Source organism: Sporosarcina sp. SAFN-015 (assembly GCF_051966875.1).
Taxonomy (GTDB): Bacteria; Bacillota; Bacilli; order Bacillales_A; family Planococcaceae; genus Sporosarcina.
This window is the reverse complement of sequence record NZ_JBQCKP010000001.1, coordinates 265299-319225: the sequence shown is the minus strand read 5'-3', so window position 1 is coordinate 319225 and position 53927 is coordinate 265299. Positions and strand designations below refer to the sequence as shown.

The 53927-nt window shown below is 48.8% G+C and carries 57 protein-coding genes; 53 read left to right on the top strand and 4 right to left on the bottom strand.

The window, feature by feature from the left end:
* From ACTHPA_RS01410 to ACTHPA_RS01375, 8 genes are all read left to right on the top strand, one after another.
* On the top strand, positions 1–786 hold a 786-nt coding region (locus ACTHPA_RS01410; protein ID WP_440498269.1), incomplete at its 5' end, for a bifunctional adenosylcobinamide kinase/adenosylcobinamide-phosphate guanylyltransferase.
* On the top strand, positions 783–1613 hold the full coding sequence (locus tag ACTHPA_RS01405; RefSeq protein ID WP_440498268.1) for a cobyric acid synthase: 831 nt from the start codon (positions 783–785) through the stop codon (positions 1611–1613). The genes ACTHPA_RS01410 and ACTHPA_RS01405, both read left to right, overlap by 4 nt.
* 1 nt (position 1614) lies before the next feature.
* Positions 1615–2379 (top strand): adenosylcobinamide-GDP ribazoletransferase, encoded by a 765-nt coding sequence (cobS, locus tag ACTHPA_RS01400; RefSeq protein ID WP_440498267.1) that lies wholly within the window; start codon positions 1615–1617, stop codon positions 2377–2379.
* The gene (locus tag ACTHPA_RS01395) at positions 2352–2948 is read left to right on the top strand and encodes a histidine phosphatase family protein (protein ID WP_440498266.1); all 597 of its coding nucleotides are present in this window, start codon (positions 2352–2354) and stop codon (positions 2946–2948) included. Before cobS ends, ACTHPA_RS01395 begins: the two co-directional genes overlap by 28 nt.
* On the top strand, positions 2900–3298 hold the full coding sequence (locus tag ACTHPA_RS01390) for a bifunctional adenosylcobinamide kinase/adenosylcobinamide-phosphate guanylyltransferase (protein WP_440498265.1): 399 nt from the start codon (positions 2900–2902) through the stop codon (positions 3296–3298). Before ACTHPA_RS01395 ends, ACTHPA_RS01390 begins: the two co-directional genes overlap by 49 nt.
* Positions 3295–3888 carry a cob(I)yrinic acid a,c-diamide adenosyltransferase gene (locus tag ACTHPA_RS01385; protein WP_440498264.1) on the top strand — a complete coding sequence of 198 codons (594 nt, stop codon included), beginning with the start codon at positions 3295–3297 and terminating at the stop codon, positions 3886–3888. Before ACTHPA_RS01390 ends, ACTHPA_RS01385 begins: the two co-directional genes overlap by 4 nt.
* 1 nt (position 3889) lies before the next feature.
* A complete protein-coding gene (locus ACTHPA_RS01380) occupies positions 3890–4375 on the top strand; it encodes an ECF transporter S component (protein WP_440498263.1) in 486 nt (161 codons plus the stop codon).
* The gene (locus ACTHPA_RS01375; protein ID WP_440498262.1) at positions 4372–5073 is read left to right on the top strand and encodes a hypothetical protein; all 702 of its coding nucleotides are present in this window, start codon (positions 4372–4374) and stop codon (positions 5071–5073) included. Before ACTHPA_RS01380 ends, ACTHPA_RS01375 begins: the two co-directional genes overlap by 4 nt.
* On the opposite strand, the gene ACTHPA_RS01370 is transcribed toward ACTHPA_RS01375, so the two are convergent.
* A complete protein-coding gene (locus ACTHPA_RS01370) occupies positions 5031–5243 on the bottom strand; it encodes a hypothetical protein (protein ID WP_440498261.1) in 213 nt (70 codons plus the stop codon). The two genes, ACTHPA_RS01375 and ACTHPA_RS01370, sit on opposite strands and share 43 nt — an antisense overlap.
* A gap of 258 nt (positions 5244–5501) precedes the next feature.
* Here ACTHPA_RS01370 and ACTHPA_RS01365 point away from each other — a divergent pair, with 258 nt between their 5' ends.
* The 10 genes from ACTHPA_RS01365 (at position 5502) to ACTHPA_RS01320 (ending at position 19258) form a co-directional block, all read left to right on the top strand.
* On the top strand, positions 5502–7652 hold the full coding sequence (locus tag ACTHPA_RS01365; RefSeq protein WP_440498260.1) for a (Fe-S)-binding protein: 2151 nt from the start codon (positions 5502–5504) through the stop codon (positions 7650–7652).
* A gap of 181 nt (positions 7653–7833) precedes the next feature.
* Positions 7834–9021, top strand: coding sequence for an acetyl-CoA C-acetyltransferase (locus ACTHPA_RS01360; protein ID WP_440498259.1), 1188 nt, complete (start codon positions 7834–7836; stop codon positions 9019–9021).
* 24 nt (positions 9022–9045) lie between these two features.
* Positions 9046–9897, top strand: a complete 852-nt coding sequence (locus ACTHPA_RS01355) for a 3-hydroxybutyryl-CoA dehydrogenase (protein WP_440498258.1) — start codon at positions 9046–9048, stop codon at positions 9895–9897.
* 186 nt (positions 9898–10083) lie between these two features.
* Entirely contained in the window at positions 10084–11220 is a 1137-nt protein-coding gene (locus ACTHPA_RS01350; RefSeq protein WP_440498257.1) for an acyl-CoA dehydrogenase, read from the top strand.
* 35 nt (positions 11221–11255) lie between these two features.
* Entirely contained in the window at positions 11256–12395 is a 1140-nt protein-coding gene (locus tag ACTHPA_RS01345; RefSeq protein ID WP_440498256.1) for an acyl-CoA dehydrogenase, read from the top strand.
* Positions 12396–12408: 13 nt separating this feature from the next.
* Positions 12409–13035, top strand: coding sequence for a TetR/AcrR family transcriptional regulator (locus ACTHPA_RS01340; RefSeq protein WP_440498255.1), 627 nt, complete (start codon positions 12409–12411; stop codon positions 13033–13035).
* A 17-nt stretch (positions 13036–13052) separates the two neighbouring features.
* Positions 13053–16310, top strand: coding sequence for a fused isobutyryl-CoA mutase/GTPase IcmF (gene icmF / locus ACTHPA_RS01335; RefSeq protein WP_440498254.1), 3258 nt, complete (start codon positions 13053–13055; stop codon positions 16308–16310).
* Positions 16311–16665: 355 nt separating this feature from the next.
* Complete coding sequence (locus ACTHPA_RS01330; RefSeq protein WP_440498253.1) at positions 16666–16830, top strand: hypothetical protein; 165 nt, start codon at positions 16666–16668, stop codon at positions 16828–16830.
* A gap of 57 nt (positions 16831–16887) precedes the next feature.
* Positions 16888–17475: a DNA-directed RNA polymerase subunit delta gene (gene rpoE, locus ACTHPA_RS01325; protein WP_440498252.1), complete on the top strand. Its 588-nt coding sequence runs from the start codon at positions 16888–16890 to the stop codon at positions 17473–17475.
* A 172-nt stretch (positions 17476–17647) separates the two neighbouring features.
* The gene (locus tag ACTHPA_RS01320; RefSeq protein ID WP_440498251.1) at positions 17648–19258 is read left to right on the top strand and encodes a CTP synthase; all 1611 of its coding nucleotides are present in this window, start codon (positions 17648–17650) and stop codon (positions 19256–19258) included.
* Positions 19259–19632: 374 nt separating this feature from the next.
* On the opposite strand, the gene ACTHPA_RS01315 is transcribed toward ACTHPA_RS01320, so the two are convergent.
* Positions 19633–20154 carry a DUF2529 family protein gene (locus ACTHPA_RS01315; RefSeq protein WP_440498250.1) on the bottom strand — a complete coding sequence of 174 codons (522 nt, stop codon included), beginning with the start codon at positions 20152–20154 and terminating at the stop codon, positions 19633–19635.
* Between the two features lie 167 nt (positions 20155–20321).
* Between ACTHPA_RS01315 and ACTHPA_RS01310 the strand changes: the two genes are divergently transcribed.
* From ACTHPA_RS01310 to ACTHPA_RS01270, 9 genes are all read left to right on the top strand, one after another.
* A complete protein-coding gene (locus ACTHPA_RS01310) occupies positions 20322–20687 on the top strand; it encodes a response regulator (RefSeq protein WP_440498249.1) in 366 nt (121 codons plus the stop codon).
* Positions 20688–20822: 135 nt separating this feature from the next.
* Positions 20823–21680: a class II fructose-bisphosphate aldolase gene (locus tag ACTHPA_RS01305; RefSeq protein ID WP_440498248.1), complete on the top strand. Its 858-nt coding sequence runs from the start codon at positions 20823–20825 to the stop codon at positions 21678–21680.
* A 552-nt stretch (positions 21681–22232) separates the two neighbouring features.
* Complete coding sequence (gene fsa, locus ACTHPA_RS01300) at positions 22233–22880, top strand: fructose-6-phosphate aldolase (protein ID WP_440498247.1); 648 nt, start codon at positions 22233–22235, stop codon at positions 22878–22880.
* A gap of 20 nt (positions 22881–22900) precedes the next feature.
* A complete protein-coding gene (locus ACTHPA_RS01295) occupies positions 22901–24178 on the top strand; it encodes a UDP-N-acetylglucosamine 1-carboxyvinyltransferase (protein ID WP_440498246.1) in 1278 nt (425 codons plus the stop codon).
* A 113-nt stretch (positions 24179–24291) separates the two neighbouring features.
* Positions 24292–25257, top strand: coding sequence for a class II fructose-bisphosphatase (gene glpX, locus ACTHPA_RS01290; protein ID WP_440498245.1), 966 nt, complete (start codon positions 24292–24294; stop codon positions 25255–25257).
* Positions 25258–25387: 130 nt separating this feature from the next.
* The gene (rho, locus tag ACTHPA_RS01285; protein ID WP_440498244.1) at positions 25388–26671 is read left to right on the top strand and encodes a transcription termination factor Rho; all 1284 of its coding nucleotides are present in this window, start codon (positions 25388–25390) and stop codon (positions 26669–26671) included.
* A 176-nt stretch (positions 26672–26847) separates the two neighbouring features.
* Positions 26848–27063 (top strand): 50S ribosomal protein L31, encoded by a 216-nt coding sequence (gene rpmE / locus ACTHPA_RS01280; RefSeq protein ID WP_060209476.1) that lies wholly within the window; start codon positions 26848–26850, stop codon positions 27061–27063.
* Positions 27064–27323: 260 nt separating this feature from the next.
* Positions 27324–27926, top strand: a complete 603-nt coding sequence (locus ACTHPA_RS01275; protein WP_440498243.1) for a thymidine kinase — start codon at positions 27324–27326, stop codon at positions 27924–27926.
* Between the two features lie 118 nt (positions 27927–28044).
* Complete coding sequence (locus tag ACTHPA_RS01270) at positions 28045–29052, top strand: VanW family protein (protein WP_440498242.1); 1008 nt, start codon at positions 28045–28047, stop codon at positions 29050–29052.
* Here ACTHPA_RS01270 and ACTHPA_RS01265 read toward each other — a convergent pair.
* The gene (locus ACTHPA_RS01265; RefSeq protein WP_440498241.1) at positions 29045–29260 is read right to left on the bottom strand and encodes a hypothetical protein; all 216 of its coding nucleotides are present in this window, start codon (positions 29258–29260) and stop codon (positions 29045–29047) included. The genes ACTHPA_RS01270 and ACTHPA_RS01265 overlap by 8 nt on opposite strands.
* Positions 29261–29471: 211 nt before the next feature.
* Between ACTHPA_RS01265 and prfA the strand changes: the two genes are divergently transcribed.
* The 26 genes from prfA to ACTHPA_RS01135 all read left to right on the top strand — a co-directional run bounded on the left by prfA (position 29472) and on the right by ACTHPA_RS01135 (position 53721).
* Entirely contained in the window at positions 29472–30548 is a 1077-nt protein-coding gene (prfA, locus tag ACTHPA_RS01260; protein ID WP_440498240.1) for a peptide chain release factor 1, read from the top strand.
* Positions 30541–31389 carry a peptide chain release factor N(5)-glutamine methyltransferase gene (gene prmC / locus ACTHPA_RS01255; protein WP_440498239.1) on the top strand — a complete coding sequence of 283 codons (849 nt, stop codon included), beginning with the start codon at positions 30541–30543 and terminating at the stop codon, positions 31387–31389. The genes prfA and prmC overlap by 8 nt, the downstream gene beginning before the upstream one ends.
* Before the next feature lie 43 nt (positions 31390–31432).
* Positions 31433–32002, top strand: a complete 570-nt coding sequence (locus ACTHPA_RS01250) for a stage II sporulation protein R (RefSeq protein ID WP_440498238.1) — start codon at positions 31433–31435, stop codon at positions 32000–32002.
* Between the two features lie 61 nt (positions 32003–32063).
* Positions 32064–33104 (top strand): L-threonylcarbamoyladenylate synthase, encoded by a 1041-nt coding sequence (locus ACTHPA_RS01245; protein ID WP_440498237.1) that lies wholly within the window; start codon positions 32064–32066, stop codon positions 33102–33104.
* A gap of 106 nt (positions 33105–33210) precedes the next feature.
* Positions 33211–33711, top strand: coding sequence for a manganese efflux pump MntP (locus ACTHPA_RS01240; protein ID WP_440498236.1), 501 nt, complete (start codon positions 33211–33213; stop codon positions 33709–33711).
* Between the two features lie 59 nt (positions 33712–33770).
* On the top strand, positions 33771–34217 hold the full coding sequence (locus ACTHPA_RS01235; protein WP_440498235.1) for a low molecular weight protein arginine phosphatase: 447 nt from the start codon (positions 33771–33773) through the stop codon (positions 34215–34217).
* Entirely contained in the window at positions 34214–35494 is a 1281-nt protein-coding gene (locus tag ACTHPA_RS01230) for a methyl-accepting chemotaxis protein (protein WP_440498234.1), read from the top strand. Before ACTHPA_RS01235 ends, ACTHPA_RS01230 begins: the two co-directional genes overlap by 4 nt.
* 105 nt (positions 35495–35599) lie before the next feature.
* Positions 35600–36040, top strand: a complete 441-nt coding sequence (gene rpiB, locus ACTHPA_RS01225; RefSeq protein ID WP_440498233.1) for a ribose 5-phosphate isomerase B — start codon at positions 35600–35602, stop codon at positions 36038–36040.
* Between the two features lie 13 nt (positions 36041–36053).
* Entirely contained in the window at positions 36054–36617 is a 564-nt protein-coding gene (locus tag ACTHPA_RS01220; RefSeq protein ID WP_440498232.1) for a TIGR01440 family protein, read from the top strand.
* A gap of 158 nt (positions 36618–36775) precedes the next feature.
* On the top strand, positions 36776–38029 hold the full coding sequence (gene glyA, locus ACTHPA_RS01215) for a serine hydroxymethyltransferase (protein WP_440498231.1): 1254 nt from the start codon (positions 36776–36778) through the stop codon (positions 38027–38029).
* Between the two features lie 528 nt (positions 38030–38557).
* Positions 38558–39499: a nuclease-related domain-containing protein gene (locus ACTHPA_RS01210; protein WP_440498230.1), complete on the top strand. Its 942-nt coding sequence runs from the start codon at positions 38558–38560 to the stop codon at positions 39497–39499.
* 523 nt (positions 39500–40022) lie between these two features.
* Positions 40023–40652 (top strand): uracil phosphoribosyltransferase, encoded by a 630-nt coding sequence (gene upp / locus ACTHPA_RS01205; protein ID WP_440498229.1) that lies wholly within the window; start codon positions 40023–40025, stop codon positions 40650–40652.
* 84 nt (positions 40653–40736) lie between these two features.
* Complete coding sequence (gene wecB, locus ACTHPA_RS01200) at positions 40737–41837, top strand: non-hydrolyzing UDP-N-acetylglucosamine 2-epimerase (RefSeq protein WP_440498582.1); 1101 nt, start codon at positions 40737–40739, stop codon at positions 41835–41837.
* A 545-nt stretch (positions 41838–42382) separates the two neighbouring features.
* On the top strand, positions 42383–42757 hold the full coding sequence (locus tag ACTHPA_RS01195; RefSeq protein WP_440498228.1) for an ATP synthase subunit I: 375 nt from the start codon (positions 42383–42385) through the stop codon (positions 42755–42757).
* A 29-nt stretch (positions 42758–42786) separates the two neighbouring features.
* On the top strand, positions 42787–43497 hold the full coding sequence (atpB, locus tag ACTHPA_RS01190; RefSeq protein ID WP_440498227.1) for a F0F1 ATP synthase subunit A: 711 nt from the start codon (positions 42787–42789) through the stop codon (positions 43495–43497).
* A 71-nt stretch (positions 43498–43568) separates the two neighbouring features.
* Positions 43569–43793, top strand: coding sequence for a F0F1 ATP synthase subunit C (gene atpE / locus ACTHPA_RS01185; protein ID WP_251626260.1), 225 nt, complete (start codon positions 43569–43571; stop codon positions 43791–43793).
* Positions 43794–43984: 191 nt separating this feature from the next.
* Complete coding sequence (gene atpF, locus ACTHPA_RS01180; RefSeq protein ID WP_440498581.1) at positions 43985–44509, top strand: F0F1 ATP synthase subunit B; 525 nt, start codon at positions 43985–43987, stop codon at positions 44507–44509.
* On the top strand, positions 44506–45045 hold the full coding sequence (locus tag ACTHPA_RS01175) for a F0F1 ATP synthase subunit delta (RefSeq protein WP_440498226.1): 540 nt from the start codon (positions 44506–44508) through the stop codon (positions 45043–45045). Before atpF ends, ACTHPA_RS01175 begins: the two co-directional genes overlap by 4 nt.
* Positions 45046–45068: 23 nt before the next feature.
* On the top strand, positions 45069–46580 hold the full coding sequence (gene atpA / locus ACTHPA_RS01170; protein WP_440498225.1) for a F0F1 ATP synthase subunit alpha: 1512 nt from the start codon (positions 45069–45071) through the stop codon (positions 46578–46580).
* Positions 46581–46636: 56 nt separating this feature from the next.
* Positions 46637–47494, top strand: a complete 858-nt coding sequence (gene atpG / locus ACTHPA_RS01165) for an ATP synthase F1 subunit gamma (RefSeq protein WP_440498224.1) — start codon at positions 46637–46639, stop codon at positions 47492–47494.
* A gap of 38 nt (positions 47495–47532) precedes the next feature.
* Positions 47533–48948: a F0F1 ATP synthase subunit beta gene (gene atpD / locus ACTHPA_RS01160; protein WP_440498223.1), complete on the top strand. Its 1416-nt coding sequence runs from the start codon at positions 47533–47535 to the stop codon at positions 48946–48948.
* 22 nt (positions 48949–48970) lie between these two features.
* Positions 48971–49372 (top strand): F0F1 ATP synthase subunit epsilon, encoded by a 402-nt coding sequence (locus ACTHPA_RS01155; RefSeq protein ID WP_440498222.1) that lies wholly within the window; start codon positions 48971–48973, stop codon positions 49370–49372.
* 676 nt (positions 49373–50048) lie between these two features.
* Complete coding sequence (locus ACTHPA_RS01150; RefSeq protein ID WP_440498221.1) at positions 50049–50285, top strand: DUF1146 family protein; 237 nt, start codon at positions 50049–50051, stop codon at positions 50283–50285.
* Positions 50286–50679: 394 nt separating this feature from the next.
* Positions 50680–51981 carry a UDP-N-acetylglucosamine 1-carboxyvinyltransferase gene (gene murA, locus ACTHPA_RS01145; RefSeq protein WP_440498220.1) on the top strand — a complete coding sequence of 434 codons (1302 nt, stop codon included), beginning with the start codon at positions 50680–50682 and terminating at the stop codon, positions 51979–51981.
* An 80-nt stretch (positions 51982–52061) separates the two neighbouring features.
* A complete protein-coding gene (gene spoIID / locus ACTHPA_RS01140) occupies positions 52062–53057 on the top strand; it encodes a stage II sporulation protein D (RefSeq protein WP_440498580.1) in 996 nt (331 codons plus the stop codon).
* A 10-nt stretch (positions 53058–53067) separates the two neighbouring features.
* Complete coding sequence (locus ACTHPA_RS01135; protein WP_440498219.1) at positions 53068–53721, top strand: peptidoglycan DD-metalloendopeptidase family protein; 654 nt, start codon at positions 53068–53070, stop codon at positions 53719–53721.
* Here the strand turns inward: ACTHPA_RS01135 and ACTHPA_RS01130 are convergent.
* Positions 53710–53927, bottom strand: a 218-nt coding sequence (locus tag ACTHPA_RS01130; protein WP_440498218.1) for a hypothetical protein, incomplete at its 5' end; no start/stop codon positions are given. The genes ACTHPA_RS01135 and ACTHPA_RS01130 overlap by 12 nt on opposite strands.

Below are 53927 nucleotides of genomic sequence, written 5' to 3'. Positions count from 1 at the left end.
GCTCAAGAAACCGTTTCCGCGCTCAACAGAAGCGGACTCGCGCTCAAGAAACCGTTTCCGCGCTCAACAGAAGCGGACTCGCGCTCAAGAAACCGTTTCCGCGCTCAACAGAAGCGGATTCGCGCTCAAGAAACCGTTTCCGCGCTCAAAACAAGCGAGGATGCGCTCAAAATAGGTAAGGAAAGGTGGTCCAATTTCATGGGAGGGAAACTGACGTTCATTAGCGGCGGCGTGCGGAGCGGCAAAAGTGCATTCGCGGAGAAGGTGCTCGTTGAAGACGCCGCAAATTGCGGCGGCAGGCTCGTCTATATCGCTTCCGGTCGCGCGGTCGATAAGGAAATGGAGCAGCGGATTGAAAAGCATAAGCTGGACCGGGCGCACGCGAGCTGGACGACGATTGAACAGCCGGTCGACTTTGCCGGAGCCTTGCCGTTCATTCAACCAAACGATTTCGTCCTATGGGATTGCTTAACGACGTGGCTGGCGAACGAACTATACGAGGAACAGGACGGTACATACTGCATCCATAAGGAAGGGTGCATGGAACAAAAAGCAGTTCAGCTACTCGAAACCGTAGAAAAACTTCGAAACAGGGGAGCGCATTTCATCATCGTTTCAAATGAAGTGCTGGACGAACCAACCTCAATGTACGAAGAGACACAAACATACTGCAAGTGGATCGGCAAGTTGCATCAACATCTCGTCAGCTTAAGCGATGACGCGATTGAGATGGACTACGGGCTGCCGCTTTATTGGAAAAAGGAAGGGCAGGTGGCTGTGCGATGAAAGGGATCATGGTGATGGGAACGGCTTCAGATGTCGGAAAGACGATGATCTGCACGGCGTTATGCCGGCTGCTTTCAGACGAAGGGATGCGGGTCGCCCCATTCAAATCGCAGAACATGTCGCGATTTTCCGCAACGACGGAAGACGGGAAAGAGATGAGCCGGGCGCAGTTTTTGCAGGCGGAAGCGGCGCGGACGAAACCTGTCATCGAAATGAATCCAATTTTGTTGAAGCCGTTGGGCAATATGAAATCGGATGTCCGATTTTTCGGAGAGACGTTCGAAGCGGTGGATGGAATGGAATACCGGACGCAGTTTTTCGACCGTGCTCTACAAGCAATCCGGACTTCGCTTGATCGGCTAGCGGACTCGTTTGACATACTCGTCATTGAAGGAGCGGGAAGTCCTGCCGAAGTGAACTTGAACGATCGGGAAATTGTCAATATGCGTATGGCGGATATGGCGGACGTTCCTGTGCTGCTCGTCGCGGATATCGACAGGGGCGGCGCGATCGCTTCGATTGTCGGGACGCTTCAATTGCTGGCGCCGGAGCACCGGACCCGCGTAAAAGGGATCCTCATCAATAAATTCCACGGGGACGCCGCTTTATTCCAGGAAGGTGTCGACTTTATCGAATCATACACCGGCATTCGCGTCGTCGGGGTCATTCCGCATAAGATGAATCACGGGATCGAAGAGGAAGACGTGGACCGGCCGATGACTGAGGCGCCGGCCGGAACGGATGTATACGATGCTTGGGCGGAACATGTGAAAGCGCATGTCGATTGGCCGTTCGTCCTGTCGGTCATCGCGGGGCAGGTGGACTGATGTGAACGGATTGTTGCTCGCACTTCAATTTTTCACGTCCATCCCAATCCGGAAAGAACTGCCGATGGAACGGAAAGACGTGACGGGCATGTATGTCGCCTTGCCGTTTGTCGGGGGGCTCATCGGACTTGCGATGTTTGGTGTTGCGATGCTCTTTGTGGACGTTATCGGCACAGGCTCGCTGCTTGCCGCGGTTTTCGTCGTCGTGGCAGGCATCGCGCTGACGGGCGGCCTGCATTTGGATGGTTTCGCTGACATGGGAGACGCGTTTTTTTCGTATCGCGATCGTGAAAAACGGTTGGAAATTTTAGACGATCCGCGGATCGGCGCGTTCGGTACGATGGCACTCGTCCTGTTGGTCATTGTGAAAATCGCTTTGTTTCAAGAATTGCTTCATCGCAACGGCGTGCTGCTGCCGTACTTTATCGCTGTCCCGTTACTGGCACGTGCCGGCATGAACGTCTACTTTTCAACGACGCGCCTTGCGAAGGAGAAAGGAATTGCGCACTTCTTCAAGGAGAAACTGGCAACGGGTACGTTGAATGCGTCGTCGTTCGGCATAGGACTTGCGGTTGCCATTGCACTTGGATTTGTCCTTCATTCCAATATTTTGCCTGTCGTTTTCCTTATTGTTGTAAGTGGAGCTGTATTCCTTTTCAGAAGTTGGTCGTTGAAGCATTTCGGCGGCGTTTCGGGTGACTTATGCGGGGCGTTCATCGAAGGGACGGAGGCGTTGTTATGGCTAGCGATCATCATTTGTATTTGATTCGGCACTTGCCGACGTTTGGAAACCGCGAGAAGAAATATATCGGGTGGACGGATGAGCCGATGGAACCGATGAGCGATATGGCTCGGACAATTCCGATGCCTGAAAGCGGAATCGTTTATGGGAGCGATCTGCAGAGGGCGAGGCAAAGTGCGGCGTTGTTAATGCCTGGTTCGTCCTATATAGCAGATGCAAGATTGCGTGAATGCCATTTCGGCGATTTTGAAGGGAAAACGTATGCCGACCTTGAAATGGATAAGGACTACCGGAACTGGCTCGATGATCCGCATATGTTTGCACCGCGTGGCGGGGAAAGCCTTGCGGACGTAGAGCGTCGTGTAATGGATGCATTGATTTCATTGCCGAATGGAGCTGTTGTCGTCACGCATGGCGGCCCAATCCGTATTGCGCTTACGAAATTTTCACCTGCCCTACGGGATTTCTGGTCATGGCAAATTCCGCACAGGTCGGTTTGGAAGTTCGAATGGCGCAATCACAATGAAATGAAGGAGGGCAAGCGATGCGTATCATTGTCGGAGGTGCCCATAACGGGAAAAGGGAGTATGTGAGAAGGATGCTTGCAAATGTTCCGCATCAATGGCTCGATTGTTCCGTCGGTAGGTTGGAATTTCCGGCAGATGTGACGGTCGTCATCGATCGTATCGAGCAATGGCTTGCGCAGACGGAACTGCCTGAAGCCGATGCGGTGGAATTCATATTGAAATCGATCGGAGGCAAGGACGTCATTTTCATTTTGACCGACATCGGACGGGGCATCGTGCCGATGGATGCAGAACAGCGGAAGCTGCGCGATGCTTGCGGCAGGCTGTATCAGCGGTTGATGGCGCAGGCGGATGACGTCACGAGGATTTGGTACGGGCTTGCACAAACATTGAAGAAAAGGGGAGAAAGCATATGAAAATCTATACGAAAACCGGAGATAAAGGGAAAACGAGCCTAATTGGGGGCCGAGTTGACAAAGACAGTGCCCGCATTGAAGCGTACGGGACGATGGATGAATTGAACTCGTTCATCGGGAAAGCGATGACGGAGCTTGAAGGCGATAGGTTCACGGATTTGCTTGCGGATTTGGAAGCGATTCAGAATGAATTATTCGACGGCGGCGGAGATTTGGCAAATGTCATGAAAGAACGCCATTACAAGCTGACAGAAGAGCCGATCGAAGTGCTTGAGAAGAGGATCGACGAGTTGATGGAAGAAGCGCCGCCGCTTGAGAAATTCATACTACCCGGTGGATCTCCTGCTGCCGCGACGTTGCATATCGCGCGTACGGTGACGCGCCGTGCGGAACGGTTGACGGTGACGTTGATGAAAGCGGAGGAAGATGTGCCGGCGACTGTTCAAAAGTACTTGAACCGCCTATCGGATTATCTTTTCGTCGCGGCACGCATCGTCAATGCGCGTCTTGGCGTTCCTGATAATGAATACGTCCGCAGTGCAAAAGTGTTCCGGACGGGTAAAGAGAAAGCGGAAAAGAAAGAGGATTGACATGAAACTTAGAAAAATTACGCTCACCGCTTTATTTGCTGCACTTTGCGCGGTGGGCGGATTCATTAAAATTCCGTCCGGCGTCGGCTCTTTAGCGCTTGATACGGTACCGGCACTGCTTGCGGCATCTTTCTTGCCGCCCGTGCTCGTCGGAGCCGCTTCGATGACGGGCCATCTCGCGTCCGCGATGTACGCGGGCTTTCCGCTCGGTCCATTCCATATCCTGATCGCGATTGAAATGATGATCATCCTTTATGTTTTCACGCGTCTCCATCAAGCGGGACACCACTCCACAAAGTGGGTGTTCTTCATTGTTGCGAACGGGTTGCTTGCACCGCTGCCATTTTATTTTCTCGTGTCGCCAGCGTTTTTTGTTGGGGCGGTGCCTGCAATATTATTGGCAACAGTCATGAATGCTGTAGTAGCGGCAGTTGTCATGCCGGTACTTTCTAAAGCGGCAAGCGGCAGATTTGGGATTGTCCGATGAGAAATGCAATTATGCTCGGCGATGGATTCGTTGTCACGACGGATAATTCGGGCGGCATCGGGGAGAAGCCGCAAGACGTTGTCGCGGTTCCGGATCAAGTGACGGCACATTTCGCCGCCCGCGTTGCGTTGCTTGAGCAGTGGGCTGCGCAGGCGGATCCGATTTCCGTACTTATTCACAATTTTACCGGACCGGACAGCTGGGAGTCTTACGTGGCAGGAGTGGAAGATGTTTTCCGGGACGCCGGGCTTGAAATTCCTGTAATCTCAGGCAGCACGGAAACGAATATGGAGCTCATACAATCGGCGGTTGCCGTCACGATGATCGGGAGGCAGCGGCTTGTTGAGGAAATTGGTAGGCTGGATTGGTACGTCTACGGCATTCCGCTTGTCGGGAATGAAGTGCTCGAGAGAAGGAGCGAAATCGCATCGCTTCGGCTAATCAAGGATGCGATGGACGATGGGTTGATTCAAAAAATCTGGCCGGTCGGTTCGCAAGGGATTCTTGCGGAATACAGAAGGTTGATGGGGGATCCCCAGATCGAAATTGAAACGGATGTCGATATTCATTCATCGGCAGGACCTTCAACATCGGTGCTTCTCGGCATTGACGCCCATGCTATCAAAAAAGCCCGTCAGTTGTTTGTTGGATCCCTTTATAAGATCAATGAAATTAACAGTTTTCGGGATGGAATATGACCGGAAGCTGTTTTTGATGTTGAAACAAACACACCTGCGTCCAAAACAAGCATCCTCGCGTCCAAAGCGAGTCCCCCAGCGTCCAAAACAAGCATCCTCGCGTCCAAAGCGCATCCCGCGTCCAAAACAAGCATCCTCGCGTCTAAACGCGCCCCCTGCGTCCAAAACAAGCATCCTCGCGTCTAAAGCGCCCCCCTGCGCTCAAAGCAAGCACCCTAGCGTCTAAAGTGCATCCACACAAGCCCTATGTAATCTCCCTCATGTCAATAAACTCACATTCTTAATGCTCTAAAAATTATCCCTACATAAAAATTTACGTTGACTGAATGCTCATTCATAACTTAGACTATGAAATAGAACATCGACACAATACTTATTTTCTACTACACTATTCATAACGTTCCGATAAGGGAAGGAGAGAATATAAGATGAATGCTTTATTGATAGCCAATTGGGTTCTTTTCTTGGCGGTTGTGGCATATGCGCTTGCATTGTTCACGTATTTGATCAAGACACGGGTCGAATTCATAAAGCTTGGGCGGAAGGAAGAGTTCGACAATAATGTATCCCGCCGTCTGAAAGAAGTTTGGGTGAATGTGTTCGGGCAGAAAAAGCTATTGAAGGATAAGAAAAGTGGAGCGATCCACGTCATGTTCTTCTATGGATTCCTGCTCGTCCAATTTGGGGCGATCGACCTCATCTGGAAAGGGCTGAAGCCTGGATCGCATTTACCATTTGGGCCGATTTACGGCGGATTCACGTTTTTCCAGGAAATCGTTGTAGCTGTCATTTTGGTCGCGGTCGTCTGGGCGTTTCAACGTCGTTATGTTGAAAAGCTTGTCCGCTTGAAGCGAGGCTGGAAATCAGGGCTCGTCCTTATTTTCATCGGCACGCTGATGGTGTCGACGCTCGTATCCAATGGCATGAACATGATTTGGCAAGGGCATGAACCGACGTGGACAGAGCCTATGGCGTCTGCAATTGCAAGCGTTTTCAGCTTCATGAGCCCGACAGCCGCTGCAGTCGTATTCTTCATCGCTTGGTGGATTCACTTGCTGACATTGCTTACATTCCTCGTGTACGTGCCGCAATCAAAGCATGCGCACTTGATCGCAGGTCCTGTCAATACGTATATGATGCGTTTTGACCGTAGAGGCAAGCTTGCGCCGATCGACTTCGAAGCGCTTGAAGAAGCGGAAGACGAAGATGATATGCCTGCGCTCGGAGTAGGCAAAATCACCGATTTCACGCAAAAGCAGATGATCGACTTCTACGCATGCGTGGAATGTGGACGCTGTACGAATATGTGTCCAGCAACCGGGACGGGCAAGATGCTGTCTCCGATGGATTTGATTACAAAACTACGTGACAATCTGACGAATACAGGTGCACTCGTTACGAAGAAACAGCCGTGGGTGCCGACATTTGCTTTCGGAAACACGAAAGGGAATCAAATTGCATTGGCTGCAGGTTTGGAAGGCGCGACGCTCGACGATATTTACAACCCATCCCTCATCGGCGATGTGATCACTGAAGAGGAAATTTGGGCATGTACGACGTGCCGTAACTGTGAAGACCAATGTCCGGTCATGAACGAGCATGTCGACAAAATTATCGACCTCCGCCGTTATCTCGTCATGACGGAAGGGAAGATGGATGCGGATGCGCAGCGTGCGATGACGAATATCGAACGCCAAGGGAATCCGTGGGGGCTTAACCGAAAAGAGAAGGAGAACTGGCGCGACGCACGTCCGGATCTTCATATTCCGACAGTGAAGGAAATGAAGAAGGCGGATGAAGAATTCGAATTCCTATTCTGGGTCGGCTCAATGGGTGCTTTCGACAATCGTTCGCAAAAGATTGCACTCGCATTTGCGCATCTTATGAACGAAGCGGGCGTCAAATTCGCCATCCTTGGGAATAAAGAGAAGAACTCCGGTGATACACCGAGACGTTTAGGGAATGAGTTTTTATTCCAAGAACTTGCAACATCGAATATCGACGAATTTGAAAAGGCAGGCGTCAAAAAAATCGTCACGATCGACCCGCATGCATATAATATTTTTAAGAACGAATATCCGGATTTCGGCTTCAAGGCGGAAGTGCTCCACCATACCGAAATGCTGTATGACCTTGTCATGCAAGGGAAGCTGAAGCCAGTGCATGAAATCAATGAAACGATCACGTTCCATGACTCATGCTACCTCGGAAGATATAACGATGTGTACGATGCACCGCGAGAAATCCTCAAAGCGATTCCGGGCGTCAACCTTGTGGAGATGAAGCGGAACCGCCAGGACGGCATGTGCTGCGGAGCGGGCGGCGGACTCATGTGGATGGAAGAGGATACCGGCCACCGCGTCAACGTTGCGCGTACGGAACAGGCGATGGAAGTGAGCCCAGGCATCATTTCCTCTGGATGTCCTTACTGCTTGACGATGCTTTCAGACGGTACGAAAGCAATCGAAGTGGAAGACAAAGTCGGCACGTACGACATCGCAGAATTGCTCGAGCGTTCTATTTTCGGCGGAGACTTCCAACCGGCAGTCGTGGAGGAAGAAGAGCCGATTCTTCAGTAAAGTATATTGCGAGAGTTTGGAAAGAACGATATAATTAAGAAAATTGGGAGCGTAAAAGCTTCATGAAAAAAGGGGAGTCTACGTGCTCCCTTTTTTTTCGAACAGTCACCGAGCGAGCGTTCAGTCATCGCTCTCTGCAGTAAAATGAAAACGTTATCATGCTGAAATGGAGGAGAAGGGAATGGGAAAAACAGTCATCTTGGACGGGGCACGTACGCCGTTCGGAAAGTTTGGCGGTGCTTTATCCACAAAAACAGCTAGTGATCTAGGCGGAATTGCCATTAAGGAAGCATTGAAACGGTCGGGTGTGAAAGAAGAGGAAGTCGATGAAGTGATCATCGGAACGGTGCTGCAAGCGGGGCAGGGGCAAATCCCTTCGAGGCAGGCGGCAGTGAAGGCGGGGCTTCCATGGTCCGTGAAAACCGAGACGGTGAATAAAGTATGCGCATCTGGCATGCGCAGTGTCACGCTCGGGGACCAGCTCATCCGGCTCGGGGACGAAGAAGTAATCGTTGCGGGCGGCATGGAATCGATGTCGAACGCGCCATATTATTTGCCGAAAGGGCGATTCGGATTGAAGATGGGCGATGCTCCTTTGGTCGACGGCATGATCTATGACGGCCTGTCCTGTTCATTTTCACCGGAACGCGTCCATATGGGGACGTATGGCAACGGTACGGCGAGCGAGTTTTCATTGACACGCGAAATGCAGGACGAATGGTCGCTGCGCAGTCACGAACGGGCGAATGCAGCGATTGACGAAGGGAAATTTGCGGAGGAAATCGTCGCGGTGGAAATTCCGCAGCGGAAAGGGGACCCGGTCGTCGTCGATACGGACGAAGCGCCGCGTCGCGATACGTCTCTCGAATCGCTTGCGAAACTGCGTCCTGCATTCGGCAACGACGGTACGATCACGGCAGGTAACGCGCCAGGCGTCAATGACGGGGCGTGTGCACTCGTCCTCATGAATGAAGAACGTGCATTGAAGGAAGGGAAAAAACCTCTCGCAACGATTATCGGTCACGCCGAAGTCGCCATCGAGCCGGAAAACTTCCCGCAGACGCCAGGCCTCGTCATTAATGAATTGCTGAAGAAGACGGGCAAAGAATTGAAGGACATTGATTTAGTTGAAATAAACGAAGCTTTCGCGGCAGTCGCTCTCGCAAGCTCGCAAATCGCGGGCCTCGATCCTGAAAAAGTGAATGTCAACGGTGGAGCAGTCGCACTTGGCCATCCGATCGGCGCAAGCGGAGCACGGATCATCTTGACGCTCGCTTACGAACTGAAACGTCGCGGAGGCGGCATCGGGATTGCAGCGATCTGTTCAGGCGGTGGGCAAGGCGACGCGATTATGATTGAAGTGGAATAAATGCGGAGACGGAGGAACTTCATTATGGAAATCAAAAAAGTGATGGTCATCGGAGCTGGGCAAATGGGCGGGGGCATCGCCCAAGTGTGTGCGCAAGCCGGTTTCGACGTGAAATTGAACGATATAAAAGAGGAGTCCTATGAGAAAGGGCTTGCGGTCATTGCGAAAAATCTTTCCCGTAACGTCGAAAAAGAGCGCATGACGGAAGATGAAAAAACGCAAGTCCTCGGGCGCATTACAAAGTCGCTCGATCTAGAGGACGCACACGACGTCGACATCGTCATCGAGGCGGCGGTCGAAAATATGGACATTAAGAAATCAATCTTTGTGAAGCTTGATGGGATTGCACCAGCACATGCCATCCTCGCAACAAATACATCATCCCTTCCGATTACGGAAATCGCAGCGGCGACGAATCGTCCGGAAAACGTCATCGGCATGCATTATATGAACCCGGTGCCCGTCATGAAGCTCGTTGAAATTATTCGCGGGCTTGCGACGTCCGATGAAGTGTATCAGGCTGTCGAGGACATGACTCGTAAACTATCGAAAACGCCTGTTGAAGTGAATGACTTCCCGGGATTCGTCGCGAACCGCGTCCTTATGCCGATGATCAATGAGGCGATCTACACGCTGTATGAAGGCGTTGCATCGAAGGAAGCGATCGATGAAGTGATGAAGCTTGGCATGAACCACCCGATGGGACCGTTGCAATTGGCTGATTTCATCGGACTCGACACATGCCTGTACATTATGGAAACGCTCCACGAAGGGTTTGGCGACTCGAAATACCGTCCTTGCCCGCTGCTTCGAAAGTATGTCAATGCAGGCTGGCTCGGCAAAAAATCCGGCCGCGGCTTCTATGAATATTCATAATGTGAAGAGCGCTTGATAAGTCTAAGGTCATTAAATGACGATAACTTGCGGAAGTTGACCGATAAAATTGTGAACTTGACCGATATTCGATCGTATATGACCGATAAAATTGTGAACTTGACCGATAACTCACCGGATTTGACCGATAACAAGCGAATAGTACGTTAAGTAAAGGAGTTAATTCCAATGAATTTAACATTCACCGAAGAACAGCAGATGATGCGCACGATGGTGAGGGATTTTGCGAAATCGGAAATCGAGCCGTTCATTCCACGGATGGAAGCGGGGGAGTTTCCGCGTGAAATCTTAAAGAAAATGGGCGAGCTTGGATTGATGGGCATTACCGTTCCTGAAAAATATGGCGGCTCCGAGATGGACTTTGTTTCTTATATCATCGCCATCCACGAACTGTCAAAAGTGAGCGCGGTCATGGGCGTCATTCTTTCCGTCCACACATCCGTCGGCACGAACCCGATCATGTATTTCGGCAATGAAGAGCAGAAAAACCGCTACTTGCCGAAAATGGCGTCTGGCGAATACTTAGGTGCGTTCTGCCTGACAGAGCCTGGAGCAGGATCGGACGCCGGCTCATTGAAAACGAAAGCTGTGAACAAAGGCGATCATTACGTACTGAACGGCTCGAAAGTGTTCATTACGAACGGCGGGGAGGCGGACGTGTATATCGTCTTCGCCTCAACCGATCCGTCGCAAGGGACGTACGGCATTACAGGCTTCATCGTCGATAAAGACACCCCGGGCTTGATCATCGGAAAAGATGAAGAAAAGATGGGCCTTCATGGATCGCGAACCGTGCAGCTTACATTCGAAGATATGAAAGTGCCCGCGGAGAACCGTCTCGGTGAAGAGGGAGAGGGTTTCAAAATCGCAATGGCGAACCTCGACGTCGGCCGGATCGGCATCGCAGCACAGGCGCTCGGCATCGGTGAAGCGGCGCTCGAAGCGGCTACATCATATGCGAAGGAGCGCGTACAGTTCGGGAAACCGATCGTTGCGAACCAAGGAGTCGGCTTCAAATTAGCGGACATGGCGACCGCATCCGAAGCATCGAGACTCCTCGTCTACCGCGCCGCTCAACTTCGCGCTGAAGGAAAGCCATGCGGCCAAGAGGCATCGATGGCGAAATTGTTCGCGTCACAAACCGCAATGGATAATGCAATCGAGGCGGTCCAAATTTTTGGCGGCTACGGCTACACCGAAGATTACCCGGTCGAACGCTACTTCCGCGACGCCAAAGTAACGCAAATCTACGAAGGCACAAGCGAAATCCAACGCATCGTCATCAATAAGCATTTAACGAAGTGAAAATAGAGAAAATCTACCTATAGGAGGAAGTTGACATGGATTTTAGATTATCGGAAGAGCATGAAATGATTCGGAAAATGGTGCGTGATTTCGCGGAGAAGGATGTTGCACCGACTGCTGCGGAACGCGATGAGGAAGAGCGCTTCGATATGGATATTTGGAATAAGATGGCTGAGCTCGGGCTGACGGGAATTCCTTGGCCTGAAGAATATGGCGGCATCGGCAGCGATTATCTTGCGTATTGCATCGCGGTAGAGGAATTGTCACGCGTCTGTGCGTCGACTGGGGTTACATTATCCGCGCACACATCACTCGCTGGATGGCCGGTATACAAATTCGGTACGGAAGAGCAAAAGCAGAAGTATCTTCGTCCGATGGCGGAAGGAAAGAAAATTGGTGCGTACGGTTTGACGGAGCCGGGTTCAGGTTCTGATGCTGGCGGCATGCGTACGACTGCGAAGCTTGATGGTAACGATTACGTTCTGAACGGCTCGAAGATTTTCATTACAAACGGCGGAATTGCCGACATTTATATCGTGTTCGCAGTAACTGATCCGGAATCGAAGCATAAAGGCACAAGCGCATTCATCGTCGAGAAGGACTTCGCAGGCTTCTCGGTCGGGAAGAAGGAGAAGAAGCTCGGCATCCGTTCATCTCCTACAACTGAAATCATGTTCGACAACTGCCGCGTGCCGAAGGAGAATATGCTAGGTGCGGAAGGCGAAGGGTTCATTATCGCGATGAAGACGTTGGACGGCGGCCGGAACGGGATTGCTGCACAAGCGGTCGGTATCGCGCAAGGAGCGCTCGACGCAGCGGTCGATTATGCGAAGGAACGCGTTCAGTTTGGTAAGCCGATTGCGGCGAATCAAGGCGTCGGCTTCAAATTGGCTGATATGGCGACGGCGACGGAAGCTTCCCGCTTGCTTACATACCAGGCGGCGTGGCTCGAATCGAACGACTTGCCGTATGGAAAAGCATCCGCGATGGCGAAACTGATGGCAGGGGATACGGCGATGAAAGTGACGACGGAAGCAGTCCAAGTGTATGGCGGCTATGGTTATACGAAGGACTATCCGGTCGAGCGATTCATGCGTGACGCGAAGATTACGCAAATCTACGAAGGAACGCAGGAAATCCAGCGTCTCGTCATCTCCCGCATGTTGACAAAATAATCGGGGGTGCATGATGCAAGTGAAACGTGAAGTGAAATCGTCTGTCAAAGATGAAGGTTTGATTGAAAAAAGGCGCGAGCAGATCATCGACGGAGCCGTCCAGCTCTTCAAGGAAAAAGGATTCCACCGGGCAACGACGAGGGAGATAGCTAAAGCAGCTGGCTTCAGCATCGGCACGCTCTATGAATATATCCGTACGAAAGAGGACGTCCTCTATCTCGTCTGTGATAGCATTTACAATGAAGTGCAAAACCGACTGTCAACATTGATGGATCAGGAAGGAAATAGTGCAGGATTACGCGAAGCGATCGATTCGTATTACCACCTGATCGACGACATGTCCGACGAATTCGTCGTCATGTACCAGGAATCGAAGTCATTGCCGAAGGACGCGCTCCAATATGTCCTCAAAAAAGAGATGGAAATGGTTGCCCTATTCAAGAATTTGCTGCTCGCATGCGTACGGTCGGGTGAATTGCGCATCGGCGAGGAGGCGGTCGACATGGCGGCTCACCACGTCGTCGTACAAGGGCAAATGTGGGCATTCCGCCGATGGGCATTGCGCGGCACCTACACAATCGATCAATTCATCGACTACCAGACAGACCAATTGTTCAAGGGAATCGTGGGGAATCAATAAAAGGGGGTTGCTATAAAATGACTACAACCGAGATTTATAAACCGAAGCATCATGTGCGTTTTGTGACGGCGTCGAGCTTGTTTGATGGGCATGACGCGTCGATCAATATTATGCGCCGTATTTTGCAGTCGACGGGGGCGGAAGTGATCCACCTCGGCCATAACCGTTCCGTAGAGGAAGTCGTCAATGCGGCGATCCAGGAAGATGTGCAAGGGATTGCGATTTCCTCCTATCAGGGAGGGCATGTTGAATACTTCAAATATATGTATGACCTGCTTCAGGAAAAAGGTGCTCCTCATATCCGCATTTACGGCGGGGGTGGCGGCGTCATCTTGCCGAAGGAAATTAAGGAATTGCATGACTACGGCATCGCTTGGATTTTCTCGCCGGAGGACGGCCGCAAGATGGGGCTGCAAGGGATGATCAACCGGATGGTGGAGGAGTGCGATTTCCTTACCGAAGTGGAAGATGAATTAGCCAATCTAGAAAAAGTGGGCACGGATAATCCTGAAGTGCTTGCCAATTTGATTACGTACGCGGAGGAAATGTATAACAAGGAAAACCGTGACGCGATTAACCTCATCCAAAAAGCTAGGGAATTATCGAAAAACACGCCTGTCCTCGGGATTACAGGTACGGGGGGAGCAGGGAAATCTTCACTCACCGACGAACTGATCCGCCGTTTCTTGCGTGAATTGCCGGATAAGAAAGTCGCCATCCTCTCGATCGACCCGACGAAGCAGAAGACGGGTGGCGCGCTGCTCGGCGACCGGATCCGCATGAACGCCATTTTCAACAAGCGCGTCTTCATGCGCAGCTTGGCGACACGCGGTTCCCGCTCCGAGCTATCGGGCGCCATTAAGGATGTGCTCGACGTCGTGAAAACGGCTGGCTACGATCTGATCATCGTTGAGACGAGCGGGATCGGGCAAGGGGATGCTGAGATTACCGAAGTATCCGACGTGTCAATGTACGTCATGACGAGCGAATTCGGTGCACCGACGCAGCTCGAGAAGATCGACATGATCGATTTCGCAGATTTGATCGTCATTAATAAATTTGAGCGGAAAGGGTCCGAAGATGCGCTTAGCCAAGTGCAGAAGCAATACCAACGGAGCCATCTCCTTTTCGATAAAGATCTCGACACGATGCCTGTCTACGGCACGATTGCGAGCCAATTCAACGACAAAGGGACGAATTCACTGTTTGCTGCACTCGTTTCGAAGTTGAATGAAAAATGCGGCCTTGATTGGGAAACTTCTTACACTGATTTTGTGAAAACGCAAAAACAGAACGTCATCATCCCGAACGACCGCGTTCATTATTTACGTGAAATCGCAAGCACAATCCGCGATTATCATAAGAAATCCGCGCAGCAAGTCGATCTTGCCCGCCGTTTATTCCAACTGGAGGGCGCGATTGAGGCGGTGAATGAAAAATCGCCTGACAATGCGCTCGTCGCTTCGCTTGAATCATTGGCGGAAAGTGTGCGTGAAGAGCTTTCTGGGGAATCAAAGCGGATTCTCAACAACTGGGAAACTTTGAAAGAATCGTATGCGGGTGATGAGTTCATTACGAAAATCCGTGATAAAGAGCTTCGCACTCTGCTAACGACGACAAGTTTGTCAGGGTTGAAGATTCCGAAAGTGTCATTGCCGAAATTCAAGGATTATGGCGAGATTCTTCGCTGGGTGTACAAAGAGAATGTCCCGGGCTCATTCCCATATACAGCAGGAGTGTTCCCGTTCAAGCGGGAAGGCGAGGATCCGAAACGCCAATTTGCGGGAGAAGGGACGCCGGAACGGACGAACCGCCGCTTCCACTACCTCTCGAAAGATGATGACGCAAAACGGCTGTCCACAGCATTCGACTCGGTCACGTTATACGGTGAAGATCCCGACGAGCGTCCGGACATTTACGGCAAAGTCGGAGAATCAGGCGTCAGCATTTGTACGCTCGAAGACATGAAAAAGCTATATGACGGCTTTGACCTATGCGCGCCGTCAACATCCGTTTCGATGACGATCAACGGTCCTGCGCCGATCATCCTTGCGATGTTCATGAATACGGCCGTCGATCAGCAAGTGAAGCTGAAAGAGGAAGAACTAGGCCGCGTGTTGACAGTCGAGGAATTCACTGAAGTCCGGAATGCGACGCTGCAAGTCGTCCGCGGAACGGTGCAAGCGGACATTCTGAAGGAAGACCAAGGGCAGAATACATGCATCTTCTCGACGGAATTCGCGCTCCGCATGATGGGCGATATCCAGCAATATTTCATCGACCAGAAAGTGCGCAACTACTACTCTGTCTCAATTTCTGGCTATCATATTGCGGAAGCCGGAGCAAATCCGATTTCGCAGCTTGCGTTCACGCTTGCGAACGGATTCACGTACGTCGAGTACTATTTGAGCCGTGGCATGAACGTCGATGATTTCGCACCGAACTTGTCGTTCTTCTTCTCGAACGGACTTGATCCGGAGTATACAGTCATCGGCCGGGTTGCTCGCCGCATTTGGGCAGTCGCCATGCGTGAAAAATATGGCGCAAATGAACGAAGCCAAAAGCTGAAGTATCACGTACAGACGTCCGGACGAAGCTTGCATGCACAAGAAATCGACTTCAACGATATCCGTACGACATTACAAGCGCTTATGGCATTGCAGGACAACTGCAACTCGCTCCATACAAATGCGTACGACGAAGCGATTACGACACCGACGGAGGAATCGGTCCGCCGTGCGATGGCGATCCAAATGATCATTACGAAGGAACACGGACTCTCGAAGAACGAAAATCCGCTCCAAGGATCTTTCATTATCGAAGAACTGACCGACCTCGTCGAAGAGTCCGTTCTACAGGAATTCGACCGTCTGAACGACCGCGGCGGCGTGCTTGGATCGATGGAAACGCAATACCAGCGAGGTAAAATCCAAGAGGAATCGATGCTCTACGAAATGAAGAAGCACTCGGGCGAACTGCCGATCATCGGCGTAAACACGTACTTGAACCCGAATCCGCCTTCCGAAGAGGACATCGACAATATGGAAATCGCCCGTGCGACGAAGGAAGAGAAAGAGACGCAAATCGCCAACTTGCGCGCCTTCCAATCGAAGCATGGCGACACGTCAGCGGAAGCGTTGAAAAAACTGCAAGAAGTCGCAATGACAGGCGGCAATATCTTCGCAGAGCTGATGGAAACCGTCAAAGTTGCAAGCCTCGGCCAAATTACGAACGCACTTTACGAAGTAGGCGGCCAATATCGCAGGAATATGTAATGAATGAAATGGGGAACGCTCAGCCTGTTGAAAAACGCTCGCATCCGTTGTTGCTCGTCTCGCTCGTCCGCTCATGAACTTTAGTTCTATTCGCGTCTTCGCTTGACTTCGCGCCTAGGCTGACAAGCGTTTTCATTCAGGCTGAGAAAGTTGCTGACCATTGCTATATACCTAAAAAAGTGTAGACAAAGTCGAAAAGATGACTTTGTCTACACTCCGGAACGCTCTTATGGAAGGGCGTTCTTTTTCAAACGGCTTTCATTCATAAAAACATTTCGAAAAATCATTTTGAAAAGTGGATTTTGCCTGTTCCTTCCACGTATAATAAAAGAACATTGGGGAAAGAGGTGAGGAGATGAAACTGTATCATCATGTATTGATTATTATAGTGATCATAATCCTCATCTTTTCCTTATACGGTGTAGGTTACGGTGCCATTCCATTCTTGCTTGCCGCCCTTTATCTCGGCTTCCTAAGCGTCAAAGAATTCCAACGCTTCAAGAAGAGTAGAAGATGGTAGCATAACAGGCACTTCATTGTATATAATGATAATTATGCTTTTGCTCAGAGAAAGGACGTGCGTACGTTGAATCTACATGAATTAACGAAAGAAGAACTACTGGAAGAATCAATGATCGATATCGCTTATGCCATATTGACGGAACGACGGGTAGCATTGACACTTGAACAACTATTGAATGAAATCCGTGAATTGACAGGAATATCGGAGAGTGAAGTGAAGGACAGGCTGCTTCAATTCTACACAGATATGAATATCGATGGAAGATTCCTTGCCATTAACAACAATGAATGGGGCTTGCGTGAATGGTATCCGGTCGACCAGATCGAAGAAGAAACGGCTCCTGTCGTCAAAGTTCGCAAGAAGAAAAAGAAAAAAGCGTATGACGATGAGGACGAAGAAGAGGAAGACGAAGAGGAAGAAGAAATCGACGAAGACGAGTTGTTCGACGAAGAATTCGACGAGCTCGATGATGACGACGAAGAAGATTTGGATGAAGAAGATGAAGAAGAAGAAATCATCGAAATCGAAGAGGATCTCATCGGTGACGATGAAGAGCTCGAAATCGTACCTGACGACGAATTAGATATTGACGATGAAGACGAAGAAGATGAGGAAGACGAGGAAGAAGAGGACCTTCTCTAATACTTTCCACTTGACTTCGGGCCTTTAAGGATTTAAGCTTCTATTTGGGCTCCTTGAAAAAGGACACATGAATCCGTGTATAAGCGCTCCTCTTGTAGATAATCTACAGTGGAGCGCTTTTTTCGTATTTTACGACATTCGACCGACCCCCATCACGAAGGAGGAGCTTTAGATGACAAAATATATTTTTGTAACCGGCGGAGTTGTTTCGTCTTTAGGAAAAGGTATTAATGCCGCATCCCTTGGAAGACTGTTGAAAAGCAGAGGCTTGCAAGTGACCAACCAAAAATTTGATCCATACATCAATTTGGATCCACGCATGATGAGCCCATACCAGCACGGTGAAGTTTTCGTAACAGAAGACGGTGCTGAAACCGACCTCGACATCGGCCACTATGAACGGTTCATTGACATCAAATTGAACAAATACTCCAACGTCACAATGGGGAAAGTATACTCTTCCGTTCTGCGGAAAGAGCGCCGCGGTGATTACAAAGGGGCGACAGTTCAAGTCATCCCGCATATTACAAATGAAATCAAAAGCCTCATAAAAAGGGCTGGCCAAGAAACGAACGCTGACGTCGTCATTACCGAAATCGGCGGAAGCGTCGGCGATATCGAATCGCTTCCATATCTCGAAGCAATCCGTCAAATGAAGACTGATCTTGGCAAAGATGATGTCATGTACATCCATAATACGCTAGTTCCTTACTTGCACGCTGCCGGTGAAATGAAAACCAAACCGACACAGCATAGTGTAAAAGAATTGCGCAGCCTCGGCATCCAGCCGAATATGATCGTCGTCCGCAGTGAATACCCTGTACCGCAGGAAATGAAAGATAAAATCGCTTTATTCTGCAACATCAAACCTGAAGAAGTTATCGAAGCGCTTGATGTGGAAACATTATACGAAGTGCCGATCCGTCTTCATGAGCAAAACATGGACAAGATCGTCGTTGATTTCCTTGGCCTCGAAACGAAAGAGCCGGATTTGACAGAAATCCAGGAGCTTATCGATCGTGTCAGCCATCTATCACGAAAAGTGAAAATTGCACTTGTTGGTAAATATGTAGAATTGCAAGATGCTTATATTTCTGCAGTGGAAGCATTCCGCCATGCCGGCTACGAATTCGATACAGACATCGAAATCGACTGGATCAATTCCGAAGAAGTGACGAATGAAAACGTCGAAGACATCTTGAAGGATGCAGACGGCATCTTCGTTCCTGGCGGATTCGGAGACCGTGGCATCGACGGCAAAATCGAAGCAATCAGCTACGCGCGTGAACATAACATTCCATTCTTCGGCGTTGGCCTCGGCATGCAACTTGCTGCAGTGGAATTCGCACGCGACGTCCTTGGCATCAAAGACGCGCATTCCGCTGAATTTGACGGTGAAACGTCCAATCCTATCATCGAAAACAACCGTGACTTCGAAGAACGTTCTGACATCGAGCAAGCGAGCGGAGACATGAGACTCGGAGCGCATCCATGTAAGTTGACGGAAGGCACGAAAACGCAAGAAGCGTATAACGATGAATTGGTATACGAGCGTCATCGCCACCGCTTCGAATTCAACAATATTTATCGCGAGCAATTCGAAAGCGCCGGCATGATCGTAGCAGGCGAAAGCCCGGACGGCCATCTCGTGGAAATCATTGAGTTGAAGGACCACCCGTTCTTCATCGGAACTCAATTCCATCCAGAATTCGCATCACGCCCGAGCCGCCCACAGCCGCTCATCCGCGAATTCATCCGCGCAGCACTCGCGCACCAAGGGTAATAGCCAATAAAAAAACAGAAACCACCATAATTTGGTTGGTTTCTGTTTTTTTTATATTGAATGAAAGGGCAGCGCTCATAAAAATCGGAAAAGCGCTCAAGAATCGCGGCAAGCGCTCAAGAATACGGAAAAGCGCTCAAGAACCGCGGCAAGCGCTCAAGAATACGGAAAAGCGCTCAAGAATCGCGGCAAGCGCTCAAGAATACGGAAAAGCGCTCAAGAACCGCGGAAAACGCTCAAGAATACGGAAAAGCGCTCAAGAACCGCGGAAAACGCTCAAGAATACGGAAAAGCGCTCAAGAACTGCGGCAAACGCTCAAGAATACGGAAAAACGCTCATAAATCCGAATGAACGCTCATAACCGCCCCATAACTTACTCCTCTTCACTCACCATCTCGTCATACGCCATCTTAACCGCCTCATACAAAAATAGCGCAGCTAACAAATTCGGCTGAACGATTCGGCTGCCGATATCCTCGCCCGGCAATATCCCTTTCAACACACCTGTCGCCATATACGTATACGCCAAATCCGCCAATTCGTTATCCTCAGTCGCTTTCTCGCTCGCAACGACGGCGAACGGAATGAATTTCCCGGCGAGCAACCGCGCTAATTCTAGCGCTCGCGCGTCCGCTGCTGACCGAGCAAAAAGCCACACTCGATCCTCGGAATGAATCTCCATCCCTTCCTCATAAAGTACAGCACCTTTGAACGGTTCCGCGGCAAACGTTGCGTTTAATCCGACGGCTTCCATTTCATCGAAGCCGGCAAATATAACCCGTCCTTCCCCAATCGTCGCCTGAGCCAACAGCCGCGCCGTCTCCTCGACGGCCTCTTCATTATTCGAACCGGCACGCTGCAAAAGCCCGCCGATTTGTGTCGTCAATATTTTCATGTAAACCACCTCGTTCCCATTATATTTACTAGCAGGAATAAAACCAAGTTTTGCAATGCGGTTTTGCCGAAAAACAAAGTCGCAATAATTATAAAAAAAGAAGGAGTTTCAACATTTTTGTCAAATTGTAATCTATTGGGTCAATTAAATAAAAAGGGGTGGACCTTTTGAAGAGTTTGCTAATCGTCGACGATCAAGCCGGAATACGACTTTTACTAAATGAGGTATTCACAAAAGAGGGGTTTGAAGCGAGGTTGGCCGCAAATGGCGCGGAAGCTCTCCAATCGGTTACAGAAAAAGAACCCGATTGCGTCTTACTGGACATGAAAATGCCGGGAATTGACGGAGTGGAAGTGTTGAAAAGGCTAAAGAAAGACTGGCCTCACATACCTGTAATCATGATGACAGCCTATGGGGAGGTCGAACTTACAGACGAGGCCATTGAAAACGGTGCAGAAAAGTATTTTACAAAACCATTCAATATTTACGAAGTGCGTGATGCGGTCAAAGAAATTTTGATTCGCCAGGATTAAAAAAATAGAAAACGAAGACGCGCTGCGGCAACAACCCAGACAGTAGTAAATGCTGTCTGTTTTTGTTATGATAAAAGAGGTAAATATTGATTCAAACAATAAATTTTTCTCGACGATCCGGAGGAGGCTATTGCAATGGCACTTGTTTCAATGAAAGAAATGATGATCAAAGGCAAAAATGAAGGATATGCAATCGGACAGTTCAACTTGAACAACCTGGAATACACGCAGGCGATCCTGCAAGCGGCGCAAGAAGAGAATTCCCCGGTAATACTTGGTGTTTCCGAAGGAGCGGGCCGTTATATGGGCGGGTTTACGACTGTCGTCAACATGGTGAAAGGGTTAATGCATGATTACAATATCACCGTTCCCGTCGCTATCCATCTGGACCACGGATCCAGTTTCGAAAAATGCAAAGAGGCGATCGACGCAGGCTTCACATCTGTCATGATCGACGCATCTTCCAAACCTCTAGCGGAAAACATTGAAATCACGAAAAAAGTTGTGGAATATGCCCACGCAAAAGGCGTATCCGTTGAAGCAGAGCTTGGAGTTGTCGGTGGACAGGAAGACGACGTCATCGCTGACGGAGTCATTTACGCAGACCCTGCAGAATGTAAAGAGCTCGTCGACAGCACAGACATTGACTGCTTGGCACCAGCACTCGGATCGGTTCACGGACCATACAAAGGAGAGCCGAACTTAGGATTCAAGGAAATGGAAGAAATCTCGAGCCAATCAGACCTTCCACTCGTCCTACACGGCGGAACAGGCATCCCGACGAAAGATATCCAACGCGCAATCTCACTCGGCACTGCAAAAATCAACGTCAACACTGAAAATCAAATCGAAGGCACAAAAGCCGTCCGCGACATATTGAACGCAGACGCCAACGTCTACGATCCACGTAAATACCTAGCACCAATGCGCGACGCCATCAAGAAAACAGTCATCGGCAAAATGCGCGAGTTTGGTAGCTCGGGAAAAGCGTAAGGCGCTTGCTCAGTAGAGGTTCGCAGTCTAAGGGCGCCGCTTCCTGCGGCAACGACTGCATGACCGGCTTCCTGCCGGCCTCAGGCATAAGGCGAAGATGCGGCGTGGCGCTTTTTGCCACAGAGCACCTTTGACTTATGACCCGAGCAAATCGAACTGCGAAGGGTTCGATTTGCCGTATTTCTGCGGTTTTTGCAGAAATTAAGGCATCCATTTCTAGCGCCTGAAGCTAGACAAGGAAAAGCTTAATTCATACTGATTATTAGAATGAGTTATGAAAATATATTGATTGAAGCGGAAGGCGGCGACTCCTGGGGGAAAAGCACGAGCTGAAGACCCCACAACGAAGCGAAGCGAAGTGAGGAGGCTGAAGCCATGCCCCCGGAAAGCATCCGCCTGTAGCGAAAGCCGTCACGAAGAATGGCTTTTGCGAGCAAAAGCACTAGCGTTGCGAGCACCGGTACTTCCGGAAATCTTAGCAGCAATCAGGAGAAGCATCAAAATCAGATGCATTCTCCTTCTTTTCCATACATCGAAGGAGGAACTATACTCATGAAATTTTTCATCGACACGGCAAACTTTGAAGAAATAAAAGAAGCGCATAGCTGGGGAATCCTATCCGGCGTAACAACAAACCCTTCACTCGTAGCGAAAGAAAACATTTCATTCCACGACAGACTGCGCGAAATCACAGCACTCGTACCAGGATCTGTCAGCGCTGAAGTCATCGCACTCGACGCAGAAGGAATGATCAAAGAAGGACGCGAACTCGCAAAAATCGCGCCGAACATCACTGTAAAGCTTCCAATGACGCCAGAAGGACTGAAAGCATGCTCCGTTTTCGCACAAGAAGGCATCAAAACAAACGTGACCCTCATTTTCAGTGCCAACCAAGCATTGCTTGCAGCACGCGCTGGAGCCACTTACGTATCCCCATTCCTCGGCAGACTCGATGATATTGGTCAAGAAGGAATTCATCTGATCAGCACAATCGCGGACATCTTCACAATTCATGACATGGATACGCAAATTATTGCAGCTTCCATCCGCAGCCCGCAGCATATTACAGACGCGGCACTTGCAGGAGCACATATCGCAACAACGCCGTTCAACGTGCTCAAGCAATTATTCAACCATCCGTTGACAGACAAAGGCATTCAGCAATTCCTTGATGATTGGGAAGCAAGAAAGAACAAGTGAAACGCCTAAAGGAGACTGAAATGGACGTTTATAAAATTAGAGGCGGCAAACCTCTACGTGGAACGATAAAAGTAAGCGGAGCGAAAAACAGTGCCGTCGCATTGATTCCGGCTTCTATTTTGGCGGATTCACCTGTAACGATCGACGGACTTCCGGAAATCTCGGACGTCCTCACTCTTAAAGCGCTCCTTGAAGATATTGGCGGGAAAGTGGAATTTGAATCGGGCAAGATGACGATCGACCCGACAGAAATGATTGCCATGCCACTTCCAAACGGCAACGTGAAAAAATTGAGAGCATCGTATTACATGATGGGTGCTATGCTTGGGCGTTTCAAACATGCAGCAATCGGCCTTCCCGGAGGATGCCATTTAGGCCCTCGTCCAATCGATCAGCACATTAAGGGCTTCGAAGCATTGGGAGCAAAAGTAACGAACGAGCACGGCGCCATCTACTTGCGTGCCGATGAATTGCGCGGCGCAAAAATCTATTTGGACGTCGTCTCTGTCGGTGCGACAATTAATATTATGCTCGCTGCAGTTCGTGCAAAAGGGCGGACGATCATTGAAAACGCGGCGAAAGAACCGGAAATCATCGATGTTGCCACTTTGCTATCGAATATGGGCGCCAACATTAAAGGTGCTGGAACGAATGTTATCCGCATCGAAGGCGTCGAGCGACTGCACGGTACGAAGCATACGATCATTCCGGACAGAATCGAAGCGGGCACTTTCATGATCATGGCGGCTGCAGTCGGTGACGGCATTACGATTGATAACGTCATTCCGTTCCACGTTGAAGCATTGACCGCGAAATTACGCGAGATGGGCGTCAAAGTGGAGGAAAGGGAAGAGCATATCTTCATTCCAAAGTCGGAGAGTTTGATGGCGGTTGACGTGAAAACGCTCGTCTACCCAGGATTCCCGACCGACTTGCAGCAACCGTTCTCCGTTTTATTGACGCAGGCAAACGGCTCATCCGTCATCACAGATACGATCTATTCTGCGCGCTTCAAGCAAATAGATGAACTAAGACGGATGAATGCCGACGGAAAAGTGGAAGGGCAATCAGTCATTCTTTCTGGGCCTGCTTCACTTCAGGCGGCGACGGTCCGTGCTTCCGACCTCCGTGCAGGAGCAGCCCTCATCATTGCGGGATTGCTCGCTGAAGGCGAAACGGAAATCCAGGAAATTCAACATATCGAACGGGGCTACAGCTCGATCATCGAGAAACTTCGCGGCATTGGGGCGGACATCCGAAAAGAGTCGGTGCCCGAGAAAGCGATTATCAGTGAATAAAAACCTTATGCTATACTAAAGACGAATCTTACAACTTAGAATAAAAAGCACGTAATTGAAAAGAATAGCGTTTAAGTTATAATGAAATGCGCTAAACGGGAGGAACAATCATAATGGAACGCAGTTTATCGATGGAATTAGTACGTGTAACAGAGGCGGCGGCAGTATCGGCTTCCCGCTGGATGGGGCGCGGTTTGAAAAACGAAGCGGATGACGCCGCAACGACAGCGATGCGTACTGTGTTCGACACGATTCCGATGCAAGGAGTCGTCGTAATCGGCGAAGGCGAAATGGACGAAGCACCAATGCTTTATATCGGTGAAGAGCTCGGAACAGGCGAAGGCCCGGAAGTGGACGTTGCCGTCGACCCGCTGGAAGGTACGAACATTGTCGCATCAGGAGGCTGGAATGCGCTAGCAGTCATCGCAATCGCGGATAAAGGAAACCTCCTCAACGCACCTGACATGTACATGGAAAAAATCGCGGTCGGACCTGAAGCGGTCGGTAAAATCGACATCAATGCATCCGTCACGGATAACTTGCACGCTGTCGCCAAAGCGAAAAACAAATCAATCGATGAAGTTGTGGCAACTGTCCTCAACCGTGAACGCCATTCGAAAATTATTGAAGAAATCAGAGCTGCTGGCGCGCGCATCAAGCTTATCAATGACGGTGACGTCGCAGCAGCGATCAATACAGCATTTGACGACACAGGCGTAGACATCCTATTCGGCCTCGGCGGAGCACCTGAAGGCGTGATCGCGGCAGTTGGACTCAAATGCCTAGGCGGAGAAATCCAAGGCCGTCTTATCCCTTCAAATGAAGAAGAGCGCCTCCGTTGCGAAAAAATGGGCATCGATGTCTCGAAAGTCCTCTACATGGATGACCTTGTCAAAGGCGACGACGCCATCTTCGCCGCGACAGGCGTTACAGACGGCGAATTGTTGCGCGGCGTTCAATTCAAAGGCGGCTACAGCGAAACCCACTCACTCGTTATGCGATCCAAATCCGGAACAATCCGTTTCGTAGAAGGACGCCACAGCATGAAGAAAAAACCGAACTTGGTAATGGAAGACTGAATATGTTTTAATTAAAAATAGCAAGCCTCAGCCCGGCTTTCCGCCGGGCATCCTTCTAATGTCGGTTCACCTACCCAATTGAAAAAAACCTCAAAACGAAAAACAAATAAAGAGTGGAGCTTACGATACTATGCCAATTCTAACAATCGCCAGCTTGGAAAATATGACCCTGAAAGAGTTATATGAGCTTGCAAGAGAATACAAAATCTCCTATTACAGCAAACTAACGAAAAAAGAGCTGATTTTCGCCATCCTGAAATCAAGAGCCGAACAGGAAGGGTTTTTCTTCATGGAAGGCGTACTCGAAATCATTCAATCAGAAGGATACGGATTCCTTCGTCCAATCAACTACTCGCCTAGCTCCGAAGACATCTACATCTCCGCTTCCCAAATCAGACGATTCGATTTACGGAACGGAGACAAAGTAACAGGGAAAGTACGTCCGCCGAAAGAAAATGAACGGTATTACGGCTTGCTGCAAGTAGAAGCAGTCAACGGGGAAGACCCGGAAGTCGCAAGGGAACGCGTCCATTTCCCAGCACTCACGCCGCTTTATCCAGATCGTCATATTAAACTTGAAACAACACCACATAAACTGTCGACTCGCATTATGGACCTAGTATCCCCAGTCGGATTCGGTCAGCGTGGATTGATCGTTGCTCCTCCTAAAGCGGGAAAAACGATGCTCTTGAAGGAAATCGCCAATGCCATTACGACGAATCATCCTGAAGCAGAATTGATCGTCCTCCTTATCGACGAGCGTCCAGAGGAAGTGACGGACATCGAACGTTCTGTCAACGCCGATGTTGTCAGCTCGACATTCGACGAAGTTCCAGAAAACCACGTCAAAGTGGCCGAGCTTGTTCTTGAACGCGCCATGCGCCTCGTAGAACATAAACGAGACGTCGTCATTCTGATGGATTCCATCACAAGATTGGCGCGCGCGTATAACCTCGTCATCCCGCCAAGCGGCCGTACGCTTTCAGGCGGTATCGACCCTGCGGCATTCCACCGTCCGAAGCGTTTCTTCGGTGCAGCGCGGAATCTTGAGGAAGGCGGCAGCTTGACGATTTTGGCAACCGCTTTGATCGACACAGGTTCGCGTATGGATGAAGTCATTTACGAGGAATTCAAAGGGACCGGAAACATGGAATTGCATCTTGACCGCAGCCTAGCAGAACGCCGTATCTTCCCGGCTCTCGACATCCGTCGCTCTGGAACGCGTAAAGAGGAATTGCTCATCCCGACCGAACAACTCGAAAAACTGTGGGCAATCCGAAAAACGTTCTCCGACGCACCAGATTTCGCAGAACGCTTCCTGAAAAAACTACGTCAATCCAAATCGAACGAAGAGTTCTTCGACAAGCTCAATGAAGAAATGAAAGCCCATCGCAACGGAAAAGGGCTGCTTTGATTCGAAATAAAAATCTGGACAATGCCCGTCCAATTTGTTATAATTCTTGAGTATGGTTTATAGCCATCTGCTGCATATGCGGTTGACATATTCGGACCGTGTAAGGCATCAGTCTTATGCAACACCCTACAATAATACTCTGTTCCAGATGGTTCAGGGCGAGAGGAGAGAGACCGATGAGAGCAGGAATTCATCCAAACTACAAAGTAGCGACTGTTACTTGTTCATGTGGAAACACATTCGAAACAGGTTCTGTAAAAGAGGACATTCGCGTTGAAGTTTGTTCAGAATGCCATCCATTCTACACTGGACGCCAAAAATTCGCTGCAGCGGACGGACGTATCGACCGCTTCAACAAAAAATATGGCTTCAAAGAAGAAGGACAAGAATAAGAACATTCCAACCCGCCAACATTGTTTGGCGGGTTTTCAATTTGGGAATAAAACGAATAGATTTCTTTTTGAACACACTCCTTTCTTTATCATGTGGCGCGAAGATAATTTCTCTTGATTGGCGCTATCCACGGACCCTCCATAACATATTCTGACACGAAATAAAAGACGTCCTTTCCACGGTTTTTTAATGTATGATAGACATTCCGACAACAAACAGAACAACTTTACATATAGCAAGAATTGAAAGGGGAACCAACATGTACGTAACAATGCAAGGCGGCTGGATAGAAGTGATTTGTGGAAGCATGTTTTCAGGAAAATCCGAGGAATTGATCCGACGCGTACGCCGCGCTCAATTTGCGAAACAAAAAATTGCAGTTTTCAAGCCAGAAATCGACGACCGATATAGCGAGGAAGCAGTCGTCAGCCATAACGGAACGACAGTCATTGCCACACCGGTTGCCGAATCGACACAAATTGAGCAATTTGTAAAAGATGATTACGATATCATCGCAATTGACGAAGCGCAATTTTTCGATGAAGGCATCGTCGACGTCGTCATGGAATTGGCAGATCGTGGATTCCGTGTCATCGTCGCAGGACTCGACCAAGATTTCCGAGGAGAACCATTCGGACCAATGCCGCAGCTCATGGCTGTCGCTGAAAACGTCACAAAATTGCAAGCTGTTTGCACCGTCTGCGGATCCCCTGCTAGCCGGACGCAGCGGCTCATTAACGGACAACCTGCCGGATATGACGATCCGATCATCCTCGTCGGTGCATCCGAAGCATACGAAGCAAGATGCCGCATGCACCATGAAGTCCCAAACGGCGTAACCGCGAACGTGGCGGTTAAATAAATATTGAAATGACAGCATGGATTAGTTCTATGCTGTTTTTTTATTGCCCTTGAAACACACACTATCCACAACCCTTGAATACTATGGCTAATGGCAATGAGTAAAGGAAGGGAGATGGATGAAAATGAAAAATTGGATTTCTGCATTTCTTTTTATCATGATAATTGGATTGTTTGGCTGCCAACAGCGAACGGTGATTGAACAACATACTGAAAGCGCAGAAACGCCTGAACGGGCAGAACAGGCGGAACAACAATCAGAATCGGCCAAGCAGCCGGTTGCTCAAACGGAAATCATCCCGGCGATAGCTCCGGTTATCAACATTATCGATCCGGCAACCGATGAATTGATCCACACGATAACTCCGCTCGACCTCGGCTACGAAATGGACATCACTGCGTACATAGCGAAAATCGAACAACTTGCAAAAGAGCTTGCGCGCGGAGTCGATGGAAAACCTGGCTATGATCAAAGGATGATCCTCGATAGATTGGACGAACAGGGCAATCTTATCGAAGGCAACCCGCTCATCCTGTTGCGGGAAAGCATTTTAGTGGAGCGGATAATGGAAGTGTCAGCCACGGGAGGGACTGTTGAATTGCCGATTGAAACAACAAAGAGCGGCTATGAGCCGGAAGATGTTCCGCTGTTAGACGATGTAGTCATCGCTTCCTATACGACTTATTTCAATCCCGCGGATAAAAATCGGAATAAAAACATTGAACTTTCAGCAACAGCAATTGACAAAGTCATCGTCGGCAAGGGAGACCATTTCTCCTTCAACACCGTCGTCGGACCGCGGGACGAAGCAAACGGCTACCAACCGGCCCCGGAAATTATCAACAAAAAACTTGTCATGGGAATAGGCGGAGGGATTTGCCAAACATCCTCCACTTTATTCAATGCTGTCGATCAGCTCCCGGTGAAATACATTGAATGGCACCATCATTCAATAGACATCGGCTACGTCCCGAAAGGAAGGGATGCAACTGTTTCCTACGGAGGCCTCGACTTCAGATTTCAAAACACGGCGGCTGCTCCGTTCCTAATCAAATCCGTCTATGGGAATAACTTTTTGACGATTGAAATCACAACAGCGGAGAAATATGTGGATAAATTCAAGTAAGTTGGCATGCTGAATGCCAAGCTAGTGGTTGTAAGTCCGAAGCTAGTGCCGGCGCGTTCAAAGTGAGCTTTCGCGCGTCCAAAGCGATTGCCCGCGCGTCCAAATTGAGCTTTCGCGCGTCCAAAGCGAGTGTCTGCGCGTCCAAATTGAGCTTTCTAGCGTCCAAAGCGAGTGTCTGCGCGTCCAAAGCGAGCACTCGCGCGTTCAAAGCAAGCTCCGGCGCGTCCAAAGAGAGCCGCTACGCGTCCAAAGAGAGCCGCTACGCGTCCAAAGTGAGCCGCCACACGTCCAAAGCGAGCTAGGACGCGTCCGAAACACTCACGCAAACCCCCACACCCAAAGAAATCACTGTATTTCAGCGCCTTATTCCCGTACAATTAGTATACAAAACAGACTGAGAACGAAGAGGTGCAATGACTATGTTTGATAGGCTTCAAGCCGTTGAGGATCGATATGAGCGATTGAATGAATTGCTGAGCGATCCGGATATTGTAAGCGATATGACCAAGCTGCGGACGTATTCGAAGGAGCAGTCTGACTTGCAGGATACAGTCGATGCGTACCGTGAATATAAGAGTGCGACGACGCAGTATGACAATGCAAAAGAAATGCTCGAGGAACCGTTAGACGACGAAATGAAAGAACTTGTCAAAATGGAAATCGCAGAGCTCGATGAACAGATCGAGTCGCTTGAAAAGAGATTGAAACTGTTGCTCGTTCCGAAAGATCCGAACGATGATAAAAACGTCATTATGGAGATCCGCGGCGCGGCGGGCGGCGACGAAGCGGCGCTGTTTGCGGGCAACTTATATAGAATGTACAGTCGGTTCGCAGAAACGAATCATTGGAAAGTGGAAGTGATGGACTCCTCGCCGACTGAGCTTGGCGGATTCAAAGAAATCATTTTCATGATCAATGGGAGCGGAGCGTACTCCAAGCTGAAATATGAAAACGGAGCACATCGAGTCCAGCGTGTGCCGGAAACGGAATCGGGCGGCCGGATCCATACGTCGACGGCGACCGTCGCCGTATTGCCGGAAGCGGAGGAGGTTGAAATCGATATTCACGATAAAGACATCCGAACAGACACATTCGCATCATCCGGACCAGGTGGACAATCGGTCAACACAACAATGTCCGCTGTCCGTCTGACGCATTTGCCGACGGGAATCACCGTTTCCTGCCAAGATGAAAAATCGCAGATCAAAAACAAAGAGAAAGCGATGAAAGTTCTACGCGCGCGCATTTACGATAAATTCATGCAAGAAGCGCAAGCAGAATACGATGAAAAGCGGAAATCCGCCGTCGGGACGGGAGATCGCTCCGAACGGATCCGCACATACAACTTCCCGCAAAATCGTGTAACAGATCACAGGATCGGCCTTACAATCCAAAAACTTGATCAGATTATCGAAGGGAAGCTCGATGAAGTGATCGACGCCCTAATTGTCGAGGACCAGGCAAGACGGCTGGAAAGCTTGGATAAGAATGACTGAAAAAATCTATGAAGCACTCAATAAAGCGAAATCCCTTCTTGAATCCAAAAACTTGGATAGCCATGCTGCACAGCTGCTTATGGAGCATGTGACGCAAAAATCCGGTGCATCGTTGCTTGCGGACTTTCGAGAACTTCTTACACCTGAACAGCACAAAGCGTTTTGGAATAAAACCGATGAGTTGCTCACAGGCAAGCCTGTCCAACATATTATCGGCACAGAACAGTTTTACGGACTGTCGTTCGAGGTGAATGAACACGTCCTCATCCCTCGGCCTGAAACGGAGGAGCTCGTATTTGGCGCACTCGAACGTAGCCGCAACTTCCCGAAAGAATGCCGCGTGGCGGATATCGGTACAGGGAGCGGTGCGATCGCGATTGCTTTCAAAAAAGAACGACCTGAATCACTTGTCACAGCGACGGATATTAGTGAAGCGGCTCTCAAGGTCGCAAAGCGGAATGCAAAGCGCAACGGAGTCGACGTCGATTTCAAACTCGGCAATATGATGGAACCGATTGCGGATGAAAAGTGGGATGTCGTGCTATCGAATCCGCCGTATATCGCTTGGGACGAGTCCAAAGAAATGTCTGCGACAGTGCTCGACTTCGAACCGCATAGCGCGTTGTTTGCGGATGATAACGGACTTTTCTTCTATAAACAGCTTGCGGAAAAATTGCCGCCGCTTATGAACAAGCCTTCGCTCATCGGCGTCGAGATCGGCTACCTGCAAGGATCGGCAGTGAGCGAGCTTTTCCAAAAGGCGTTCCCAGGTGCGCGAGTTTCCGTAGAAAAAGATGTGAACGGAAAAGATCGAATGATATTTTGCGAGATTCGTGAATAAAACCTTCCGACCCTGTCCACAATGAGGTCAGGAGGGGATGGATATGTTGCAAGACTATGAAATTACGAATCTAAAACCAAATAAACGGATGGATCGTTGGATGGCAGTTGTCGAGTTCATTCTCGTGTTGTTCCTTATCCAGTCCGCGTTGCTATTATTCACAGGGCAAGGAGAGCAGGAAGAGGAGATCAGATTCCGGATTCTGTCGCACTCGAATGCACCTGCCGATCAACAATTGAAGGAAGAAATCCGGCTTGTCGTTGAGCCGATGATCAATCAAGCGATTTCACAAGCAGAATCGAAATCAGAAATTGTGGATAACTTAGAGGCGATTGAAGCGAAAATCCTACAGACCGCAAAATTGATGGCGGACGGACAAGACGTAAGCTTCGAACGGACAGCCGCTCTGTTCCCGCCGAAGCGGTCGGGCTTTGTCATCACGCCGCAAGCGCCGTATGACGCGTATATTTTGACGATCGGCAGCGGGCGGGGCGACAATTGGTGGTGCTCTTTGTTTCCGAGGGTCTGTTTCCCTGACAAAGATGTCGAAGAATCAGACGACGAGAAAGTCACTTTCTTCATTTGGGAGTGGATAAAGTCATTGTTTGATTGAAGTTATCCACGTTTGACTGTGGATAAGTGAACGAAACTGTGTATAAATGGGGGTTTGAACTTTGGAAACTGAAATCGTTTCAGTGGATAACGATATGGATAACTCAATAAGTTATCAACGTGCTGTGGATATGTTGAAAAATGGAGGCGTTGTCGCGTTCCCGACCGAAACGGTTTACGGTCTCGGCGCGCTTGCGACGGATGAGGCTGCTGTGCAACGGATTTTCGAAGCGAAAGGGCGCCCGTCCGACAATCCGCTCATCGTACATATAGGCAATCAAGAAGATGTGGAAAAGTATGCAGAGGACATACCGGAAAATGCAAGTAAGCTGATGGATGCATTTTGGCCGGGCCCGCTGACGCTTGTCTTCCATAAGAGGCCCGGTGTCATTGCGGAAAATGTCACACCGGGCTTTGGCACGGTCGGTTTGCGGATGCCCGATCATCCTGTCGCGCTTACGCTTCTTCGCACGCTTGACGGACCGCTTGCTGCACCGAGCGCGAATCGTAGCGGCAAGCCGAGCCCAACGGAAGCCGCTCACGTGATGACCGATCTCAATGGACGGATTCCGCTCATCGTCGACGGCGGGAAGACGGGTGTCGGCGTCGAATCGACGGTTCTTGACATGACCGCGAATCCTCCTGAAATTTTGCGGCCCGGCGGCGTGACGCGCGAAATGATCGAGGATGTGATTGGTCCTGTTCGAGCGGAGAGCAAATCGGCGAGCGTGACCGATGAGGTAGCGCCGCGTGCACCTGGCATGAAATATATGCATTACGCTCCGGAGTCGCCGCTTTTCGTCATTCAGCCGGATGAGTCGGTAATCCGTGAAGCGGTCATGCAGCTGAAATCCGAAGGGAAACGGGTTGCCGTCATCGGGCCTGATGATTTCGATATAAAAGAGGCAGACTGGTATTTCCCGGTCGGTCCACTTCATGATAACGGGGCGATGGCTGGGAATCTTTACGGAGCGATCCGTCAATGCGATTCGACGGACGCCGATCTTATTCTTGCCGCTGCGACCGATTCTGAAGGAGTCGGAACCGCGGTCATGAACCGCCTGTTGAAAGCCGCGGATGGAAAAAGGTACAACGGGTACTGAATGGACCACTTTTCCAACAATCAAAGATGAACGGATAATAGGATATGAATGACCTCCTAAACGAGCGCATAAGATGGATGGATGCGGAAGTTGGGAGGTCAATTCATTGTTGGAAATATTTGCTGCAAGCGTCACGACAATCGATGTCGTTGTTGTTTTATCGTTGCTCCAATTGCGTAAAGGAAGGCTCGTTCTCGCATTGTGGATAACATTCCTGAACATGGTGCTGCCTTTCGCAGGATTTGTCATGGGGGATTGGTCTGCCGATCTTTTTTCGGTATGGAGCCATTTGCTTTCAGGGGTTCTTCTTGCATTGATCGGCATCCACATGCTATTGCAGGACGATGACAACAGCAATCTGAATCGTCAGCTCCATCCGGCGTTCATTGCGCTCGCCGTCAGCTTGGACACCTTTTCGGTAAGTGTTTCTTTCGGCATGCTCCATTTGAATAAAATACTGTTCATCCTCGCTTCAGGATTTCTCTCATTCTTTTTTTCCTGCTTGGCACTTTATTACGGAAGATTTTTGAACATCAAAAACGGAAGGCTGCTTCGCATCATTGCGGGTCTTGCTTTATTGACTATGGGGATATTGTCATGGTTTTGATGAAATTATCTATTTCTTTATTCACGGATATCGAGTATCCTAAAGGTAGGTGATCATGAATGAATATTTATTTTATTTGCACAGGGAATACATGCAGAAGCCCGATGGCGGAGGCGATTCTCCGTTCGAAGGCGATAGAGGGCGTCGTTGTTCGGTCAGCAGGTGTAAGTGCGGTTGACGGGTTGCCGATTTCTTCGAATGCGAAGACGCTAATCGAAGAAGCGGGCATGCCATATACGCCGGTTTCCAATGCAGTAACAGCGGAAGAGCTGGAATGGGCGGATCTTGTCTTGACGATGACGGTATCGCATAAGGATCTTTTGCTGCATTTATTCCCGGAAATTGAAAAGAAGACATTTACATTGAAAGAGTTCGCCACTTCGGGGGATAACGGGGATGTACACGATCCGTACGGCGGCAGTTTAGCTACGTACCGGACGACTTTCGATGAATTGGACAAGTTAATTGAGCTGTTGAAGATGAAGCTGATGGAGGATGGGGAATGAAGAAGAAATTCGGTTTGCGTAAGAAATTGGTTTTATTCGTAACGGTACTTGCAGTTGTCACATATTCGACGAGCGCCTTGTTCATCAACTATATTCGGCCGGAGTTCTTTCCGAATATCCAGCCGTTCGTATTTGAAATCAGTACATATGCGTTAGGGATTATATGGTCAGGCATTTTGGCGGCATTATTCAGCACGATCTTGACGAAGCCTCTGCAAAACTTGGAGAAGGCTGCAATCGAAGTCGCAGACGGAAAAATTGGCATGGATATTGAGCTGCCGAAGTCATCCGACGAAATCCGCTCCGTTGCGGAAGCGTTCCAACAGCTCGTCGTCAATTTGCGGACAATCGTTGCGGAAATTGAGACGAATTTCGAGAAGACGGCCCATACAGTCGACCGGTTATCCGGTGAGACAAGCAGTGCGGCATCACAAGCGGACGCGGTCGCTTCAACGATCATGGAAATTTCCTCGGGCGCTGAAGCTTCGGCGGTAGCGATTCAGGAAACGGCAGAGGCGATCGAGGATGTAAGGATGCTTGCTGCGGAAGTGAGCAGCCGTGCGGAAGATTCGTCAGAGCAATCGAAAGAAATGCTAGTCGAACTTGAGCGTACGACGGAAGTGTTCCGAGCGCTCGTAAAAGGGATCCGTGATATGTCGGATCAAAGCGAGCAGTCGCTCGGTACAATTCGTGAGCTCGATCAAAATGCGCAGAAAATCGGTGAAATCGTCCAGCTCGTCGGCAGCATCGCAGGCCAGACGAATTTGCTGGCGCTGAACGCTTCCATCGAGGCAGCGCGCGCCGGAGAGCATGGGAAAGGGTTCGCAGTCGTCGCGGAGGAAGTGCGGGTACTTGCGGATGAAAGTGCGAAAGCGGTACATAGCATCGACGAACTCGTGAAAATGATCCAGTCTGACGTCACGAAAGTCGTGAAAGAAATGGAAAGGCAAGTGAGCACGGCAGCGAACGAAGCAAACCGCGCCGATGCAACGAGCGGCAACGTCGAAGCAATGGCGGCAAAAGTGAATGGCATGGCCGATTCTGTCGTCAAAATTTCGGAGCTCGTCGAACACCAGCTATCGAATATCGAAACGACCGCTTTGCAATCGCAAGAAGTTGCGGCTATCGCGGAACAGACATCTGCAGGCGCCGAAGAAGTACGCGCCGCAACGGAAGAGCAAGTGAAATCGATCGAGCAGACCGATATTATGGCAAGCCACTTGAAGAAGCAATCGGAAGACCTTTATAAAGTCATCAGCCAGTTCGATCGTTCATAACAATATCATTCATTTCACAGCCCGAAATAGTGACGCCAGGGCTGTGTTTTTTTGTCGAACAATGGTAGAATGATTTGTGAGTAAATTAAGAAAAGAGGGGACGCAATGAAAATCGCAATCTCTTCGGATCATGGCGGTAATCGTCTGCGCCATGAAATCATGGACTTATTATCGGAACTAGGATTGGACTATGAAGATTTCGGTCCGAACTCCGATGAATCGGTCGATTATCCGGATTACGCTAAACCTGTAGCAGACGGTGTCGCAAGCGGGAAGTTCGACCGAGGCATCCTCATTTGCGGAACGGGGATCGGCATGTCGATCGCTGCGAATAAAGTGAAAGGAATCCGTTGTGCGCTCGTCCACGATGTCTTCAGTGCGAAGGCGACGAGAGGGCATAACGATTCGAATATCCTTGCCATGGGAGAACGTGTTATCGGACCAGGTCTGGCGCGGGAAGTCGCAACAGCGTGGCTCGACACTTCATTTGAGGGAGGCCGTCACGAGCGACGCGTCGCCAAATTGACAGAACTCGAAAATAAGTGAGGTGAGCAAGGCAATGGATGATGTATTGAATTTATTGAAGCTTCAGCTTGAACAGCTGCTATCAGAAATGGCCGAGCAGACAACATTTACGCCGGGCACATTTTTCGTCGTCGGCTGCTCGACGTCCGAAATAGCCGGCAAGCGGATCGGAACGGGCGGCGCGCTAGAAGTCGCCGAAGCGTTATTCAAGCCGTTAGAAGCATTTGCGAAAAAGCACAATGTACATTTAGCTTTCCAAGGCTGCGAGCATATTAACCGCGCCTTGACGATAGAGCGCAAAGCCGCGGAAAAAATGAATCTCGACACGGTGTCCGTCATTCCGGCGGTACATGCCGGCGGATCGATGTCCACCTATGCGTTCGAGCATTTGGAAGACGCGGTCGTCGTCGAATCAATCCGCGCACATGCAGGAATCGACATTGGTCAGACGTTGATAGGTATGCATCTGAAGCAAGTCGCTGTCCCGCTGCGCACCTCCATCGACAAAATCGGTGACGCCGTCGTTACTGTAGCGACGACCCGCCCGAAATTAATCGGCGGAGAAAGGGCGATCTACAGCCGCCCGATTGAAGACTAATCTTCATTACAATAGAAGCGCCCGCCAGCTTTCTTTGCCATGTCCGGAATTATTCCGGCTTGGCAGAAGAACAGCGGCGTTTAATCACCGGACAAGCTTGCACATTTGGTCAGCGCCTGCATCCGGATATATAAATTCAGAAAAGGGGAAATGGAATCATGGATTTAAGCAATGTGAAACGTGAAGATACAGCAGTGTACGAAGCGATCATGGCGGAAAAGAACCGTCAGAACGCGAATATCGAATTGATTGCGTCCGAAAACTTCGTGACGGAAGCGGTCATGGAAGCACAAGGCTCCTACTTGACGAATAAATATGCTGAAGGCTATCCAGGCAAACGCTACTACGGCGGATGCGAGCATGTTGACGTCGTTGAAAACATCGCGCGAGACCGTCTGAAAGAAATTTTCGGCGCAGCTTACGCAAACGTTCAAGCCCACTCCGGTGCGCAAGCGAATATGGCTGTCTATTTCACAATTCTTGAGCCGGGCGACACTGTTCTCGGCATGAACCTTTCCCACGGCGGGCACTTGACGCACGGCAGTCCGGTGAACTTCTCGGGCATCCTGTACAACTTCGTCGAGTATGGCGTCAGCGAAGAAGACGAGCGCATCGATTACGAAGACGTCCGTCAAAAAGCGCTTGAGCACAAGCCGAAATTGATCGTTGCGGGTGCAAGCGCATATCCGCGCGAAATCGACTTCGCGAAATTCCGTGAAATCGCGGATGAAGTAGGTGCGTATTTGATGGTTGACATGGCACATATCGCAGGCCTCGTCGCAGTAGGCGAGCACCCGAACCCAGTGCCGTACGCACACTTCGTCACATCGACGACGCATAAGACATTGCGCGGGCCACGTGGCGGCTTGATCCTCGTGAACGAGGAATTCGCTGAGCAATTCGGCCGCAAAATCGACAAGACGATCTTCCCTGGCATCCAAGGCGGACCGCTCATGCACGTCATCGCTGCAAAAGCAGTTGCTTTCGGCGAAGCTCAAAAGCCTGAGTTTAAATCGCATATCCAGCAAGTGAAGAAAAATGCTGCCGCACTTGCGGAATCCTTGATGGCTGAAGGTGTCGACATCGTATCAGGCGGAACTGACAACCACTTGTTGCTCGTCAACTTGAAATCACTCGGCATCACAGGCAAAGTCGCTGAACACGTCCTTGACGAAGTCGGCATCACTGTAAATAAAAACACAATTCCATTCGACACGGAAAGCCCGTTCGTCACGTCCGGCATCCGTATCGGAACACCAGCTGTCACAACACGCGGCTTCAAAGAGGAAGAAATGAAGGAGATCGGCTCCATCATCGCCAACCTATTGAAAAACCACGAAGACGAAACAGCGAAAAAAGAAGCGGCTGCGCGCGTCAAAGCATTGACAGACCGTTTCCCGCTCTACGCATAATTAATGATCCCCGCTCTCTGCGCGAGAGCGGGGATTTTTTCAGCGGGCGCTCAAGAATATGATTTCCCGCTCAAGAAATCGAATATGCGCTCAAGAATCCACCCGCGCGCTCAAGAAATCGAATCTGCGCTCAAGAATGCACCCGCGCGCTCAAGAAATCGAATCTGCGCTCAAGAATGCACCCGCGCGCTCAAGAATTCGAATCCGCGCTCAAGAATGCTCCCGCGCGCTCAAGAATCCGATTCTGCGCTCAAGAATTTGTTCCCGCGCTCAAGAATGCTCCCTCCACGCTCAAGAAGTCCAATTCCGCGCCCAAGAACTCATCTTCTAGCAACACATCTCATTAACAAAACTATCCGCACAAGTCAATCGAATTGATTAGAAAAAACTTTTATTATTGAAATTTCAATTTTATGCATTGGATTTCACCTAAAACCTAATTTTAACCCGCAAAAACATCGTAAACTCAAATTTCCGCCCGTTTGGGAATACTTGACCAAACTGCTACAATGTCGTCGAGGTGATAACATGATATACAAAAAACGGAGTGAACCATTGGCGCTGATAGGACTACAATCGCTAGTCAACCGCCTGAACAGAAACAACAAACAATTTACAAATTTTGAAGAAGATTTAAGGAAACGAAAGGCTGGCTTCGGAGGAGAGATGAATTTTGACAAACATATTACCGAATATCGACCACCCTATCCACACGGCTTTTTACATGATGTATGCCTGAAGCATAATGGAATCTATTTTCAAATGGACTCCATTCTTATCAGACCCGATCGTATAGTTATCTTTGAAATAAAGAACCTCGGAGGAAAGCTAACTGTCAAAGCAAATCCTACTCAATTCATACAGGACAATAATGGAGTCCGAAAAGTTATTCAAAGTCCAATTATTGAACTGGAACGTAAAAAGATATTCATGGAAGGTTGGCTAAAAGAAAGAGGAGTTGCCATTCCAATCATAGGGATGATAGGTCTTGCATACACGAACGAATTATTTATTGAAGGGGAAACTGGTACTACAATCGCCTTTACACACGAACTTCCCATAACACTATACAATAGCCCAGTCGCACAAGAACTATTGAACAAACAACAAATCAGTAAAATTGCAAACGATATCAAAAACGCTCATCAAGAATATAATCCCTTTCCTCTATCAAAAACCATGCAAATTGTCCCGGAAGAAATAATGCCTGGCGTAATTTGCCCAAATTGCAATTACAGGGGCATGAAGTGGACTCAGAGAAAATGGAACTGCGCTAAGTGCTCGTTCAACGAAACGGATTGTCACATTCCCCTGTTAGACGATTGGTTCTATCTTATCGACAACAAAATAAATAACCGCCAATTCCGCGCATTTTCTTATATCGAAGACCGATCCATTGCAAAAAGGTTACTAAAAAAATCTCACCTAACAATGGTTGGGCAACGCAGCAGCTCTTTCTATATTAAATGATTCTTTTTTGCAATCGCGTCATAGTAACTGGCCTTGCAAAGATTCTGCCGCATCCAAAGAACACCCCATGCTTAAGGCCAGTCCCTGCAGGACTATGGATTTCACCTCACCCGCGCTCAAGAACCACGCCGTTGCGCTCAAGACTCCGAATCCGCGCTCAAGAACCACGCCGTCGCGCTCAAGACTCCGAATCCGCGCTCAAGAATCACGCCGTCGCGCTCAAGACTCCGAATCCGCGCTCAAGAACCACGCTTGAGCGCTCAACAATCTGCCTTTCCCGAAGTGCATTTAATTTGTCAAAAGCATTCTGCGCGAAGAAGAGTTCCCATGCCATCAAACTTCCCCGCGGTCTAAGTCCAACCGCCGCCACTCACGCATAAATCAGAATTTCCACACATAAACCCCCACAAATCAACAGAAATCACAAATTCCACTCACAACCGACATTATCCGCATTCCCAATGTGTAAATCGACATGTTTCTGTTATAATGTACAGGACATTCCGAAAAGGAGCGATAAGCAATGGCAAAAGTACATGTATTCGATCATCCGCTCATCCAGCATAAATTGACACATATTCGTGACGTGAACACGGGAACGAAGGAGTTCCGCGAGCTTGTTGACGAAGTGGCAACGTTGATGGCGTATGAGATTACCCGCGACCTTCCGTTGACGGAAGTGGAAGTGGAAACACCGGTCCAGACTGCAAAATCAAAAGTATTGGCAGGCAAAAAAATTGGGATCGTACCTATTCTTCGTGCAGGCATCGGCATGGTCGATGGCATCTTGAACTTGATTCCGGCTGCGAAAGTGGGACATATCGGCTTGTTCCGTGATCCGGAAACACTTCAACCGCATGAGTATTTCGTGAAACTTCCTTCCGACGTATCGGAGCGTGAATTCATTCTCGTCGACCCGATGCTTGCAACAGGCGGAACAGCAGTAGAGGCAGTTAATTCATTGAAAAAACGCGGTGCCAAAAACATCCGCTTCATGTGCTTGATTGCAGCTCCTGAAGGCGTGAAAGTATTCACGGAAGCACATCCTGATATCGATGTGTATATTGCTGCATTGGACGAAAAATTAAACGACCACGGATATATCGTTCCAGGTCTTGGTGACGCGGGAGACCGTCTATTCGGAACAAAATAAGTTCGCGATTTAAATAAGAACGAATTTAAATAAGAAAGAAATAATGGGGAAGGCGTGAATGGATTGAAACGGAAATGGAAAGTGATGACGATATTCGGCACGCGGCCGGAAGCGATTAAAATGGCGCCGCTCGTACTCGAACTGCAAAAGCATCCCGAGGAGATCGAATCGATCGTCACGGTGACAGCGCAGCATCGTCAAATGCTAGACCAAGTTTTGCATGCATTCAACATTACACCAGATTATGATCTGAACATCATGAAAAATCGTCAGACGCTCATCGATGTCGCGACCCGCGGATTGGAAGGGCTCGATGAGATCATGAGAGAGGCACAGCCCGATATCGTGCTCGTACATGGCGACACATCGACGACTTTCATCGGCAGTCTCGCTGCGTTTTACAATAAAATTGCAGTCGGCCATGTCGAGGCGGGCCTGCGGACATGGGATAAATTCTCCCCGTATCCGGAGGAAATGAACCGTCAGCTGACGGGCATCCTTGCCGACCTTCATTTCTCGCCGACCGAAAAGTCCGCGCAAAACCTCTTAAATGAAGGAAAACAGGAAGACCGGATTTACATTACAGGAAACACAGCGATCGACGCGTTGCAAACAACGGTTCGAGATGACTACCAGCATCCGATTCTTGACAAAATCGGCGATGATCGACTCATCCTTCTTACCGCGCATCGACGTGAAAACTTGGGCGAACCGATGCGCAATATGTTCCGCGCTATCAACCGGATCCTTGAAAAGCATCCGGACACGCAAGTCATTTATCCGGTCCATATGAATCCGGCTGTACGGGAAGTGGCTGACGAAATCCTCGGCTCGAACAAGCGGGTTCACCTGATCGAACCGCTCGAAGTCGTCGATTTCCACAACTTCGCCGCGCGCTCGCATATTATCTTGACCGACTCTGGCGGCATCCAGGAAGAAGCGCCTTCACTCGGCAAACCGGTCATCGTCCTTCGTGACACGACGGAGCGTCCGGAAGGCATTGAGGCGGGCACATTGAAGCTTGCCGGTACAGACGAAGAGACAATTTTCGACATGACGGATGCACTATTATCCGACGAGGCGGAATATAGCGCTATGGCGAAAGCGTCCAATCCGTACGGAGACGGACACGCATCTGAACGGATCGTCAGCGCATTGAAGGAATATCTTTCCTCGGTGAATTAAAATGAATAAAACGTTTGTGCACTTTGAACAACGCTTGCACATTCAATAAAAAAACGCGTGAAAGCACGCCAGTGAGGGATTTTTCCATCAGGTCATACTGAGGGAAATCCCTCATTTTTTCAATATGAAATTTTTCTCTGTGCAAATATGTCTATAATTTGACAACGTGAAGACTTTGTGAAGAATTTCACGGGAATCAATTGACATCAAAATGCCCCTATTGTATGCTTACAAAGGGTAAGAATGATAGGGATTCATACATATGATAAACGCCTTGGCGATAAGCTTCTGGGCGATTCTATCATCCTTTATTGGACGTCGTTCCACGAATATCTCCATGAGCGTGCTCAATAGCAACGCCTCCTGGTGGTCAGTTGCTTACGGCGATTCACAAATAATTACAGGTTCCGACATTTTTCGGAGTCTCTATCAGTACAAGCCCTAATGAGGGAATTGACCTATGTCGTTTAGCATCGCTCAATGTACTCGCCCACCTTTTCGAAAACGCTAGACCCGGAAAATACGAATCAGGAGAATCACCCATCATGCATACACTGCGACACATCTTTAATAGGCAAAAAAAAGCACTCTATTTTTTGCTCGCACTGTTTGTCATCGGATGGGCTTTTAGTGACTTCAAACCGGTTTTTGGCGGATTAATCTTAGGCTCCTTGTTCGGACTGTATAATTTCTTTATTCTTGTCCGTAGAATGGAAAGATTTGATCGGAACATTTCGGAAGGGAAAGGTACAAAGTCAATCGGAGGAACCGCATTGCGATTCGGATCCGGTGTGGCAGCGGCAGCCATTGCGTTGTCGATGCCGGAAAAATTTGATCTGATCGGAACAGTGATCGGACTGATGATTCCATACGTTCTGTTATTAATTGACAGAATCGTAGTCCACGTCAAGCAATTCTAACTGACACGCATAAGGGAGGTGAACGAAACGTGAACCATGAAAATCCGGAATGGGTTTTTCTCGGATTAAGCTTTAACCCAGCTAACATCCTCATGCTCTTTGTCACATGTCTAGTCGTTTTCATCATCGCCGTCCTCTCGACGCGCAATATGAAAATCAAACCGACAGGCATGCAGAACTTCATGGAATGGGTCATGGATTTCGTCAAAGGGATCATTAAGAACAATATGGACTGGAAAACAGGTGGCCGTTTCCACGTACTCGGAATCACCTTGATCATGTTCGTTTTCGTAGCAAATATGCTCGGACTGCCATTCGCGATAGTCTGGGACGATAAACTTTGGTGGAAATCGCCTACAGCGGACCCTGTCATTACAATGACACTCGCTACATTGGTAGTTGTGTTAACCCATTACTATGGCGTTAAACAACTCGGGACAAAAGGATACTTCAAAACGTATCTTCAACCGATGCCATTCTTGGCACCACTTAAAATTATCGAAGAATTTGCAAACACATTGACACTCGGTCTACGTCTTTACGGTAATATTTTCGCAGGGGAGATCCTCATCGGACTACTTGCAACACTCGGGGCTGGCAGTGCATTCGGTCTTATTGGAGCCGTCATCCCGTCAATCGCTTGGTTAGGTTTCTCAGTCTTCATCGGAGCGATCCAGGCTTTCATCTTCGTTATGTTAACGATGGTCTACATGGCACATAAAGTCCAAACGGATCATTAAACATATATTTCCCCATTAGTGGGTTAGTAAACAATAACAAAAAACATGAAATTTTAGGAGGATATTACACTATGGTAGGTTCAGTTGGTCTATTAGCAGCAGCACTTGCAGTTGGTCTTGGTGCACTTGGAGCAGGTATTGGTAACGGTTTGATCGTTTCTAAAACAGTAGAAGGTATCGCTCGTCAACCAGAAGCACGCGGTATGCTTCAAACAACAATGTTCATCGGGGTAGCGTTAGTTGAGGCCCTTCCGATCATCGCGACAGTTATCGCGTTCATCGTAATGAACAAATAATAAAACAACAATTGTAAATGGCGAAGACCGAGGCAAATTGCCCTTCGCCATTCATTTATGTAACAACTGACGTTTGAAATGGAAATTTGAAGTTGAAAATTAAGAATGACGTTCTTTCTATACTATATCGAAAATTGACATGAGCTCTTGAAGGGAGTGAAACAATCGTGTTTGGAAATACCTTCATCCTACTGTCGGCAAACGGCGGAGGATTTTTGTCAGCATTGAATAACAGGTTGAATCTAGGCGACATCATCGTCACAGTGCTAATGTTCACGATCCTCATGGTTCTACTCAAAAAGTTCGCATGGGGCCCGCTTATGGGCGTGATGGATCAACGTGCGCAATTGATTGCGAATGAAATCGAAGCAGCTGAAAACAGCCGCTTGGAATCTCAAAAGCTTTTGGAAGAGCAACGTGCCCTATTAAAGGAAGCACGTGACAACGCACAAGCGATTGTTGAAAACGCGCGCAAACAAGGCGAAACACAACGTGAAGAGCTGATCACAGCAGCACGTGCAGAAGTGAACCGGATGAAAGAATCCGCTACACTTGAAATCGCGACAGAGCGTGAAAAAGCAGTTGCAGCTGTCCGCGAAGAATTCGTTTCACTTTCAATTTTGGCGGCATCTAAAGTTCTTGGAAAAGAAATCTCTGAAGAGGACAACCGTGCTTTAATTGAAGAAACGATTGTGAAGGCAGGCGAAAGCCGATGAGCAACTCGGTCGTAGCAAAACGATACGCAACAGCATTATTCGAACTATCTCAGCAACACGGACAAACCGGTGCAATTCGAGAAGAAATGAAAGAATTGGTGGCTGCGTTCCGTGACAATAAAGATCTTGGTGAACTATTAGGTTCTCCGAAGTTATCATCAGCGAAGAAGAAGGAATTGATTGCGAACATTTTCAAAGGTGTGAATCCAATCGTACTGAATACTTTGTACGTATTGCTTGATGCAAAGCGCATGGATGAAGCTCAAAATGTCTTCGAAGAATTCCTCGGACTTGCGGATGATGCAGCGGGAATCGCAGAAGCGAAAGTGTACTCGACGCGTCCATTGACGGAGCAAGAGACAAACGCCATTTCGGCAACTTTTGCACAAAAGGTCGGCAAACATTCTTTACGCATTGAAAATATCATCGATCCAAGCTTGATCGGGGGCGTCCGTCTCCAAATCGGCAATCAGATTTACGATAGCAGCTTGAGCGCGAAGCTCGACAAACTGCAACGTAAACTGATCGGATCCTAATTAGAAATTGAGGGGTGACATACATGAGCATCAAAGCTGAAGAAATCAGCACGCTGATTAAGCAGCAGATTGAAAACTATCAGTCTGAGATGGAAGTAAGCGAAGTCGGTACGGTTATCAAAATCGGTGACGGTATCGCTCTTGCTCATGGCCTCGACAACGTCATGGCCGGAGAACTTCTTGAGTTCTCTACAGGTGTCATGGGTATGGCGCAAAACTTGGAAGCGAACAACGTAGGTATCGTTATCCTCGGACCATACACAGATATCAAAGAAGGCGATGAAGTACGTCGGACTGGCCGTATTATGGAAGTTCCTGTCGGTGAGGAACTGATTGGACGCGTCGTGAATTCACTCGGTTTGCCAGTTGATGGACTGGGCCCGATTGCAACGACAAAAACTCGTCCAATTGAAAGTCCTGCACAAGGCGTCATGGCGCGTAAATCCGTTCATGAGCCATTGCAAACAGGCATCAAGGCGATCGATGCACTTGTACCGATCGGCCGTGGACAGCGTGAATTGATCATCGGTGACCGTCAAACAGGTAAAACGACTGTTGCAATCGATACAATCTTGAACCAAGCTGACCAAGATATGATCTGTATTTATGTAGCGATCGGACAAAAAGAATCCACAGTTCGTGGAGTTGTAGAAACACTTCGTAAAAACGGTGCGCTTGATTACACAATCGTTGTAACAGCATCTGCTTCTTCACCAGCTCCATTGCTATATCTTGCACCATATACAGGTGTAACGATGGCTGAAGAATTCATGTTCCAAGGCAAGCACGTCCTTGTTGTCTATGATGACCTTTCTAAACAAGCGGCTGCTTACCGTGAACTATCCTTGCTACTTCGCCGTCCTCCAGGCCGTGAAGCTTACCCTGGTGACGTATTCTACTTGCACTCCCGTCTACTTGAGCGTGCAGCGAAGTTGAACGATACATTAGGCGCAGGTTCAATCACTGCACTTCCATTCGTTGAAACACAAGCTGGGGATATCTCCGCTTACATACCAACGAACGTTATTTCCATCACTGATGGACAAATCTTCTTGCAGTCGGATCTCTTCTTCTCGGGTGTACGTCCAGCGATCAACGCCGGTCTTTCCGTATCCCGTGTAGGTGGTTCCGCGCAAATCAAAGCGATGAAAAAGGTTGCGGGTACACTCCGTCTTGACCTTGCGGCATACCGTGAACTTGAAGCGTTCGCGCAATTCGGTTCCGACCTTGACGCAGCGACAAAAGCGAAACTTGACCGCGGACAACGTACAGTTGAAGTGTTGAAACAAGACTTGAACAAACCGCTTAAAGTGGAATACCAAGTTGTCATCCTTTACGCATTGACACGTGGACTTCTCGACGACGTAGCTGTGCATGACATTCTTCGCTTCGAGAGCGAAGTGACGAGCTGGCTCGAATCTAACCACACTGAAGTGTATGATCATATCCGTACGACGAAAGACCTTCCGTCTGATGAAGTAATGAAAGATGCGATCAACGCATTCAAGAAGAACTTCGTACCATCTGAAGCTTAATTCGAAACGTAATTCAGGATTTTGATCTAACTAAACAATAAGGTGGTGAATTGCCAGTGGTATCATTACGCGATATAGAAAACCGTATTAAATCGACAAAGAAGACGAGTCAGATTACGAAAGCGATGCAAATGGTATCGGCTTCCAAATTGAACCGTGCAGAGTTGAATGCGAAAGCGTTCGTTCCATACATGGATAAAATCGAGGAAGTCGTCGGCGCTATCGCAAGCGCTACAACCGACTCCGGACACCCAATGCTCGTAAACCGTCCAGTGAAGAAGACAGGTTATATTATCGTGTCTTCCGACCGCGGTCTCGTAGGGGGTTACAACGCTAACATCTTCCGTGCGGCTAGACGTGCGATTGAGCAACGTCACGCATCGAAGGACGACGTGAAAATCGTCGCCATCGGACGCAAAGGGCTTGAGTTTTTCTCGCGCCTCGGATATGAAGTCGTTGAAAGTCTCGTCGGAGTATCGGATCACCCTTCTTTCGATGAAATAAAAGCAATCGCTAATCGAGCTGTTGGCATGTTCACAGAAGGCGAATTCGATGAAGTGTACTTATATTACAGCCACTACATCTCCGCCATCTCCAGTGAAGTGACGGAAAGGAAATTGCTTCCGCTCACGGACATTTCATCAGCGTCAGCAATGACTTCGTATGAATTTGAGCCTTCCGCGGAAGCGATTCTTGAAACGCTTCTTCCACAATACGCGGAAAGCCTCATCTACGGGGCAGTGCTTGATGGAAAAGCGAGCGAACATGCTTCAAGTATGACAGCGATGAAGACTGCTACAGATAATGCATCTGAATTGATTGATTCATTGACTCTTTCATTCAACCGTGCACGTCAAGCAGCAATTACGCAAGAAATTACAGAAATCGTCGGCGGAGTTGCCGCTCTTGAATAAGAGATTTTGAACGGGAAAGTAAGACAGGAGGGAAAAGCATGAGTAACGGACATATTCTTCAAGTTATGGGACCGGTCGTTGACGTTAAATTCGAAAACGGTCAGCTTCCAGCAATCTATAACGCATTGAAGGTCCAAATCGAACGTCCGAACACAGCACCTGAAACGTTGACACTTGAAGTCGCACTCCATTTAGGGGATGACACGGTGCGCACAATTGCGATGTCATCCACGGATGGTCTGAAGCGTGGTGCAGCTGTTGAAGATACTGGTTCAGCGATCTCAGTTCCGGTCGGTAACGTGACACTTGGACGCGTATTCAACGTACTTGGAGAAAAAATCGACCTTGGTGAGGAAATTCCGGCAGCAGAACGCCGCGATCCAATCCACCGTCTAGCTCCAAAATTCGAAAACCTTTCAACAGAAGTTGAAATTCTTGAAACAGGTATTAAAGTTGTTGACTTGCTTGCACCATACATCAAAGGTGGTAAAATCGGCCTCTTCGGTGGTGCCGGTGTAGGTAAAACAGTTCTTATCCAAGAATTGATCAACAACATCGCTCAAGAACACGGCGGTATTTCTGTATTCGCAGGTGTTGGTGAGCGTACTCGTGAAGGAAACGACTTGTTCCATGAAATGACGGACTCCGGCGTTATTAACAAAACGGCGATGGTATTCGGTCAAATGAACGAGCCTCCTGGCGCACGTATGCGTGTTGCTTTGACAGGTTTGACAATGGCAGAATACTTCCGTGACGAGCAAGGCGCGGACGTTCTATTGTTCATTGACAACATCTTCCGCTTTACACAAGCAGGTTCTGAAGTATCCGCACTTCTTGGCCGTATGCCATCTGCCGTTGGTTACCAACCGACGCTTGCAACTGAGATGGGTCAGCTTCAAGAGCGTATCACTTCAACTAACGTAGGTTCTGTTACATCGATCCAAGCGATCTACGTACCAGCCGATGACTATACGGACCCGGCTCCGGCTACGACATTTGCTCACTTGGATGCAACAACAAACCTTGAGCGTAAACTATCTGAAATGGGTATCTACCCTGCGGTTGACCCGCTTGCATCTACTTCACGCGCACTTAGCCCTGAAATCGTCGGCGAAGAGCATTATGAAGTAGCACGTTCAGTGCAAACAACATTGCAGCGTTACCGTGAACTTCAAGATATTATCGCAATACTTGGTATGGATGAGTTGAGCGAAGACGACAAGCTAGTCGTAGGACGCGCACGTCGTATCCAATTCTTCCTCTCCCAAAACTTCCACGTTGCCGAGCAGTTCACAGGACAACCTGGTTCTTACGTTCCAGTTGCTGAAACTGTTAAAGGCTTCAAAGAAATTTTGGACGGTCGCTATGACCACCTTCCAGAAGATGCATTCCGTCTCGTCGGACGCATCGAAGAAGTTATCGAAAAAGCGAAAAGCATGGGCGTAGAGGTCTAATAACAGGGAGGGAAATGATCAAATGAAGACAGTTAAAGTCAATATCGTCACTCCCGACGGTCCTGTTAGTGAAACTGAAGCGGATATGGTGATCGCTGCCACGGAAACTGGCGAAATCGGGATCCTTCCCGGCCATATCGCAATGGTTGCACCGCTCCAAATCGGTGCCCTTCGCCTAAAAAAAGACAACTCGACTGTACATGTCGCCGTCCATGGCGGGTTCATCGAAGTTCGTCCGGATGTTGTCACCGTTTTAGCGCAACAAGCTGAATTGGCTTCCGACATCGACATCTCCCGCGCACAACGCGCAGCGAAACGAGCGGAAGAAAAACTACAAGCCAAAACAGACAAACTTGAAGCTCAGTTGGCGGAACTCGACCTCAAACGGGCCATCAATCGAATCAACGTTTACGAACAGAAATAATAGATGTAACTAGTTGGCGGGCAGAGGGAGTCTTTCTTCTGCCCGTATTTTCTTGCTTGGAAATCTTATCTAACAGAGCCATATTGATGTATCTAGTTTGCTTGCAATCATAAAGCAGGCAATGCGCTCAAGAACCTTGGAAGGACGTTCATGAAAAGGGAATTGCGCTCAAGAATCGTGATTTGCGCGCTCAAGAACGCCAGTACCGCGCTCAAGAATTGTGATTTGCGCTCAAGAACACCTTTACCGTGCTCAAGAATCGTGACGTGCGCTCAAGAACGCCATTTTCGCGCTCAAGAATCGTGACTTGCGCTCAAGAACGCCGAATCTGCGCTCAAGAATCGTGACGTGCGCTCAAGAACGCCAGTACCGCGCTCAAGAATCGTGACTCGCGCTCAAGAACACCGAATCCGCGCTCAAGAATTGTGACTCGCGCTCAAGAATCGTGACGTGCGCTCAAGAACGCCAGTACCGCGCTCAAGAATCGTGACTTGCGCTCAAGAACGCCGAATCCGCGCTCAAGAATCGTGACTCGCGCTCAAGAACACCGAATCCGCGCTCAAGAATCGTGACTCGCGCTCAAGAACACCGAATCCGCGCTCAAGAACGCCAGTACCGCGCTCATAAAATCCGTTAATATGCTCGTCAAATCAATTTTCAACTAGGAGGCAGGACTATGAACGACGTATTTGCACATAACCCGATGCTCGCCATCGTTTCGCATATTTTTTTCATCGGCCTGTCATTTTATGCACTACAATCGATTATGCCGGAAAAAATCATTAAAAAGAACCACGTTTTTCAAGCGCAATTACTGTTTATTTTATTGAGTTTTGCGATTGGTTCAACCGTATCAAATTTCTTTTTAGACATATCCTATTGGTCAGGAAGAGTCCCAACCATGTTCAATTAAGTTTGACTACATGAAAATCGGGTACGTAGTCAGTAGGCTAACGTCTCAGTAATAATTACTCATATGCCACTGGATCCATGTCATCGCCGCGTCTACATATCGATGTGTATGGGGCGATGGCATGAAATTAAAAAAATGTTTAATTTCCGACAGTTCTTGGGAATTACATAAGTGCATTTGTCAAATGCCTATTAAGGAAAGCACACAAATCGACATATGGGTACATATTATAGACTATCTTGTAGATAGACGGGAAAATAGCTCTGTAGTTACTTGTTTAATAATGTAGAGCGTTGTAGAATAGTATGTGTTTTTATGTTTAATTTATGACGAAAAAAATCAACAGTAAATATTATGGCAAACAGTATAAATTTTTGAGTCGGAGGGGCTTTTTGTGGACAAAATAATTATTAACGGTGGACGTGTTCTTCACGGCAACGTGCGTGTTGAAGGCGCTAAAAATGCGGTGCTGCCAATCTTGGCTGCTGCATTGCTCGCGTCGGACGGTCCCAATATCATTCGTGATGTGCCTAATCTTTCGGACGTCTCCACAATCAACGAAGTAGTCAAGAGCCTAAATGCAAAGGTCAACTACGATCCAGCTAGAGGGCAAGTAATCATTGATTCAACAGAGGAGCTTGCAAGTGAAGCTCATTTTGAATATGTACGTAAAATGCGTGCGTCCATCTTAGTCATGGGACCATTGCTCGCGCGCAACGGTTTCGCACGCGTAGCTTTACCTGGTGGGTGTGCAATCGGCTCCCGGCCGATCGACCAGCATCTGAAAGGATTCGAAGCGATGGGTGCGGAGATTACATTCGGACACGGACATGTAGAAGCGAAAGCAGAAAACGGCCTGAAAGGGGCTAAAATCTATTTGGACTTCCCGAGCGTCGGCGCAACGGAAAACATTATGACTGCAGCCGCTTTGGCAAAAGGGACGACAATTATCGAAAACGCGGCGAAAGAGCCGGAAATTGTCGATTTAGCGAACTTCATTAATGAAATGGGCGGTAGAGTCATCGGTGCTGGTACGGACGCGATCCGTATCGAAGGTGTCGAAAAGCTCCACGGAACAATTCATCATATTATTCCGGACCGCATTGAAGCGGGTACTTTCATGGTCGCAGCAGCGATTACAGGCGGCGACGTAACAATCGAAAACGCAGTGCCAGAGCATAATGCAGCGTTAATTTCCAAGCTCGGCGAAATGGGTGTCATCATTACTGAATTGGACGAAGGCTTACGCATTCAGGCGAAGCATCCTTTGAAAGCGGTCGACCTGAAAACGATGCCGCATCCTGGATTCCCGACAGATATGCAATCACAAATGATGGCACTTATGCTGACGGCATCCGGAACAGGGGTACTTACAGAAACGGTATTTGAAAACCGCTTCATGCACGTCGAAGAATTCCGCCGCATGAACGCAAGTGTCAAAATCGAAGGACGCTCCGTCATCATTTCAGGACCATCCGATCTGCAAGGAGCTGAAGTCGCAGCGACAGACTTGCGCGCCGCAGCTGCCCTTATCTTGGCAGGCCTCGTAGCGGAAGGCGTCACACGCGTAACGGAACTGGATCATTTGGACCGCGGCTATGTCGATTTCCATAAGAAATTAAAAGCGCTCGGCGCAGACATCGAACGCGTCTCCACAGAAGAATCGAAAACAGAAATAGAGAAGCAACTCGTCTGACAGTACTTATCATACTTTTATTCGAAGCTTCCATACACTGCTCCTTGTCATATCGACAAGGGGCAGTTTTTTTGAATGAAATGAGAGGCTTCATCATACAATCGAATATGGACAAACTACTAGCCGCTTTATTCATCGTACTACTATTTTTCATTCCCATCCTCATGAAAACGACGCCGGTCGAACCCGAGAAAAAAAATGTAGCAATGGAAGATCCTTGCGCAATCTATATCACTGTGGAAGGGGTGGACAAGCCTTTGCCGCTTGAGGAGTATGTCATGGGGGTTGTCGCTGGCGAAATGCCGATCGACTTCCACGACGAAGCCTTAAGGGCGCAAGCGATTGCGGCTCGGACGTATGCACTGCGGACGACGGATGGCGGCAAAAAGCCGATCGAAGCAACCGTCTCTGCCCAAGTGTATAAAACTGCAGCGGAACGAAAGGAACGCTGGGGAAAAAAATTCAAACAGAATGAGAAGAAGCTGCGTGATATTGTCGCATCGACCGAGGGGAAGACGATCGTGCATGGTGATGAAATGATTACCGCGATGTTTTTTTCGACATCGAATGGGAAGACTGAAACCGCGCAAAACTATAGCGGCAACCCGATTCCTTATTTACAGAGCGTGGAAAGCCCAGGGGAGGAAGTCGTAGCCGCAGAAGTCGAGCGGCATATCGAAATGCCGATCAAGGAGTGGAATGAAGCGCTCGGATCCGATTGGAAAGCTGATCGATTCAAAAGCCTCCAGCTCGTTCGCAATCAAACAGGGCGCGTGCAAAAAGTCGTCTCCACGGATTTCGAAATGAGCGGACGTGAAATGCGTGAAGCACTTGGACTAGCATCGACCGACTTCAACATCGCCTATGACATTACAAACGAGCTCGTCCTCATTACGACGAAAGGATACGGGCATGGAGTCGGCATGAGCCAATACGGCGCCGAAGCCTTCGCCCAGAAAGGATGGGCCGCTGAAAACATACTTACCTACTATTATTCCGGAACGGTAATAAAAAAGTTTGAAGTAGACGAATCAGAATGTTTAAAATCACCAACACTTGCAAACAATAGCAAGTGAGGTGATGATAATGCGAGAAGAAAAACCGAAATTCCCTTCTCAGAAGAATAAGAGTAAGAAGAATAGATGGTTCTGGCCGGCCATCTATGGAGGTATCGCGATTGTCTTCGTCGGCATGATTTGGGGCTACAATGCCTTCATCCAAAAAGGTCCGAACGAAACAGCTGACGTCGCAACAGATCCAAACGCTCCACCGATCATCGAAACAAATGCATCAAACGAAGTACTCAAATTTCCTTTCAACGAAGACCAACTTGATAACGTGGCAATTATACAAGAGTACTATGATGTAGAAGCCGATGAAGAAACACGTGAAAATGCACTTCTCGTCTTCAACCAAACGTATTATACAAACAAAGGCGTTTCAATCTCGATGGATGGCCAACCATTCGAAGTCGTCGCAGCCCTTAGCGGAACAGTGAAAGAAGTCATTATCGATCAATTCAAGGGCGCTGAAGTCAAAATCGAACACGCCAACGGAATGACAACACTTTACGGCTCCTTGACCGGCATCCTCGTCAAAGAAGGAGACGAAGTCGTACAAGGCCAATCACTCGGTACTGCCACAAGCAACGAATGGAACGCCAAAGCCGGCACCCACTTGCATTTTGAAGTCCACCAAGACGGCGTCCCAGTCAATCCGCGTACATTCCTAGGATTCTAATCGACGAGCCACTCTCAATTGCGAGAGTGGTTTTTTGATTGGTAGTATCGGCTGATTAATGGTTAACAAATCGTATATAAGTGATTCAGATAAATATTGATCATTTCGAAACAGAGCTTGAAATGTCAAAGGCACTTGGCGCGACAGATATGGGTTAAGAAGGTGATCGAGGACCGCGTCCAAAGTGTGATGTACCGCGTCCAAAG

What these genes read in the sequence shown, in the direction of transcription:
- ACTHPA_RS01175 (WP_440498226.1), top strand. Translation starts at nt 44,506, where the DNA reads ATGAGCAACTCGGTCGTAGCAAAACGATACGCAACAGCATTATTCGAA.
- rpiB (WP_440498233.1), top strand. Translation starts at nt 35,600, where the DNA reads ATGAAAATCGCAATCTCTTCGGATCATGGCGGTAATCGTCTGCGCCAT.
- ACTHPA_RS01355 (WP_440498258.1), top strand. Translation starts at nt 9,046, where the DNA reads ATGGAAATCAAAAAAGTGATGGTCATCGGAGCTGGGCAAATGGGCGGG.
- ACTHPA_RS01275 (WP_440498243.1), top strand. Translation starts at nt 27,324, where the DNA reads ATGTACGTAACAATGCAAGGCGGCTGGATAGAAGTGATTTGTGGAAGC.
- ACTHPA_RS01230 (WP_440498234.1), top strand. Translation starts at nt 34,214, where the DNA reads ATGAAGAAGAAATTCGGTTTGCGTAAGAAATTGGTTTTATTCGTAACG.
- ACTHPA_RS01375 (WP_440498262.1), top strand. Translation starts at nt 4,372, where the DNA reads ATGAGAAATGCAATTATGCTCGGCGATGGATTCGTTGTCACGACGGAT.
- spoIID (WP_440498580.1), top strand. Translation starts at nt 52,062, where the DNA reads ATGAGAGGCTTCATCATACAATCGAATATGGACAAACTACTAGCCGCT.
- ACTHPA_RS01220 (WP_440498232.1), top strand. Translation starts at nt 36,054, where the DNA reads ATGGATGATGTATTGAATTTATTGAAGCTTCAGCTTGAACAGCTGCTA.
- rho (WP_440498244.1), top strand. Translation starts at nt 25,388, where the DNA reads ATGCCAATTCTAACAATCGCCAGCTTGGAAAATATGACCCTGAAAGAG.
- ACTHPA_RS01210 (WP_440498230.1), top strand. Translation starts at nt 38,558, where the DNA reads ATGATATACAAAAAACGGAGTGAACCATTGGCGCTGATAGGACTACAA.
- glyA (WP_440498231.1), top strand. Translation starts at nt 36,776, where the DNA reads ATGGATTTAAGCAATGTGAAACGTGAAGATACAGCAGTGTACGAAGCG.
- fsa (WP_440498247.1), top strand. Translation starts at nt 22,233, where the DNA reads ATGAAATTTTTCATCGACACGGCAAACTTTGAAGAAATAAAAGAAGCG.
- ACTHPA_RS01270 (WP_440498242.1), top strand. Translation starts at nt 28,045, where the DNA reads ATGAAAATGAAAAATTGGATTTCTGCATTTCTTTTTATCATGATAATT.
- prmC (WP_440498239.1), top strand. Translation starts at nt 30,541, where the DNA reads ATGACTGAAAAAATCTATGAAGCACTCAATAAAGCGAAATCCCTTCTT.
- ACTHPA_RS01350 (WP_440498257.1), top strand. Translation starts at nt 10,084, where the DNA reads ATGAATTTAACATTCACCGAAGAACAGCAGATGATGCGCACGATGGTG.
- ACTHPA_RS01235 (WP_440498235.1), top strand. Translation starts at nt 33,771, where the DNA reads ATGAATATTTATTTTATTTGCACAGGGAATACATGCAGAAGCCCGATG.
- ACTHPA_RS01315 (WP_440498250.1), bottom strand. Translation starts at nt 20,154, where the DNA reads ATGAAAATATTGACGACACAAATCGGCGGGCTTTTGCAGCGTGCCGGT.
- prfA (WP_440498240.1), top strand. Translation starts at nt 29,472, where the DNA reads ATGTTTGATAGGCTTCAAGCCGTTGAGGATCGATATGAGCGATTGAAT.
- ACTHPA_RS01385 (WP_440498264.1), top strand. Translation starts at nt 3,295, where the DNA reads ATGAAAATCTATACGAAAACCGGAGATAAAGGGAAAACGAGCCTAATT.
- ACTHPA_RS01195 (WP_440498228.1), top strand. Translation starts at nt 42,383, where the DNA reads ATGCATACACTGCGACACATCTTTAATAGGCAAAAAAAAGCACTCTAT.
- ACTHPA_RS01380 (WP_440498263.1), top strand. Translation starts at nt 3,890, where the DNA reads ATGAAACTTAGAAAAATTACGCTCACCGCTTTATTTGCTGCACTTTGC.
- ACTHPA_RS01330 (WP_440498253.1), top strand. Translation starts at nt 16,666, where the DNA reads ATGAAACTGTATCATCATGTATTGATTATTATAGTGATCATAATCCTC.
- ACTHPA_RS01320 (WP_440498251.1), top strand. Translation starts at nt 17,648, where the DNA reads ATGACAAAATATATTTTTGTAACCGGCGGAGTTGTTTCGTCTTTAGGA.
- ACTHPA_RS01390 (WP_440498265.1), top strand. Translation starts at nt 2,900, where the DNA reads ATGCGTATCATTGTCGGAGGTGCCCATAACGGGAAAAGGGAGTATGTG.
- ACTHPA_RS01155 (WP_440498222.1), top strand. Translation starts at nt 48,971, where the DNA reads ATGAAGACAGTTAAAGTCAATATCGTCACTCCCGACGGTCCTGTTAGT.
- atpE (WP_251626260.1), top strand. Translation starts at nt 43,569, where the DNA reads ATGGTAGGTTCAGTTGGTCTATTAGCAGCAGCACTTGCAGTTGGTCTT.
- atpD (WP_440498223.1), top strand. Translation starts at nt 47,533, where the DNA reads ATGAGTAACGGACATATTCTTCAAGTTATGGGACCGGTCGTTGACGTT.
- ACTHPA_RS01360 (WP_440498259.1), top strand. Translation starts at nt 7,834, where the DNA reads ATGGGAAAAACAGTCATCTTGGACGGGGCACGTACGCCGTTCGGAAAG.
- ACTHPA_RS01405 (WP_440498268.1), top strand. Translation starts at nt 783, where the DNA reads ATGAAAGGGATCATGGTGATGGGAACGGCTTCAGATGTCGGAAAGACG.
- upp (WP_440498229.1), top strand. Translation starts at nt 40,023, where the DNA reads ATGGCAAAAGTACATGTATTCGATCATCCGCTCATCCAGCATAAATTG.
- ACTHPA_RS01150 (WP_440498221.1), top strand. Translation starts at nt 50,049, where the DNA reads ATGAACGACGTATTTGCACATAACCCGATGCTCGCCATCGTTTCGCAT.
- ACTHPA_RS01345 (WP_440498256.1), top strand. Translation starts at nt 11,256, where the DNA reads ATGGATTTTAGATTATCGGAAGAGCATGAAATGATTCGGAAAATGGTG.
- ACTHPA_RS01135 (WP_440498219.1), top strand. Translation starts at nt 53,068, where the DNA reads ATGCGAGAAGAAAAACCGAAATTCCCTTCTCAGAAGAATAAGAGTAAG.
- glpX (WP_440498245.1), top strand. Translation starts at nt 24,292, where the DNA reads ATGGAACGCAGTTTATCGATGGAATTAGTACGTGTAACAGAGGCGGCG.
- icmF (WP_440498254.1), top strand. Translation starts at nt 13,053, where the DNA reads ATGACTACAACCGAGATTTATAAACCGAAGCATCATGTGCGTTTTGTG.
- ACTHPA_RS01250 (WP_440498238.1), top strand. Translation starts at nt 31,433, where the DNA reads ATGTTGCAAGACTATGAAATTACGAATCTAAAACCAAATAAACGGATG.
- rpmE (WP_060209476.1), top strand. Translation starts at nt 26,848, where the DNA reads ATGAGAGCAGGAATTCATCCAAACTACAAAGTAGCGACTGTTACTTGT.
- ACTHPA_RS01395 (WP_440498266.1), top strand. Translation starts at nt 2,352, where the DNA reads ATGGCTAGCGATCATCATTTGTATTTGATTCGGCACTTGCCGACGTTT.
- atpA (WP_440498225.1), top strand. Translation starts at nt 45,069, where the DNA reads ATGAGCATCAAAGCTGAAGAAATCAGCACGCTGATTAAGCAGCAGATT.
- ACTHPA_RS01295 (WP_440498246.1), top strand. Translation starts at nt 22,901, where the DNA reads ATGGACGTTTATAAAATTAGAGGCGGCAAACCTCTACGTGGAACGATA.
- ACTHPA_RS01365 (WP_440498260.1), top strand. Translation starts at nt 5,502, where the DNA reads ATGAATGCTTTATTGATAGCCAATTGGGTTCTTTTCTTGGCGGTTGTG.
- ACTHPA_RS01340 (WP_440498255.1), top strand. Translation starts at nt 12,409, where the DNA reads ATGCAAGTGAAACGTGAAGTGAAATCGTCTGTCAAAGATGAAGGTTTG.
- ACTHPA_RS01305 (WP_440498248.1), top strand. Translation starts at nt 20,823, where the DNA reads ATGGCACTTGTTTCAATGAAAGAAATGATGATCAAAGGCAAAAATGAA.
- wecB (WP_440498582.1), top strand. Translation starts at nt 40,737, where the DNA reads ATGACGATATTCGGCACGCGGCCGGAAGCGATTAAAATGGCGCCGCTC.